This window comes from Marinobacter sp., from assembly GCF_041984545.1.
Lineage (GTDB): Bacteria > Pseudomonadota > Gammaproteobacteria > Pseudomonadales > Oleiphilaceae > Marinobacter.
On the sequence record NZ_JBHIXV010000001.1, the window covers coordinates 171,018 to 218,488 of the forward strand.

Genomic DNA, 47,471 nt, shown 5'->3' on the forward strand with positions numbered 1-47,471 from the left:
AGGAAGGCTGCGACTTTTCCCAGGGCTATTTCTACAGCCGGCCACTGCCGGCCCCGGAGTTTGAAGCCTGGCTCTCCACAAATCACCGGGTGTAAACCGTCACATTCCCCAATCGCCGGACGTGTTTTGCCATGGAAGATACCGTACTTGTCGTCAACTGCGGCAGCTCATCGCTGAAGCTCGCTCTATTCGATAACCGCTTGCAGAAACGGGCCTCCGCCCTCGCCGAGCGCCTTGGCCAAGACGATGCCTTCGCCCGCCTTGGACACGAGGACACCCCGCTCACGCTGCCACCGGGAGCCAGTCACAACCAGGCCCTCGAATCAATGGTGGAGGTTTTTCGTGAGCGAGGGCTGATGAACTCTGCCCCCATCGCTATTGGCCACCGGGTGGTTCATGGTGGCGAAACCTTCCGGGAGGCCGCACTGATTAATGACAGCGTCATCGACGCTATCGAGAATTGTGCGGCGCTGGCCCCTTTGCACAATCCGGTCAACCTCTCCGGAATCCGGGCCACTCTGTCGCAGTTTCCAGACGTACCGCAGACCGCAGTCTTTGATACCGCCTTTCATCAAACGCTTCCCAAACGAGCCTACCTGTATGCGGTTCCTGAGGCCTGGTACCAGGACTGGGGCGTACGACGCTACGGCTTCCACGGGACCAGCCACGCCTACATCGCCCTTGAAGCCGCCCGCTTGCTGGGCAAAACACCGGCCACAACGTCCATCATCTCCGCCCATCTCGGCAACGGCTGCAGCGTTACCGCGATTCGGGACGGAATCAGTGTCGACACCAGCATGGGCCTCACCCCTCTCGAGGGCCTGGTCATGGGTACGCGAAGTGGCGATGTCGATCCCGGTCTCTTCGACTTCCTGGCCAGCAAAGGCATGGCCGCCGATGAGGTACATCGAAGCCTGAATCAGCGAGGTGGCCTGTTGGGGCTCTCGGGACAGACCAACGACATGCGCACCCTGTGCGAGCTGGCCGACCACGGCCACGAGCCATCCAGGAATGCCATTGATGTGTTCTGCTTCCGGCTGGCCCGCTACATCGGCGCCATGATGGCCTCGCTGAAGGAACTTGATGGCCTGGTGTTCACCGGCGGCATCGGCGAAAACAGTGCCCGTATCCGGCAGCAGACCATCGACAACCTGAACATCTTCGGATACGCGCTGAACGCCGACCTGAATGACCATCACGGAGAATACAGCGATGGCCGGATAGAAAGCGCCGACTCCCGTTATCCGGTGCTGGTCATTCCGACCAATGAAGAGCTGATGATTGCTCGCGAGGCCCTGCAGCTCTCCGATAACGCACCAATGTAACGCACCAATGCCTGACCGCTAACGCTAAGGAACCGCCCCATGGCCAAAAGCCTTTTCATTGCCCCTACCTCCATGGATTCCGGCCTCACGTCCGTCTGCCTGGGTCTGTTACGGGCCCTGGAGCGGGTCGGCGTCAGCGTCGGGTTCTACAAGCCCTTCCGCCAGACCGTACACCAGGCCGAGGCCGTGCATAACGAGGGTCAGGATTCTTCAGTAGCGTTCGTTCGCGCCAGCAGCCACGTGAATCCCCCCGACCCGCTGCCCCTCAAGCGGGCCCAGCAGCAGTTGAATCGAGGCAAATCTGAAGAGCTGATGGAGACCGTGGTCGGTGAATACCAGAAAGTGGCCCGGGACTTCGACGTGGTGATAATCGAGGGGCTGGTGCCTGACCGTACCGAGGCCTACATTGCCCGTTTGAACGTGGAGGTTGCCCGCAACCTCGGATCCGAGGTGATCCTGGTGAGCACGCCCGGCCATCAAACCGCCCAACAGCTCGATGAAGAACTCGATTTCTCCGCCCGCCTGTTCGCCGATCCCAGCGATCCGGACGTGATCGGCATCATTCTGAACAAGGTGGGAGAGCCCGAGAAATCCGGGCTGGAACCCCGGTCATCTGACGATCAGGCTCTGGTCTCCGTACAGTACCGGACCGAATGCCGGGTGTTCCGGGAAGAGCGCTTTCGGCTGATCGCGGAGATACCCTGGCAGCCCGAACTGTTGGCACCCCGGATCTCTGACATTGTGCGAGAACTCCAGCTTCCGGTACTCAGCGAGGGTCAGATGAATTCACGCCGGGTGCAGCGGGTCTCCGTGTGCGCCCGAAGCATCCGAAATATGACCGAGACGCTACGACCAGGCACGCTGATGGTCACACCGGGAGACCGCGAAGACATCATTGTCACCACCGCCCTGGCCGCACTGAACGGGGTTCCCCTGGCCGGCCTGATGCTGACCGGCGGATTGTTGCCAGACCAGCGCGTGATCGATCTGTGCCACAGCGCCCTGCAAACCGGCCTGCCGGTGCTGGGTTCGGACGCCAATACCTACGAATCCGCCCATATGCTGGCAAACCTGTCCAGTGCCATTCCCGTGGATGATCCGGCACGGATCGAAAAAGCCATGGAAGCCGTTGCAACTCGGATAGACACCGACTGGCTGCAGCAGCATCTCCGGGTGGAACGCCAGAGCCGGCTCTCTCCACCGGCCTTTCGCTACCAGCTTTCAGAGCGTGCCCGGGCCGCTGGCAAGCGAATTGTGCTGCCCGAGGGCAACGAACCGCGTACGGTTCAGGCCGCCATTATCTGCCACCAACGCAAGCTGGCCCGCTGCGCCCTGATTGGCAAGCCCGATGAAATCCGCCGGGTGGCCAGCTCCCAGGACCTGGAGCTACCGGACGATATCGAGATCATTGACCCGGCCGAAGTAAGAGAACGTTATATCGCGCCCATGGTGGAACTGCGCAAGCACAAGGGCCTGACCTCCGATATGGCCGAGGCGATGCTGGAAGACAATGTGGTTCTGGGTACCATGATGGTGGCTCTGGACGAAGCCGATGGCCTGGTCTCCGGGGCTGTCCACACCACCGCCAATACCGTGCGGCCGGCCCTTCAGTTGATCAAGACCCACGACCACGCCAAGGTGGTGTCGTCGGTGTTTTTCATGCTGTTGCCGCAACAGGTGGTGGTTTACGGAGACTGCGCCATCAACCCGGACCCCACTGCAGAAGAGCTCGCGGACATAGCGATCCAGAGCGCCGAGTCGGCTGAAGCCTTTGGAATTGAGCCTCGGGTTGCGATGATCAGTTACAGCACCGGCGAGTCCGGCAGCGGACAGGATGTCGACAAGGTGCGGGAAGCCACCCGGATAGCCCGGGAGCGCCGCCCCGACCTGCTGCTCGATGGCCCCTTGCAATACGATGCGGCCGCCATCGAGAGCGTCGGAAAAAGCAAGGCACCAGACAGCAAGGTGGCCGGCAAGGCGACCGTGTTCGTGTTCCCGGACCTCAATACCGGCAACACCACCTACAAGGCGGTACAGCGCAGCGCCAACGTGGTGAGTATCGGGCCCATGCTTCAGGGCCTCAGGAAGCCGGTGAACGATCTTTCGAGAGGGGCCCTGGTGGAGGATATCGTGTTTACGATTGCCTTGACCGCCGTGCAGGCGAGACAGGTCGAAAACGCCACCAGGGGCTGAGGGTCAGCGCTTGACGCTTTTCTGGCGCTGTTTCTTGGGGCGGCGACCCTGCTTGAGGTCGTTGTCCTTTTTGACCTTTTGTCGCGGTGTGAGGCGGTCAACCTTGCCAGCGAACGGATTTTCACCGGCCTTGAACTCGAACCGGATGGGCGACCCGGTGACATTCAGCACCTTCCGGAAAGTGTTTTCCAGGTACCGCTTGTAGGCGCCAGGCAACGCATCCACCTGGTTGCCGTGGACCACAATCACTGGCGGGTTGGAACCGCCCTGATGGGCATAACGGAGCTTGATCCGACGCCCATGGACCATCGGTGGCTGGTGCTGCGCAACCGCATCCTGGAGGATGGCAGTCAGCCGGTTGGTAGGCCACTTCGCCATCGCCGACTCATAACAGGCTTGCACGGATTCGTACATCACTCCGACCCCGGAGCCATGGAGCGCGGAGATGTAGTGCTTGTCAGCGTAGTCCAGGAAGTCGAGGCGCCGCTGCACCTGCTCCTTCACACGGGACCTGTCCTCGGGGTCCATGCCGTCCCACTTGTTGACGGCAATCACCAGGGAACGACCAGCGTCCAGCACAAAACCGATCAGGTGCAGGTCCTGATCCACCAGTCCTTCCCGCGCATCGATTACCAGGATCACCACGTGGGCGTCATCGATCGCCTGCAGGGTCTTGATGATGGAAAACTTTTCCACCACTTCGCGAACGTTCTTTCGGCGGCGCACGCCGGCGGTATCAATCAGGGTGTACTGATGCCCCAGGCGTTCGTACGGAATGTAGACGCTGTCGCGGGTGGTACCGGGCATGTCGTAAACCACCACGCGATCTTCACCCAGCATCCGGTTAACCAGGGTGGACTTGCCCACGTTGGGCCGGCCGACCACGCCGATGCGAATGCCGGGGTACCGGTCGGCCCGGTCCTGCTCCTGCTGTTCTTCGTCCGAGGGCAGAAGCAGGTCCAGCATGGACCGAATGCCCCGGTTGTGGGAAGCGGCAATCAGGAACGTCGAGTCAAAGCCCAGGCTGTAAAAGTCAGAGGCGGCAATATCGGGATCCTGGCCGTCGGTCTTGTTAACCACCAGATGGGCGGTTTTGCCGGAGCGGCGCAGATTATCGGCAATCAGCTCATCGCCGGCGGTCAGGCCGGCGCGACCGTCAACCAGGAATAGCACAATGTCTGCTTCTTCGACTGCCTGCATGGACTGCCGGGCCATCTCCAGGTCCAGGCCCTGCTCATCGCCGGTCAGGCCGCCGGTGTCGATTACGATAAAGCGCTGGCCCTCGTAATAGCCCTCACCGTACTTACGATCACGGGTCAGTCCGGGAAAATCAGCAACCAGGGCGTCCCGCGAACGGGTCATCTGGTTGAAAAGCGTGGATTTGCCAACGTTGGGACGTCCGACAAGGGCGATTACTGGCGTCATAATAAGGAATCAATCCTGAGGCTGAACCTTGAAAACAGCCATTTCACCGCTGTTTCCAAAAACGAGCAGATTACCATTGGCCAGCCGCTGTGCCGGTACGCGGATACCCTCATCGTCAAATTCGAGCTGCCCGACCAGGGCGCCGTCCTCCCGGTTGAGTACGTGAAGGTATCCCTCAAAGTCACCCACGACCAGATAATCGTTGTACACCATGGGCTGAGTGAGCTGCCTCCACGACAACCGGTCCTGAGTCCAGATCTCCCGGCGATCGGAGCCACGCAGGGCCACCAGGTCGCCGTTGGCGGAGGCAAGGTATATATCCCCGCCCCCGACCATCGGTGAATACAGGCTGGACGCTTTTCGGCTCCAGATTTCCTGGCCTGTCCTGATATCCACGAGGGCCAGTTTGCCCTGGTAGCCCACCGCCAGAATGGCGGAATCGAGCACCAGTGGCTGACCGGTAATGTCCACCAGTCGCTCAAGCTCGGTACGACCCTGGGGCTGGCCCACTTCGTACTGCCACACCGGCTGGCCCGCGTCGGCGGTGAGCGCAATCATCCGGCCACTGGCAAAGGAGGCTATCACAATGTCGCCACCCACCAGCGGCGCGGCTGCCCCACGAATGGAAAGCACCGGCACCGTTCCGTCGTACTGCCAGAGTTTCTCGCCACTGGCAGCATTGAAGCCCAGTACCTTGCCATCAATGGTGTGCGTCACCACCAGATTGCCGTTGGACTGGGGCGCCGAGAGCACTTCCGTTGGCAGAGACTGGCGCCAGAGTTCGGTACCATCAGCCCGGGACAGCGCCACCAGCTCAGCGTCCTCTGTTGTCAGGTAGAGCCGGTCGTTATCGCCACCAAGCCCCGAAAAGATCCGGTCACTGATCTCGCGTTCCCAGACCACTTTGCCGGCCTTGGACTCCACAGCGTACAGCTCGCCATCAGCCGATGCCGCGTAGATGAGATCTCCGGCGTTCAGGGGCGCCAGGTAGAGGAAATCGCCATCGTGGCCATCGCCCACGGACATGCTCCAGACTCGCTTGAGCTCGGTCGTGGCTTCAATCTCGGGCAGCGGTGCTGGCTGCTCAAAGGTATCGGTCGTACTGCACCCGGCCATTCCGGCCAGCAACAGCGCCAGCAGTGTGACGCGTGCCCGTAGCCTGTTGCACAAGGAAGGCATCAAGCCCCCTCCCCGACACCCAGGTCTGCCAGTTTCAGCTCCAGCACTCCACTACGGCCCTGCTGGCTCTGCTCACGGGCAGCCAGGTAGGCTTCACGGGCACCGTCGCGATCGCCCTGGGCAAGCAGGATGTCTCCCCGGAGCTCGGAGAAGATGGCATCAAAAGCGTCGGCACTGCCGGCGGCGTCAATGGTCGCCAGAGCATCGTCGTATTGCCCGGCGGAGAACTGGGCACGCGCCAGGCGATTCCGAACAACCAGCGCCAGGGCCTCGTGCTCACCGGTCTTTTCCAGAGCCCATTTCAGCGACTCGATGGCCGCCTCGGGGTCTTCCTGCTGCATCATCTGCTGACGGGCAAGAATGAGATTGCCGTAGATGGCATAGGCGCTGTCGGTATAGTCATTCCTCAGGGTCTCGGCCACAAAGGCCACGGTCTCGCCACTCTGCTCGTCGCTCTGGTCGCTGAACGCATTGAGCAGGTTGGCAAACTGGTTCGCCGCCTCCGTGCGCTGCTGAGCTTCGTAGTTCTGCCACGCCTGCCAGCCAAATACGATGGCCAGAGCGGCGCCAATACCAATGAGCAGGGAGCTGCCGTTTTTCTTCCACCAGTCCTTGATGGCCTGGATCTGTTCCTCTTCGGTGCGCAACTCTGCCATGAAAACTCCTGTCGTCGAATTTTTGCTTTTGTAACGGTCAATTGGTTCTGGTTCAGCCGCCGAGCGCGTCGGCCAGCACGCTGGCGAGTTCTGCCTGCGCCACTTCGCTCTGGGGCTCATCCGCTCTCAGGGGCTTCAGCCCGACGGTCTGGCTGGCCACTTCATTCTCGCCAAGAATGACGGCGTAGCGGGCGCCGCTGCGGTCGGCTTTCTTCATCTGGCTCTTGAAACTGCCACCGCCACAATGGCAGACAATCACGCGACCGGGCAGTTCAGCCCGCAGCTGTTCCGAGAGCACCAGGGCCGGCGCCAGAGCACCCTCGCCCATGGCTGTCACGTATACATCTGCGTTGCTGTTCACCTCATCCGGAATCAGTTCCAGGGTCTCGAGCAGCAGGATCAGTCGCTCGAGGCCCATAGCAAAGCCAACGGCAACGGTAGGTTTGCCACCAAGCTGCTCAACCAGGCCGTCGTAACGACCGCCGGCACACACTGTGCCCTGGGCACCGAGACTGTCTGTGATCCATTCAAAGACGGTCTTGCCGTAGTAATCAAGGCCCCGAACCAGAGCCGGATTCACCGCGTAACGAACGCCCGCGGCGTCGAGCAGCGCTTTCAGACGCTCAAAATGTTCCCGGGATTCCTCATCCAGGTAATCATCCAGGCTCGGAGCCTGTTCCAGGATTTTCCGGGTACCCGGATCCTTGCTGTCAAGGATACGCAGGGGATTGCTTTCCAGCCGGCGCTGACTGTCAGCGTCCAGCTCGGATTTGAACTGGCTCAGATAGTCCACCAGCGCCGAACGATAGACCTTCCTGGCGTCGGAGGTACCGATAGAATTGATTTCCAGGCGGGTGTGTTCGGCAAGACCGAGCTCCCGCCACAGGCGGGCCGTCAGGATCAGAAGCTCTGCGTCTATGTCGGGCCCGGCCATGCCAAAACATTCCACGCCAATCTGGTGGAACTGGCGATAACGGCCCTTCTGCGGACGCTCGTGGCGGAACATGGGCCCCGTGTACCACAAGCGACGGGTCTGGTTGAACAGCAGGCCGTGCTCCTCGGCAGCGCGTACACAGCCGGCGGTACCCTCGGGACGGAGGGTCAGGCTATCGCCGTTGCGGTCCTCGAAGGTGTACATTTCTTTCTCGACAATATCGGTCACCTCGCCGATCGACCGCTTGAACAGATCGGTCTGCTCCACGATGGGCATACGGATTTCCTGGTACCCGTACTGGGCCAGCACCCGGCGCACCGTGGACTCTACAAACTGCCATACGGGCGTCTGCTCCGGCAGGATATCGTTCATCCCGCGAATTGCCTGAATCTTTGCCAATGTAAACCCTTAAATCTCTCTGGATGGTATGCCTGGATTTCGTAGCGGATCAGCTTTCCGAACGGGCAATGATCGCGTCTTCCTGCTCTTTGCGACGGGCCACTTCTTCTCGGATCAGCCGCTCAAGGTCATCGGTCAGGGTCGCGTTGTCCAGCTTCTGGTTGGGCTTGCCCGCCATGTAGAACAGGTTCTTCGGGCTACCACCAGTCAATCCCATATCCGCAACCTTGGCCTCACCGGGGCCGTTCACGATGCAACCGATAATGGCGACATCCATGGACGTATTCACGTCTTCCAGGCGGGCTTCCAGATCGTTCATGGTCTGGATCACATCGAAGTTCTGGCGCGAACAGCTGGGGCAGGCAATGAAGTTGATACCCCGGCTTCTCAGGCGAAGACTCTTGAGGATGTCGTAGCCAACCTTGATCTCCTGGACCGGGTCTGCGGCCAGCGACACGCGAATGGTATCGCCGATGCCGTCCATAAGGAGCATGCCAAGGCCAATGGACGACTTGACGGTGCCGGAACGGAAGCCGCCGGCTTCGGTAATACCCAGGTGCAGTGGCTGCTCGATCTGTGCGGCGATCTTGCGATAGGCCGCAACCGTCATGAACACTTCAGACGCCTTGAGGCTGACCTTGAAGTCCTGGAAATCATGACGATCAAGAATGTCGATGTGGCGCATGGCCGACTCCACCAGAGCCTCCGGTGTCGGCTCTCCGTACTTCCGCTGAAGCGCTTTTTCCAGCGAACCGGCGTTAACCCCGATCCGGATGGGGATGTTGCGATCCCGGGCGGCGCTGATTACCGCGCTGACCCGATCATCACGGCCGATATTGCCGGGGTTGATGCGAAGGCAGTCGACACCCAGTTCCGCCACTCTCAATGCAATTTTGTAGTCAAAGTGGATATCCGCCACCAGTGGCAGCGACACCTGCTTGCGGATCCGGCCAAAGGCCTCTGCGGCATCCATGGAGGGCACAGACACCCGCACAATATCGGCGCCAGCATCCTGTAATGCACGGATCTGGGCTACCGTTGCGTCCACATCGCAGGTGTTCGTGTTGGTCATGCTCTGCACCGATATCGGCGCGTCGCCTCCAACGGGAACATTACCTACCATGATCTGTCGGGATTTGCGTCTGACTATCGGGGAATCCTGTTTCATTTCGTGCTGACCGAGATCGAAAATTGAGTCAAATTCAGATTGTAATTCAGAGTGCCATTGAGAATGTAATTCAGAGCGTCAGGGTAAACTCTGTCCGGTTGTTAACAACCCGGAAGCCGTCGATATCCACCGGTTCACCATCAAAACGGATGGATTCAACCGCATCAACCGCACCAATGACAACCCTGAGCGGCGTCTCCCCGGTTACATCAATCCGGTCGCCGGCGCGCTGCAGGGAATTCACCAGTCGATTGCCGGCCGAGTCACTGACCTGAACCCAGCAATCGCCGTTAAACACAATCTGAAGCCGCCCGGAATCGGCAGCTTCACCAAAACCGTTGGGGTCTTCCAACACGGGCTCTGGGTTTTGCGCGACCTGCGGAACCGGTTCGGAAACCGGCGCTTCCTCAGCCTGGACTTCTCCGACCGCCGGCTCATCTGCAACGGTGGACTGGGTGCCGATCGTCGAATCCACTGAACTCACCTCAACCGCAGGACTGGCAGAAACCTCCGGCTCCTGATTCACTGCGGTTTCCTGCGCCTGGAAATCAGCCGAGGGCTCCGTTGGCATCGAATCCGACTGGGCCGCTGGCGACTCCGCGTCCGGCTCTGACGCCGGCTCAGCACTGCCCGCGATCTCACCCTCCTCCGGATCAACCACAGAAGACTGCGGCTCGGATGTTGCCTCCGGAGACGTCACGGGGGAGCCTCCCTGGGGCAACACAAAGGAAAACACCAGATAACCGGCAACTCCAAGCACCACGAATAAAAACAGGACCTTGGCAAACTGACGCTTGCGACGTCGGCGACGCTCGATATCCACCAGCGGATTGGCTTCTTGTTCCTGTTCTTTCTGGACCCGCAACGGCTCCAGCTCTTCGTCCAGATTGGCAATCACCGCATCGGCATCAAGCCCGACCTGCCGCGCATAGGCCCTGACATACCCCTTGAGAAAGAGTTCACTGTCAATTTTGCTGTGGTCACCCGCTTCGATGGCCTGGATCACCGACGGCCGCAGGTGCTGTGCGCGGGCCACGTCGCTCACACTCAGGCCCGCCTGTTCGCGAGCCTTCTGTAATTGCTGACCTACCGGCTCCCTGGTGACCGGCTGTTCGCTTTCTTCAGTTGCCATTAGAAATCAGCACCTTGTATTGTTGGTATTCGACTGACTCCGGAAAGTTGTTTCTGAGCTGCAACGCCAGACTGCCTTCGAGGCTCCCGTCGCCGATATGGCGGGCAATCCGGATGCCAGTAAGCAGGCTCTCTGCCGAATGGACCAGCCGCGTATTGCGCTCCATCAACGACAACAGTCGTGAATAGTAACGGGCGGCATCATCAAAGTTACCCAGCTCTACCGAGACCCTTGAGAGCGCCAGCAGAGGCCGGGCGTCGCCACGGGTAAGCTCCACCGCCCGGCGATAGGAGGTAACGGCTGCCTCCAGTTCACCAAGGCGCTCCTGGGTCATGCCCAGATTGAAAAACACCGACCCGCGATCCTGATAGGAGGTATCCCGGGACGCGGCAAGAAACTGGTCCCGTGCGTCTGACATCCGCCCCTGCCCGAACAGGAAAGCACCGTAATAGACCCGGGCGCGGGTGTAACCGGGATCTTCCGAAATCGCCTGCCGGAAATTCTTCTCGGCCAGCTCCGGCTCGCCTTCGGCATTGTATACAAGGCCCATGGCTGCCCGGGCGCCAGGGTAGTCGGAGTCGATTTTCAGGGCCCGGTCCAGATGGTGACGGGCCCGGTCAAGGTTACCCTGTCCGATGTAGGCTGTGGCCAGGGTGACGTAATTCTGGAGCGCTTCCTCCCGATCCGCCTCCCGGGCAAACCGACTGTCTGTGGTGGTAACGCAGCCTGTGACAACCAGGGTCAGCAGCATGGCTGCCATCGTCAAAACACGTCGGTTTGCTGGCGCTCTTGTCACAGGTCTCCCCTTCCTCAACTGAGCTCGATCACGTTCCGGTTCAGGGATTGACCTGCTGAACCTGGATATACCTCTGGCTTCTTCGGGTTCGGTCTTCCACCCTACCAACAAGCTGGCCACAAGCGGCGTCGATGTCATCGCCCCGGGTCGTCCGGATGGTGGTGATGTAACCGGCCTCGTTCAGAACCGCCTGGAACCGTCGTGTCGCGTTCATGCTGGGCCGCCGGAAGTCGCTTTCCGGGAACGGATTGAACGGAATCAGGTTGATCTTGCAGGGCAGATCCCGCAGCAGCACTGCCAGTTCGCGCGCGTGCTCCGGCTGATCATTCACCCCCTCAATCACGGTGTATTCGATGGTTGCCTTCCGCTTGTCCGGCAGCCTGGCAAAATAACGCTTGGTGGCCGCCAGGAGCTCTGAAATCGGATATTTCTTGTTCAGCGGCACCAGCTTGTTGCGCAGCTCATCATTCGGGGCATGAAGCGAGATGGCCAGTGAAACATCGGTAACTTCCGAGAGTCGGTCCAGAGCCGGCACCACACCGGAGGTGCTCAGGGTCACCCGACGCTTGGAGATGCCGTAGGCCAGGTCCTCCATCATCAGGTTCATGGCATCCACTACGTTCTCGAAATTGAGCAGCGGCTCACCCATTCCCATCATGACAACGTTGGTGATGGGCCGGTCGGGGCCGGGCTCGAAGGGCATGAACGCCTTGCGCGCCACCCACACCTGACCGATCACCTCGGCCGCTGTCAGGTTGCGATTGAAGCCACGCTTGCCAGTGGAGCAGAAGGTGCAATCAAGGCTGCAGCCAATCTGCGACGAAACACAAAGAGTGCCTCGCTCCCCGTCGGGAATAAGCACGGTCTCAACGCTGTTGCCGTTGTCCATGCGCATCACCCACTTGCGGGTACCGTCCTTCGATGTTTCGTCGTAGACCACCTCGGGCCCGCGAATTTCAGCCACCTGCTTGAGCTTCTCACGCAGAGACTTGCTGACATTGGTCATTTGATCGAAGTCATCGACACCGCGCTGGTGGATCCACTGCAGGATCTGGGTGGCACGGAAACGCTTCTCCCCCAGGGACTCGAAGAAAGCCTCGAGCTTTGCTTTCGGCATTCCCAGAAGGTTGGTTTTTTCAGCGGCCGCTGTCATTCAATAACCTCGATCAGATAACCAATGCGGAGACGGCCGGACGGCCGTCTCCCATCGACGCAATCAGCCCCGCGGACAGATCTCGTCGTCGTTGAAAAAGTAAGCGATCTCGCGCTCGGCAGACGCAGCGGAGTCAGAACCGTGAACCGCGTTGGCGTCAATGGAAGAGGCAAAATCCGCACGGATGGTGCCAGCTTCAGCTTCCTTCGGGTTGGTTGCACCCATCAGGTCACGATTCTTCAGAATGGCGCCCTCGCCTTCCAGAACCTGAACCACCACCGGACCAGAGGTCATGAAGGCAACCAGGTCGTTGAAGAAAGGCCGTTCCTTGTGTTCCGCGTAGAAGCCCTCCGCCTGCTCCTGGGTCAGGTGCATCATCTTGGCCGCAACGATATTCAGGCCAGCTTTCTCGAAGCGGCTGTAGATTTCGCCGATCACGTTCTTGGCTACCGCATCGGGCTTGATAATAGAGAGCGTGCGCTCAGTTGCCATGGTCTTTCTCCAGTTTGTGGATGGTAAAAATTCAGGCCTGCGATTATACGCAGTCCGGGGCAAACTTCCTACCGCACAGCGCGAAGCCGGCTAACAACATCAACAATTTGCGAGGTAGCGAACGCCACCTCTTCCGGCGTAGTGAAGCGACCCATGGAAAAACGCAGGGCTCGGTGGGCCTGTGCATCGTCCAGACCAATGCCCCGAAGCACGTAGGAAGGCTCAACCGTAGCGGAGGCACAGGCGGAACCGGAAGACACCGCGAGGTCCCGAAGACCCAGCATCAACGATTCCGCCTCAACGCCCTCAAAGGAGAGATTGACCAGACCAGGCACGCGGTGTTCCCGACTGCCATTCAGGCTGACCCCGTCGAGGTGTTCCAGCCCGGCAAAAAACGCGACCCGAAGCGCTTCGAGCCTGGAGATCTCTTCTTCCAGCTGCGCCTGAGCCAACGCGAAGGCCGCGCCCATACCCACAATCTGGTGCGTGGGCAGGGTACCCGAGCGCATACCCCTCTCGTGCCCGCCACCGTGGATCTGGGCCTCGATGCGCACATCCGGAGATCGCCGGACATACAGGGCGCCCACCCCTTTCGGGCCATAGACCTTGTGGCCCGACAACGACATCAGATCCACCGGCATGGTGGTCACATCAACCGGCATCTTCCCCGCGGACTGCGCGGCATCAACGTGAAAAAGCACGCCACGACGACGCAACTCGGCACCAATGGTGGCAACGTCCGTGACGGTTCCCAGTTCGTTATTCACGAGCATCAGGGTGACCAGCGTGGTGTTATCCCGGAGTGCCTCGAACACCTGCTGCGGGAGGATGGTGCCATCTGGCTGAGGATCCAGCCAGGTTACCTCCACGCCGCTCTGCTCCAGCCATTTACAGGTATCCAATACCGCCTTGTGTTCGATCTTCGAGGTTACGATGTGGGGATTTGACGCCTTGGCGACGGCACCCTTGATCGCCAGGTTGTCGGATTCTGTCGCCCCCGAAGTCCAGACAATCTCTCTCGGGTCGGCATGGATCAGCCCGGCTACCTGCTTTCGGGCCGTCTCCACGGCGGCTTCTGCCTGCCACCCGTAGGCGTGGGAGCGAGACGCGGGATTGCCGAACACACCTTCCAGGGTGAGGTATTTGACCATTTCATCTGCAACGGCGGGATCAACGGGCGTGGTAGCCGCGTAATCCAGATAGACGGGCTTTTTCATGGGTGTCAGGCTTTGTGTATCTGTCAGGCCGGCGCCTGGTCGGACAGGCGTTCGGTGTTGATTGTTTCGCAACCGTCGTCAGACTGGCGGCGATTCTGCCGGTCCGCAACCTCGCGAATTTCATGTTTTTTCATCAAGTCTCCCAGGCTGATTTCGCTGAGAAACTGATGGATCTGATCACTCAGATCGGACCAGAGGTGGTGGGTGAGGCACTTCTCGCCATTCTGACAGTCACCCTTGTTACCACAGCGGGTGGTATCCAGGGATTCGCTGACCGCATCGACCACTTCCGCAATGTAGACGTCGGTTGCCGGCCGGCTGAGACGATAACCGCCGCCGGGACCCCGAATGCTGCTGACCAGCTTCTGCCTGCGCAGGCGGGAGAAGAGTTGCTCCAGATAGGACAGAGAGATTTCCTGTCGGGCCGATATGTCAGCCATACTCACCGGCCCCTGATCTCCATGCAGAGCCAGGTCAAGCATAGCCGTAACGGCGTAGCGGCCTTTGGTGGTCAACTTCATAGGGTCAGCCCCTGAGGGGAATGAATCTCAAAACGCCTGTCGAGTATGAGTTGACCAACCATTTCAGTCAAGTATTCAGCGGCGCACCTCATCGTCGTCCCTCACACAGTCGAAGTCCTCTTCCTGCAAGGGCGGCAGCTTGCCATTCTGGTACTCACTGTTCACCTTCCTCAAGGCCTTGCACATGTTCTCGATGCGATCATCCACTACGTGCATATGGTCAAGGAGCGAACGCATGGCCCGTGCTACCGGGTCCGGCATCTCCTCGGTTACACCATAGGCATCGAAGCCCATCCGCTCTTCCATTTCCTTGCGCCGGACATCGTCCTCGCCCTTGCGCTTCACCACAACGCGCCCGGGGATGCCAACCACCGTGGCTCCAGCCGGCACCGCCTTGGTAACCACCGAATTGGATCCGATCTTGGCACCCTCACCAACCTCAAACGGGCCCAGAATCTTGGCACCGGCACCCACTACCACGTTATTGCCAATGGTGGGATGCCGCTTGCCCTTGTTCCAGCTGGTGCCCCCAAGCGTCACACCCTGATACAGGGTGACGTCGTCACCAATAACCGTGGTCTCGCCGATGACCACCCCCATTCCATGGTCAATAAAGAACCGTCGCCCGATGGTCGCGCCAGGGTGAATCTCTATCCCCGTCAGCCACCGTGCAATGGTCGAAATCGTGCGAGCCAGCCACTTCAGGCCCAGCCGCCATAGCCAGTGAGAAAACCGGTGGAAAAGCAACGCGTGCAGACCCGGATAATTGGTCAGCACCTCAAACGTGTTCCGGGCCGCCGGATCGCGGTGAAACACACTGTTAACGTCTTCCCGCAAACGCTCAAACATCGCCATTGTCCTGTCCCGCAACCGTGCTTCCGGTCTCGGTTGATTTACTATTGCCCCGGGCGCCAACCGCTTTCTGAACAGCGGTCAGGATGCCGCGGAGTATATTGATTTCCATCTGATCCAGTCTGGCCCTCTGAAACAGCCTCCGCAAGCGGGTCATCAGCTGCCTCGGGTTATCCCGGCGATGGAAATCCACATCAATCAGCACCTGCTCCAGATGGCCAAAGAAACCTTCCACGTCGTCAACCCGGGCAGGCGGCACATCCCAGCCCTCGTCTCCGGGGCGAGCCATCGGCTTTAAGTATGGGCTGGCCTGACCATCTTCAAGGCTCCGCAGATAATGCATGCGCAACTCGTAGCACATGACCTGGACCGCCATGGCCAGGTTCAGGGAACTGTAGTCCGGGTTAGACGGTATATGGATGTGATAATGGCACCGCTGGAGCTCATCGTTGGTGAGGCCGCTATTCTCCCGACCGAACACCAGCGCCACCGGCCCGCTGCCGGCATGCTCTGCCGCGGTCGCCGCGGCTTCCGGCGGGGCACACACTGGCCAGGGCACCTTCCTGCCGCGGGCGCTGGTACCCATAACCAGCACGCAATCTGCCAGGGCTTCTTCCAGCGAAGACACCACCCTGGCGTGATCCAGAACGTCTGCCGCGCCGGCTGCCCGGGCATAGGAAGCCTCATCAGGGAAGGACGCGGGGCGGACCAGCCAGAGATTGCCCAACCCCATGTTTTTCATGGCGCGAGCCACTGCGCCTATGTTGCCGGAATGGGACGTTTCAACCAGAACAATGCGGATCTGGTCCTGGAAGGTTTCGGTTCCTTCCTGTGGCAGTGCGCTTTTATGCATTCTGAGACGTTCCAAGGTTGATCATCGGGCCGCGAATGATACCAGAAACCGACACCGCTCCGCCCCTCCGAAGAAGCCGCACCCCGTGACTCATCCGTGCTATTGCTGAGTCAAAAAACATACAAGCCCTGTGATCTTTTGCTATCATACGCGGCCTTCACACACCCGGATAATGATCACTCAGATGCAACCAGCGATTAAAATGGCCCTGCGCGTTGCGCGTCAGGGGTCTGACTACCTGAAAGCCCATTTCGAGCGCCAGGAACCCACCGGCAAGGATGACGCAGACCGTCGCCGCCAGCTGGAGCGGGTTGAGCAGTCCATCTACGACAATTTCGTCGAGCAGCTGGAGAAGGCCTACAAGGACCACAGCATTGCACCTCTGAACGAAGCCAATGCGGGCGACAGTGAAAAAAGCTGGCACGTCTTTCCAGTGCTGGGACGCGAGAACTTCCTCCGCGGCATTCCCGAGTTTGCCCTGGCCCTGTGCCAGAAGCGCAATAACCGGACCGAGAACCTGTTGATCGTCAATCCGGTTACGGGGGAGGAATACTCCGCCAGCCGTGGCCACGGCGCTGCCCTGAACAGCCGGCGTGTACGCACCTCGGAGATCAAAATGACCGAGAAAGCCGCCATTGCCACGAACGTTCTGGATCAGGCCCGCAGAGGCGATGATCCGCTGCTCTGGGGCGAGATGGCAGCTACTCTGGCTCGGGATTCCGGCATGTTCCGCACCTCAGGGTGTGTGGTTCTCGACGTCGCCCGTGTGTCTGCCGGCCTGATGGATGCAGCCATTATTTTCCGCCCGGAGCCTGCCGAGCTGGATCTGGGCGTTACCCTCGCGATGGAATCTGGCGCCCTGACCGGTGACTTCTCCGGCAATCCGTCCACCGCCGGTGCCCGCCAACTGGTCGTCGCCAACCCGAAACTGTTCCGGGAAGTCCTGAAGGTTCTGCACCCATTCCGGGGCCGTTTGCCACGCTGAGTCAGAACACGGAAAACGGGCACAAAAAAACCGCCACTTGAGGGCGGTTTTTTTGTGGGCCGGACATTTACATCCGGTTAAGCCACTCCGGAGGCTGCTCCTCCTGGTCCGGATCGCCGACACCCTCCTTGGGCGGCACGATCAGGTCTTCGCGGGTCACGCCCATAACCATCAGCAGGTTGGCGGACACGTAAATGGAGGAATAGGTACCCACCACAACGCCGATGATCAACGCCAACGCGAAGTTATTGATCGCCTCCCCGCCCAGCAGGTATAGCGCCACCAGAACCACCAAGGTTGTGCCGGATGTGTTGATGGTCCGGGCAATGGTCTGGTGGATGGATTCGTTGATGATATCCCAGGGCTCCCCCACCCGCATCTTCCGGAAATTTTCCCGAATGCGGTCCGCGACCACGATGGTATCGTTCAGGGAATAGCCGATAACCGCCAGCAAAGCGGCAAGCACTGTCAGGTCAAAGGTCCACTGGAACAGGGCGAACACACCCAGCACAATGATGACGTCGTGAGCCAGTGGCACTACCGACGCAATACCGAACTTGAACTGGAACCGCATACCCACGTAAATCAGCACCACGGCAAGCGCAATCAGCAGGCCCAGGCCGCTATCTTCCTTCAGCTGCTCACCTACCTGCGAACCGACAAACTCGGAGCTCACCAGCTCCAGGTTTACGCCGCCCTCCTTGAGGATGCGCGTCACCTCCGGCGCCAGCTTGTCGTTGTCGGCCTCGGCCATCCGAACCAGTACCGTTGTGTCGGCACCGAAATTCTGAACGGAGAACTGCTCGTACCCTGCTGAGTCCAGCCTGCTACGGATGTCGTCCAGCTCGGGCGCCTCGGCGTATTCGAATTCCACCGAGGTACCCCCGGTGAAGTCCATGCCCAGATTCAGACCACGGGTGGCCAGCAGGGCTATGGAAATAACGATCAGGGCAATGGAAAAGCCGGAAGCAATCTTCCGGAGCCCCATAAAGTCAAATGGTTGCTTCTGATCTTCAGACATTGGCGAGCTTTCCTCCGATCGACAGTTTCTCGACTCTGCGGCCGCCGTATACAAGGTTGACGATGCTGCGACTGACCATCAGGCCGGAGAACATCGAGGTGAGGATACCGATACACAGGGTCACCGCGAAGCCTTTCACAGGGCCAGAGCCCATGGCAAACAGGATCACTGCCACCAGCAGCGTGGTGATGTTGGCATCAAAGATGGAGACGAATGCGCGGGAGTAACCGGCGCTGATGGCTGTCTGGGGCGGAACCCCGGCCTTCAGCTCTTCTTTTATGCGCTCGAAGATCAGCACGTTGGCGTCCACCGCCATACCTACGGTGAGCACGATCCCGGCAATGCCCGGCAGCGTGAGTGTGGCGGAAAGAATCGACATGCACGCCACCAGCAACATCAGGTTGAGGGTAAGTGCGATGTTGGCAATCAGGCCAAACCCACGGTAGTAGACCAGCATGTAGAGCAACACCAGACCAAAGCCGAGGGCAACCGACATCATCCCCGCATCAATGTTCTTCTGGCCAAGGCTCGGACCAATGGTGCGCTCCTGCACAAAGTACATCGGTGCCGCCAGGGCACCCGCCCTCAGCAGCAGAGCCAGTTCCGCGGCTTCCGGGATGGAATCCAGACCCGTGATCCGGAAGCTGCTGCCCAGGGCAGACTGAACGGTAGCAAGACTGATGATGCCCTTCTCGACCACCCGGTTCTCGAATTCCCGGGGTTCGCCGTCCACCATTCGCGTCTCGGTCTCGGTCCGGTATTCAATGAACAGAACCGCCATACGACGACCGATCGCGTTACGGGTGGCTCTGTTCATCAGGTCGCCACCCACCGAATCCATGGTGATATTCACCTGCGGCTGGCCGTTCTCGTCGAACGCCTGCTGGGCGTTGGCCACGTTGTTACCGGTGGCGATGACTTCCTGCTCAAGCCGGGCGGTACGTTGGGGCTGGTCACGGAAACTGAACTCTTCCGTCTCACTGCTCGGCGCGTCCTGACGTGCCTCCATACGGAACTCGAGGTTGGCCGTGGCGCCGAGAACACGCTTGGCCTGTGCGGTATCCTGCACGCCGGGCAGCTCGACGATGATCCGGTCCGCGCCCTGCTGCTGCACCAGAGGCTCGGCAACACCCAGCTCGTTTACCCGGTTACGGATGGTGGTCAGGTTCTGCTCCAGGGCGTAGTCCTGAATGGCGGAAACCTCGGCTTCCGACAGAGTCAGTACAAGAAGGTACTCGTCGCCCTGGGTCTGCTCATCCAGCAGGAATTCGTTGTACTGGTTACGCACCAGATCGAAGGCCTCTGACCTGGAGGCTTCATCACGGAAGCTGAGAACGATTTCGCGGTTATCCTGGACATCGCCGCCGCGATACCGGATCCGCTCTTCCCTCAATTCACGCTTGATCTGCCCGGACATTGCTTCAAGACGCTGGGCAACAGCCGTTTCCATATCCACTTCCAGCAGGAAGTGAACCCCACCGCGAAGATCAAGGCCCAGCTTCATGGGGCCAGCACCAAGGCTCCGCAGCCAATCTGGCGTCGAGGCAGCCATGTTCAGTGCCACCAGGTATTCGTTGCCCAGAGCTGCCTGAACCAGAGGACGGGCCCGCAGCTGATCGTCGGAGGTGGTGAGGCGGATCAGGGCATCCCGCTCCTGCAGGGAACTGCTTTTGACCTCAATTCCCTGCTTTTCAAGCACATCCACCGCCCTGTCGAGCACACCGGCGTTGACTTCGGTGCTGCTTCGGGCGCCGGTGATCTGAATGGCGTAGTCGTCGGGGAAGAGGTTGGGCAAGGCGTAAATAAACCCGATCACGAGCGCGACCAGGATAACCAGGTTTTTCCAGAGCGGATACTTGTTCAGCATGGGATCCCTTGTAGCCGGCCTAGCGGCCGGCCTTGGTGTTTCTGCCAGGAAGATTCCAACCGGCCACCGGGGATGGCCGGCTCAATGGTCCCGCTCAGATGTCCTTGAGCGTACCTTTGGGCAATGCCGCGGCAACGGCGACTTTCTGCACCTTGATCTCGACATTGTCAGCGACCTCTACAACGATGAAATCGTCGGTCACTTTGGTGATCTTGCCGGCCACACCGCCAGAGGTAACCACTTCGTCACCCTTGTTCAGGCCGGACATCAGCGCCTTGTGCTCTTTCGCACGCTTGGACTGCGGCCGCCAGATCAGGAAATAGAAAATCAGGATAAAGCCGGCAAAGAAGATCACCTGGCCCATAACGCCCATGCCCTGTGCACCAGGGTCCTGAGCCATGGCCAGAGCGGGCATCAGCGCCATCAGTGCGGCAACGAGCATTTTGATTGATTTCATCGAGTATCTCCGTTGGTTGAGCAAATCGTTTAAACCTTGTGCAGGGGCGGCACAGCCTCCCCGCGCAGGGCGTAGAAGTCGGTTACAAAGTCCGACAATGTACCTGCTTCAATGGCCCCACGCAATCCGGCCATGAGGTTCTGGTAGAACCGCAGGTTATGGATTGTATTCAGCTGGGAGCCCAGCATTTCTCCACACTTATCCAGATGATGCAGATAACTTCTCGAAAAATTCTGGCAGGTGTAGCAGTCGCAGCGTTCGTCCAGCGGCGCGGTATCGTGACGGTGTCGCGCGTTGCGGATCTTCACGATACCGGTGGAGGTGAACAGATAGCCATTCCGGGCATTGCGGGTGGGCATCACACAGTCGAACATATCCACGCCGCGGCGCACCGCCTCCACAATGTCCTCTGGCCGCCCTACTCCCATGAGATAACGGGGCTTGTCCTCGGGCATCTTCGGCGGCAGATGATCAAGGATGCGGATCATGTCCTCCTTGGGCTCGCCCACAGACAGGCCGCCAATCGCATAACCATCAAAGCCGATGTCGGTCAGGCCCGCCAGGGAAATGTCCCGCAGCCCTTCGTACATGCCCCCCTGAACAATGCCGAACAGCGCTGCCGGGTTACCCTCGTGGGCATCCTTGCTGCGCTGGGCCCAACGCAGGGACAGTTCCATGGATTCCTTCGCCTGGCGCTCGGTCGCCGGATAGGGCGTGCACTCGTCAAAGATCATGACAATATCCGAGCCCAGATCGCGCTGAACCTGAATAGCAATTTCCGGCGAAAGCTCCACGGGTGAGCCGTCCACCGGTGATCGGAAGGTCACGCCTTCCTCGGTAATCTTGCGCATCTCGCCCAGACTGAACACCTGGAATCCGCCAGAGTCGGTGAGGATCGGACCATGCCACTGGGTGAAATCGTGGAGATCACCGTGGGCCTTCACCACCTCCGTACCTGGCCTCAGCATCAGGTGAAAGGTGTTACCGAGAATGATTTCTGCGCCGATTTCCTGGATGTCCCTGGGCAGCATGCCCTTCACAGTGCCGTAGGTGCCTACGGGCATGAACGCCGGGGTTTCAACTGTGCCCCGGGGAAAGGTCAAACGCCCGCGACGGGCACGGCCGTCCTCACCCAGTTTTTCAAACGACATGAAACAGGTCTGGCTCACATGGCCTCCGCGCCGCGACTGGGCTGTTGTCCGGTAATAAACATGGCGTCACCGTAGCTGAAAAACCGGTAGCGTTCCGAGACGGCTTCCCGGTAGGCGGCCATGACGTGTTCGTAGCCGGCAAACGCACTGACCAGCATGATCAGGGTGGACTCCGGCAGATGGAAATTGGTGATCAGGGCGTCGACAGTCTGGAACCGGTAACCCGGGTAAATGAAGATGTCGGTTTCGCCCTGAAAGGCCGACAGCCGTCCGTCTGCACTGGCCGACTCCAGGGAGCGTACAGACGTGGTACCCACCGCCACCACGCGACCACCGCGGGCCCGGGTGCGTTCAACTGCGTCTACCGTTTGTGGGCTGACCTTGACGATTTCGCTGTGCATGGTGTGGTCTTCAATCCGGTCTACCCGGACCGGCTGGAAAGTCCCGGCCCCAACGTGCAGCGTTACAAAGGTGCTTTCAACGCCCGCTGCCGCCAGGGTTTCCAACAGCGGCTCGTCGAAATGCAGACCGGCAGTAGGTGCCGCGACAGCGCCTGACTCGCGCGCGTAAACGGTCTGGTAACGCTCCCGGTCAGTGGTCTCGTCGGGCCGATCCACGTAAGGCGGCAATGGCATGTGGCCGATGCGCTCGAGCACCTCCAGCACCGGTTCTGCCGATTCGGTCTCCAGCCGGAACAGTGCGTCGTTACGGCCGGTCATCCGAAGCGTGGATCCGTCTTCCAGGAACACTCTCTGCCCCGGCTTGAGGGCCTTGGATGCGCGCACGTGGGCCAGCATTTCGTGCTCACCGGTTACCCGCTCCACGAGCACTTCAACCTGACCTCCGGTCTCCTTCTTGCCGAACAGTCGGGCCGGAATCACCCGGGTGTCGTTGAACACCAGCAGATCACCGGGCCGGAGCATTGAAGGAAGGTCGCTGAAGACCCGATGGGCAAGTTCGCCAGTGGGACCATCAAGGCAAAGAAGTCGGGACGCACTGCGCTCTTTGAGCGGATAGCGGGCGATCAGCTCGTCCGGCAGGTCGAAATGAAAATCGGAGACATTCATGAGCTGGACTAATAACGACGCCGAAGGAAAGAAGATGGTAGCGGCGGGCGGACTCGAACCGCCACGGGTTTTACCCCAACGGATTTTGAATCCGTCGTGTCTACCAATTTCACCACGCCGCCATCGGAGAGTGTGGGCGATTATACTGAGCTCATTCGCGAAAGCAATAAGCCAGCGAGCACAATGGCCCGCCGGCTCAGTCCTTTACAGCCGATCGAACAGGGAGAGCTGTGACACCTGGGCAAAGGACTGCTGCGCTGCCTGCAGGACAAAACTCTGGAAACTCAGGTTGCTGATGGCTTCGGCGTAGTCCACATCCTGTAACTGGGAGCGTATCTCGTTGCTGTAGACCGAGGAATCCTCAAGAAACGTCTTGGTGGACTCAACGGCGTTCATGCGTCCGCCCAGCTCGGTCTGCTTCAGGATGATGCTCTCCTGCGCGTTGTCCAGATTGATGAGGGAGTTGGCAATCAGGTCGTCGTACTGGGCCTGGCCCTGGGGCGTGGTCTTGTCAATGCTGTTCAGGCCGGCAATCAGGTTCTCGATAGTACCGAACACCGACTGCTTCTCGTTGATCTTCAGGGTGAATACATCACCTGCCCCGGGCACGACGTCAGAGAGAGTCACTTCCATCCCGGCGACGTTAAATGGCTCACCGCTCTGGTAGGTTGGCGGGGTCACGGTCAACACATCGCCCTGGCTGTCAGTGGCAATGACGTTGCCACCGGCGTCAACTTCCAGAGTAATGTCGTCTGGGAACGAATTCGGGTACTCGGCTGCAAGCGCGGCCTCGTTCACCAGGCTGACCCCTGAGATCGATGCGCCAGCAGTAGCCACATTGGTGTGTTCACCGGTAATCGCCGCAGGTACCCGTACAAAGATATCCTTGCCGTTATCGCTGATCGGCACGGTCACGCCATCGTCTATCTCCAGAACACGCTGTCCCTCGTCGCCCTGGTAACGCCAGCTTCCGGTCGCATCCTGCTCAAATGCCTTCACCGAGCCCTGGAAACCGCTGAAGATATACTCGCCAGAAGCGTCCCGGGTGTTTGCGATGTTGGCTAGTTGCCCAAGGCGCTCCTGCAGCTCGGAGGAGATCGAGCGCCGGTCGTTGGGAGAGAGCGATCCATTGCCGGCCTGAACGGTGAGTTCCCGAATGCGCTGAATCACATCGATGGAGCTGGAAAGCGCATTCTCTTCCTGCTTCAGTCGATTTTCGGCCAGATCCACATTGCGCTGGTAGGTCTCCACCCGCGACAGTTCCTGATTCAGTTTCAGGATGCGGGCCGCGGCTACCGGATCGTCTGACGGCTTGTTGACACGCTTGCCGGTCGAGATCTGCTGCTGAGTGTTATTAAGGCTGCTGTTCAGTTCCTGCAGCCGATTGATGCCGCCCGAAAAAATCTGTTGCGATGAAATCCTGATCATGTCAAATCACCTCACCAATTACCGGAAGCTCTGCAACAGCGTGTTAAACAGGTCCTGGGCGACGGACATCACCTGGGCCGAGGCGTTGTAGGCCGCCTGGTACTGGATCAGCCTGCCCGCTTCTTCATCCAGATTGACACCCGACACCGATTCCCGCTGATTGGTCGACTGCTCAAGAAGGGTTTTGCCCGCATCCACATCCAGCTGGCTTTGACGGGTTTTCACCCCGATGTCCTCAACCAGGCCCGCGTACCCTTCCGCAAAACTCTGGCTGCCGCCGTTGAGGGTGTTCGCGGTGCCCAGGGCCGCCAGCAGCTCGGCGTTTCGGTTGTCGGACACACCGTTGGTGTTGTACTCGATGGTGAAGGTATCCCCCACCGCCGGCTCGCCCGTCATGCGAAACTGGTAGCCCTGATAGAGCGCGCCTGCCACGGCGGGGTCTTCTTCGAACAGAGTATTGATCTGGTTCGGATCGTAATTGCCGCTGGCCACCACCGCGCCGGATGGCGGTGCCTCGGTTACCTGATACTGCAAACCTGTCGGGCCGCCGGCTGTGAAAGAAACCGTCAGCGGCCCGTTGGCAAGCTCACCGGCGGTCTGGAAGCCGGGCAGCAGGGAGTTGGTAAACGGGTTACGAACATCCAGCATGGTGCCCTGGTCGATTTTGCCGGTGCCAATGTTGGCGTCACTGGCGGTGGCTCGTATCGGGCTGGCGAACGCCAGATCTTCTTCCCTGCTGACCACAAGGCCGATGGCCTCTGCCGCATTGCGGCTTGGCTGGATCAGGAACTTGTCGCCGGCATTGAAGGTGCCGCCCTCCACCCGGATGTTAAAGCCCGGCATGCTGATTTCAGACTGCGGCGGATCCGGCAGACGACCCTGGTTCACGGTTCTACCGCTGGCCTGATCAATCAGCTCGAAGTTGCGGCCGTCGCCGCTGAACTGAAGTGTCCAACGACCGGCAGGCAAAGCCGAACTGTCGGTGATTTCCACGGCAAGCTGGCCGGTGGTGGTAATGGCATTGTTGCCATTGGGCACCACGCGGCTGCGCTGGGCCTCCAGGGAATTGATGTCGTTGAAGAAGGGACCGCCGAGGTCGCCTTCCAGATCCATACCGATCTCATGCTGCTGGTTGATGGCGTCGGAGATAGCCAGGGCAATCCGCCCGAGTTCGTCGAACGCCGGCTTCAGCCCTTCATTGTCGAAACGCATCAGGCCACCGAGCTTGCCGCCGGTAATCTGTTCATCGATATTGAGCGTGCGCCCGCCATTGGTCAGGGTGAATTCCAGGCGGGTCGGATCCTCGGCACTTTCCCGGGTGCCCAGGGTGGATGGGTCGCTGCCAACCACCAGGGCCAGGCCGTTTGCCAGTGACACGTTCACCTGGCTGCCTTCGGTGGGCGTTACCTTGATGCTGACGAGCTCGGACAATTGGCGGAGTTTCTCATCACGCTTGTCGAGCAGCTCATTGGGCATGCGGCCCTGGGCGATACCCGGTGATTCGGAAATCGCCAGGTTCAACTCGGCGATGCTCTTGATCAGGGTGTTGGCGTCCTTAACACCCTGCTGCATCTGGGTCTTGATGGACTCGCGCTGCTGGATAAATTCCTGATTGAGCGCCTGGAATCGATTGATCACCTGCTGGGCTTCGCTCAACACAAGTTGGCGTTGGGGCAAAGACGTGGGATCCTCGGCGGCGTTCTGCAAACTGGCGAAGAAATTGTTCAGGGCATTGCTCAGCCCGGTGGTTTCGCCACCCAACAGGTTGTCCAGTCGGGACAGCTCCGAGTTCAGCGCCTCCTGCTCCCCATAAAGGGTGCTGTCCTCGCGCACCTGTTGCACCAGGAACTCGTTGGCCAGCCGGCGAATGTCGGACACGTTGACACCGCTGCCAATGGAACCGGCACCAGTCCGCTGGCCTTCCTGGGTCTCGAACAGCACCTCCTGGCGGCTATAGCCAGGGGTGTTGGCGTTGGTAATGTTGTTACCGGTGGTGTTCAGTGCCGTCTGATGACTCAGAATGCCGGTCAGACCAATACCTATCAGCCCCGCCATATCGCTTACTCCTTCATTCCTTCACTGCCCAGGGACAGCGTCATCAGTGAATCACGGCCCATGATCTGGCGAATCTTGCTGCCGTATTCAGGGTCGGTTGCATAGCCGGCCTGCTGCAGCCTTTCGGCAAACACCTCTGGCTGGTCTGCCACCGCCAGCACCTCCCGGTACCGGGGGTTGGATTCCAGGAACGACACGTAATCCCGGAAGCTGGCTTCATAGTCCGGATAGGCCCGGAAACTGGCCTGCTCTTTCATGGGCAGACCTTCCCGATATTCGGTCGTGGTGATGGATACCGAATCACCCTGCCAGCGATGATCGGCCTTGATGCCGAACAGGTTGAAGCTGGGCTCGCCCTGTTCGCCCCTGATCATGTGGCGTCCCCAGCCGGTTTCGAGCGCGGCCTGGGCAACCATCAACTTCGGATCAATGCCGGAGTCGCGGCTTATCTTCTGGGCTACGGGCAGCAACTCACGAACGAAGTGTTCCGGCGACTCGAAACGTTCGGGGAGCATCGCAGCCTCTTCAGTGGCCGCAGTCGCCACCTGGTCCGCCATGGCGGTCACTTCCCGAACCTGCTCGGGCAGACGGATGGACAGCGCGGGAAGACTGCGATCGTAATCAGCCAGCGTGGCCTTGTGCCCGGCCAGACGATCACCCTCCCCGTCCATGCCGGGAATCTGCCGGCTGAGCTGCCTTACAAGCGCTTCGGCCAGGCCACTGCCCTTGCCGCCGGCCATGGTCAGGCTCATCTGGTTGTCGAACATGTCCCGGTACAGCTCGGACTGGTTGCTGTTGAGGTAGTTGCCTTCGGCGAACACATCACCAGCCTTGCGCATGGACTTGAGCATTTCAGACAGGAACAGGCTCTCGAACTGGCGCGCCACTTCCCGAAGCGCCGCCTGCTTGTCAGTCCGGGCCTGGGCTTTGAGCGCGTTCAGGCCGTTGAAATCGGTATAGACCTGCGCCTGTTGAACCTTGTAATCCTGCATCATGCCACCTAGATCACGATCAGCTCGGCGCGCAATGCACCGGCCTGCTTGAGCGCCTCGAGAACGGCCATGACATCGCCGGGGGCGGCACCCACCTGGTTAACCGCCTGCACAATTTCATTGAGCGTGACCGCCGGGCCAAACTTGAACATGCGCGCCGGCTCCTCGGTAATGGCAATCTGGGTATCCTGCTCCAACGCGGTTTCACCCTCGGCGAACGGGTTGGGCTGCACCACTTCCGGGTTTTCCTGGATCGTGACCGTCAGGTTGCCGTGGGTCACTGCCGCCGGGCTGACTTTGACATTCTGCCCGACCACGATGGTGCCAGTGCGGCTGTTGATCACCACTTTGGCAGCGTCCTGGGCCGGGGCGACCTCAATGTTCTCAAGTATCGAAAGAAAGCTTACCCGCTGGGACGGATCTCGCGGCGCACGCACGGAAACCGAGGTGGCATCGTGGGCATAGGCCATGTCCGGACCCAGACGATCATTCACCGCCTCAACCACCCGGCGAGCAGTCGTGAAATCCGGTCGCAGGAGATGAAAGGTAATGGTGTCGCCCTCAGTAAACGGCGACAAGACCTCACGCTCGATAGTGGCGCCATTCGGGATACGGCCAACGCTGGGAATATTTACGGTAATCCTGGAACCATCCTGCCCCTGGGCACCAAAACCGCCAACCACCAGACTGCCCTGAGCCATGGCGTAGACGTTGTTGTCAGCGCCCTTCAGCGGGGTCATCAGCAGGGTACCGCCGCGCAGGCTGTCGGCGTTGCCGATGGAGGAAACCGTGATATCAATCTCCTGCCCGGCCTTGGCAAACGGTGGCAATGTGGCACTCACGGTTACGGCGGCGACGTTGGTGAGTTTCGGGTTCACGCCTTCAGACAGAGTGATACCGAACTGGTTCATCATGTTCCGGAAGGTCTGATTGGTGAACGGTGCCTTGTCGCCGGTCCCGTCAAGGCCAACCACCAGTCCGTAGCCCACCAGCTGGTTGTTCCTTACCCCTTTGATGCGGGACAGGTCCTTCAGCCGGTCCGCCATCACCGGTGCCGCAACCGCCGCCAGAACAAGTACCCAGGCAAGAAAACGTCGCATGCTCATAGCGGCCACCACTCACTGTTAAAGAAACGGGCAAGCCAGCCCATCTGGTTGGCCTGGTCGAAGTCACCGGTACCGCCATAGGCGATACGGGCATCGGCAATACGGTTTGAGGCAACGGAATTGTCCGGCTGGATATCCCGGGGGCGAACCAGTCCGGTCAGACGGATGTACTCTTCACCATTGGTCAGCGACAGCCACTTTTCGCCCCGGATCCGCAACACGCCATTGGGCAGCACTTCAGTGACCGAGACGGTGATGCTGCCAGCAAGGCTGTTGCTCTGATCCGCGTCGGCCCTGGTTTTAAAATCGCGCTCATTGTTCAGTGACGTGCCGATCCCGAAGTTGCTCTTGCCCAGAATGTTTGGCTCCGGCAACTTGATTTCGTTATCCTTGATGATACGGGTGTCAGCATTCTTGCTGGCACGGGTGGACTCCTGGAGGGTCACTGTCAGTACATCACCCACGTTGAGCGCGACGGTATCCCCGTAAAAGTTATAGTTTCGGGAGACCTGGTAAATCGAACCAGACGCCCTGTCCCTCTGCATCATGGCCTGAGGGCGCACCGGTGCAAACTCGGGGTCATCCGGAATCGCCCGGGGCCGGCTCATGGCCGTGCAACCCTGTAGTAGGATCAGTACCACTAAGGTCGCCAGGGTACTGGCGCCCCGGTTTGTCCGGCTGGATGTCATCGGATTCACGACCTCACCTCTGGCGGCATTAGCCAATGTTGTTGGTAATGAACTGCAGCATCTGATCCGTCGTGGAGACCACCTTCGAGTTCATTTCGTAGGCGCGCTGGGTGGTAATCATGTTCACCAGCTCTTCCACAACCTCAACGTTGGAGGCCTCCACAGAACCCTGTTCAATGGTGCCAAGCCCGAGCAGACCCGCCTCTCCCTCAACGGGGTTCCCGCTGGCAACGGTTTCCTTGAACAGGTTGTTTCCGATGGCCTGCAGGCCCTGGGGATTGATGAAATCCACCAGTGTGACCTGGCCAAGATTCACCGGCGCCGCCTGGTCGTCTGTTATCGCCGTTACCGTGCCGTCCTTGCCAATGGTGACATTGGTGGCGTTATCGGGAACATTGATGGCCGGCTCCAGGAGGTACCCGTCCGGATTGACCACATCGCCGTTCGAGTTCAGCTGGAACTGACCGTCCCGGGTGTAGGCAATCTGGCCATCCGGCAGCAGAATCTGCAGAAAACCCCGGCCATTAATGGCCATGTCCAGCGGCTGCTCGGTAATCTGAAGGTTGCCCTGGGAGAACTGCTTGACCGTGCCCACAACCCGGACACCCGTACCCAGTTGCAGGCCGGAGGGCAGTTCGGAGTTCTGGGTGCTCAGGCCACCGGGTTGCCGGTTGATCTGGTACAGGAGGTCCTGGAAGACCGCCTTGTCCCGTTTGAAGCCGGTGGTGTTGACGTTGGCCAGGTTGTTGGAAATGGTGGACATGTTGATGTCCTGTGCGCTCAAGCCGGTCTTGCTGACCCAAAGTGCTGGATTCATGCTGCTTACTCCGTACGGGGGCGGCAATCAGGCGGCCAGTTTTTGCCGCTTCAGGCCCGCCATGCCACTGTGTTCGGTCGTTACTTAAAGGTTCTGCAACAGCCGTGCCGCTGCTTCGGAATTGTCGTTGGCGGTGGTCATTACCTTCACCTGCATTTCAAATTGCCGGGAAAGCTGCAGATTGGAAATCATCTCTTCCACCGCATTCACGTTGGAGCTCTCAAGAAAGCCGGAAGCGACTCGAAGGTTGGCATCCGGCGGTTCCGGGCCATCCAGTGCCTGGTCAGGCTTGCGGCGCATATGACCATCCAGGCCCTTCTCCAGAGCCTCCGGAGGCGGACTTACCAGCTTCAGGCGATCAACCTCCACCAGCTGGTCAGGCGGGCCACCCACGGGCACGATCGACACCGTGCCATCGGCACCGATCTCGACGTTGTCAAAGGGAGGAAGCGCCACCGGCCCACCGTTACCGAGGACCAGTTCGCCGTTGGCGAGGCGAACCAGGCCGTTCACGTCGATCTGCAGGCTGCCGCTGCGGGTGAACACCTCTTCGCCCTGGTCGTTCTGGATAGCCAGCCAACCCTCGCCCTCAACCGCAACGTCCAGTTTCCGACCGGTTTCCATCAGCGCACCTGCGGACAGATCCGTGCCGGGCCTTTCTGTCATGGCATAGGCGCGGGTCGGGTAATGCTCCCCGAACACAGGCATGCTTCGGGCCTGAGCAAAGTCTTTCTTGAAGCCGGTGGTACTGACGTTCGCCAGGTTGTTGGCGTGGGCCTGCTGGGCCAGCATGTTCTGCTTGGCGCCAGACATACCGATGTAGAGGGCTTTGTCCATGGGAAAACTCCTGCCGGAATTTTGACTGTTTCCAGTCTTCCTGCAGGAGTCATGCCATGTTCGCTATGACGCTGGTTTAACGGCCGCGAGATTAGCGGAGGTTGATGATGGTCTGGGTGACCGCATCGGAGGTTTCAATGGTCTTGGCGTTCGCCTGGTAATTGCGCTGGGCAATGATCAGGTTAACGAGCTCAGACGACAGGTCCACGTTGGACTCCTCCACCGAGCTCGACTTGATGGAGCCGAGCGTTCCGGTGTCGGGCGCGCCAATAATCGGCTGCCCGGACTCGAAGGTTTCCACCCAGGTGGTGTCGCCCACGGGATTCAGACCGTCGGTGTTATTGAAGGCCGCCAGCGCCACCTGTCCCAATGCCTGGGACTGCCCGTTGGTGTACCGGGCAAACAGAACGCCCTGGTCGGATACATCCAGGCCCGACAGCCGGCCGGTGGTGTAGCCATTCTGCTGCTGGTCGTTCACGCCAAACGCCGCCCCGTACTGGGTGGTGCCGCTGAGATTGATCACAAAGGCCGAGGTTGTGGGCGGCTCAGGAATCGGCGTTACCACGGTCTCGCCCGGCGCAGGAGGGCCGTCTGCCCCATTGGGCTGACCGCTCTCGTCCTTCGGAATCCAGTCGTCGATCAGGATTTCGCCGCTCGGATCGCCGTTGATGGACTGCAGCGCGCCATCCTGGTCAAAACGGGCGGTATAGGGTGTCACATCCGTGCCACCGACGAACTCACCGTCGATCTGCGCATACACGGACCACTCGCTCACCCCTACGCCGTTGCCGGGCGAAGGATTCTTCACGAAGAATTGGGTCAGCTCGTGGGAGTTGCCCAGGCTGTCATAAACAGTCGTGGATGTGGCGTGGTTGTAGGTGCGCTGATCCAGCGGGTTGAACTCGTTGGTTACCCGGATCGGCGATGCATTGAAGGCCAGCTCGAAATCGTTGTCCGCGGTGGTGGATGTTACACCGGCCACGGACCGGTCGGCGGTGACGTTCACATCACCGGTCACGGTATCGGAATCGCTGTTGCCGTTACCGTCCGCAAAGCTGTAGCTCAGGGTTTCACCCTGGTTGTGAATCACCCGCAGAACATTGGTACCGCCGGAACCAGCCACAATGGAGGCGGAGATCGCGGTCTCGCTGGAGTTGTTGATTGAATCCACCAGGTCCTGCAGCGAGTTGATGTTGGAGGTATCGAGGGTCAGGGGCGAACCGTTGATATCCAGGCTGAAGGTGAAATTACTGGCACCGCTGATGAAGGCGTCGTTCAGATCCTGGGCGCCGTCGAAGGTCACCGTTGTTGTTGCCGACGCACTCATTCCCGGCGCATTGTTGATCTCCGCCGCCGCTTCCCTCGCGGTGGAGGTTGCGGTCAGATCAACCGGAAAGTTCGGAGTGCCATCCGTATATTGAACATCAAAAGTCTCGCCAGAGATGGCGCTGAAGGCCAGTGGTCCGATGTCCCGAACACGGGTTTCAAGAACGCTCTGGCGGGAATCCAGGTTCAGGTCCGAATCCAGGTTCGTGGTCCGCCTGGGCGCCAGATTATCCGTCTCGATTTGCAGGTCACCGCGAATCCCCGAGAGATTCCCGTCCTCATCGGCGGTATACCCCTGCACCCGCATGTTCTGGTTGTTGATCACATAGCCGTCTTTATCAATCGAGAACTGGCCGGCCCGGGAATAGCGGATCTCACCGCCGTTATTCAGGATAAAGAACCCGTCGCCGCTGATGGCCATGTCCAGGCCGTTGTCGGTAAAGCTGATGTTGCCCTGACCGAAAGACTGCTTCACATCCTGCACCCGAACGCCGTCGCCGATCGGGTTGGTGCCGGCGCTCAGGAAGCCGCTGGCGTAGAGATCGCCAAACTGGGCCTTGCTGCCCTTGAAACCCACGGTGCTGGCGTTGGCAATATTGTTGCCGGTGACGTCCAGATCCACCGATGCAGCGCGAAGGCCACTCAAACCTGTGTTAAATGCCATGGTTAACCCCCTGGTGTTTCACCGGACTCAGTTAATTTGTTTCACATCAGACAGGGCAATCGAGCCCATGCCTGCAAGATTCAGGGTGATGGAACCGCCCTGCCCGAGCGATACGCTGTCAACGTTGGCGCTCACCATGGTACCCAGCTGCTGTGGGCCATCGGGATAGGAGGCCTCGGCCACAATCCGGTAAGGTCCAGGCGGCAAAGGATTGCCGTTGCCGTCCTGGCCATCCCAGCGGAACGACACCACGCCCGCCTGGCTGCTGCCCATATCAATCTGCCGCACCCGCTCGCCGTTCTTGCCTTCAATCGACAGGCGAAGACCTCCGGTGGACGCCGGTACCTCGATGGTGCCGGTAATCTCACCTTCTGCGCCCAGAATGCCGAACTGGGAGGGTGCCAGAACCGACTTGCCCACCATGGCAGAGGCCTGGAGTGCCTGTGTGGAGCGGAACTGGCCCACCACATCCTCAACCGTTCCGGAGAGATTCTGCATCTCCTCCAGAGAGCTGAACTGTGCCAGCTGGGAGATAAACTCGCCGTTGTCCTGGGGCTCCAGGGGATTCTGGTTCTTCAACTGCGCCAGCATGAGTTCCATGAACTCGTTACGGCCCAGTTCACTGGTACCGCTGCCCGTCTGTTTCTGCTGCGCCCGGTACTGGCTCAGAACATCCGACGCGTCTGTTGCATTCACTGCAGTCATGATTTGCTCCTCACCGAATTACTGCTGACCAAGCGTCAGAATGCGTTGCATCATGGACTTGGCGGTATTCATCACATCCACGTTCATCTGGAAGCTCCGGGACGACGACATCATGTCCGCCATTTCCTCCACCACGTTCACGTTCGGGTAGAACACGTAACCGTCCTCGTTGGCGGCCGGATGGTGGGGCTCGTAGCGCATCTGCAGCTCTTCCTGGCTCTCGACAATGCCGTCCACACGCACGCCCGCTCCGGGGCCCTGATCCGCCGCCATCGGGAAGTTGCCCTGGCCCGGGTTCATCATCGACTGCTGGATTGCCGCAAACACCGGCTTACGCGCCCGATAGGTGGTATCGGTACTCGAGCTGGCCGTCTCGGCGTTGGCAATGTTGGATGCGGTGGTGTTCAGCCGCAGTGATTGCGCGGTCATGCCGGAACCGGCGATATCAAAAATGCTGCCCAGTGACATGAGAAATCTCCTTCGCTAATCCTGTGGCTTACTCGCCCTTCAAAGCCTTGGTAAGGCCGCTGAACTTGCTGTTCAGAAACTGGAAGCTGGCCTGAAAATCCATCGCATTACGCATGAACCGGGTCTGCTCCTGCTGCGCGTCCACGGTATTGCCGTCCACTGACGGCTGGTGCGGCACGCGGTACAGCAGTTCGCCGTCGGCACCCGGGGTGGAGGTATCCATGTGCGCATCATGGGTTTTGCTCATGTTGAACCCGCTCATGGACTCCTGGGCCTTCTGCATCATCGCCTGGAAATCAACGTCCCTGGCCTTGAAGCCCGGGGTGTCAGCGTTTGCCAGGTTGTTTGCCAGCACCTCGGCCCGCTTCACACGGGCCTCCACGGCGTGCTGATGAATGCCCAGAGCGTTGTCGAACGAAATTGCCATGTTGCCTCCAGATACTGCGCCAGCAGTGCGACTCAACATTGCCGCCTGCGTTTCATGACAGGATCAAAGCAAGGCGAATGCCAGAATTGGAAAAGCGGTTGAAATTAGCGGGAGGAGCGGTGTTTGCGGGCGGGTATCGTGCCGGTCGGCAAGCCTGGGCATAACCAGGGCCGCGAAAAAGCGGCAAGGAACTTCCCCCGGAACAAGGGGGAAGTTTCGGGGATCAGGCTACGGCCATTGGCGAACGAACTCGGCCACCTCCGGGCGCGGGACGGCGGGTTTGGCCTGGGCCACCCGGCCAGTGTAGAGAAAGCCGACGATCTGCTCGTGCTCCTCGAGGCCCAGCCCCTCCCGTACGGCAGCGTTGTAGGCTACGGAACCGGTACGCCACATAACGCCGAACCCGGCTTCCTGAAGCGCCAGCTGGACAAAACTCATGCCCACCGCGGCAGACATCACCTGCTCGATTTCCGGCACCTTCGGGTGAACCACCGGGGAGGCAACGCCGACAATGATCATCGGGGCCCGCAGCGGCGCCCGGCGCAGCTTGTCGATTTCTTTTTCGTCACTGTTATTGGCACAGGTGGCAGCAAACAGCTGGCCCAGCTTCTCCAGACCATCACCCTGTATCACCAGATACCGCCAGGGACGCAGGAGGGCGTGGTCCGGAGCCCTGGCGGCACAGGCGAAGGCCTGCTTCAGGGTAGCGGCATCCGGAGCGGGCGCCTCCAGCCTGGGCTGGGAGGAACGGTTCAGCAGGAAATCAGTAACGGATGTCATAACGGCTCGCTGTCAGGTGAATGAAAGAACGCACGCAGCCATCCCATGCCGGTGAATTGTGGCCCGTACGTAATGCTGTTAATCTTTAGTCGTAGTCGAGAACGCCAAACACTCGCCAATAACTAACAATAAAGCTGACTCGCAGCGACTGTCTTACAACGAAGAGTGGCAACGCAATGAGCAACGAACAAACCTTCAACAGCTTTTCCGAATTCTACCCGTACTACCTAGAAGAACACAGCGATGCCATCTGCCGTCGCCTGCATTTTGCCGGCAGCCTGCTTGTATTGATCGTGGGTGCCTGGGCGCTGACCTCGGGCAAGTTCGTCTGGCTTCTGGCGTTGCCGGTTATCGGGTACGGATTTGCCTGGATAGGCCACTTCAAATTCGAGAAAAACCGCCCCGCGACCTTCAAATACCCACTGTACAGCCTCATGGGCGACTGGGTCATGTTCCGTGACATGCTGATCGGCAGGATTCGTTTCTGAGATGATGAGCGCGCCGCCGGATTTGCGCAGCGCCAGCAGCTCCGCTGGCAGGGCCATGGCCATTGAAGGCGCCGGGAACCCGGTGGCCATTCCGCCCATGCCCGATTACAACGGCCGTATTCTCGCGTACACGTCCACGGCGGCGATCATCGTCACGGGGGTACTGCAGAATGCCTTCGATTTCTGGCTGCTCTGGCTGGTCGCCGGCGCCCTGACCTGGCCTCACATTGCCCACGCTCTTACCCGGCGCACGTTTCTGCGCAACTCACCACGCATCCGGCAGAAAATGCTGATTGTCGATTGCGTGATCGGCGGTGGTTTTATTGGCTGCATCGGCCTGATTGTCATACCTTCCCTGGCCGTTGCGCTGATGCTCATGTTCAGTTGCCTGATCGTGGGCGGCATACGTCAATGGTTCCTGGGCACTATGTTCATGATCGCCGCCATTGCAGTATCCGTGGCCATTCTTGGCCCGGCCCCGGGTCCCCACTCTCCGCTGCTGACCAGCATCGTCTCGATCCTGTCCACCGGCCTGTACATCTGCGTTACCGCCTACTATTCGCATCAGCAGGCACGGGCCCTGATGCTGGCGAAAACCCAGATCCAGAACCAGCGGGAGCAGTCCATCGCCCTGTCCCACAAGCTGTCCAAGTACCTGTCTCCCCAGGTCTGGCAGTCCATCTTCACCGGTGAGCGCGATGTACGCCTGGAAACCCAGCGCAAGAAGCTCGCCGTGTTCTTCTCGGACATCAAGGGCTTTACCGAGCTCTCGGAAGAGATGGAGCCAGAGGCGCTTACCGAGCTGCTGAACCACTACTTCAACGAAATGTCCGAAGTAGCCCTCAAATACGGCGGCACCATCGACAAGTTCGTCGGCGATTCCATCATGGTATTCTTCGGCGACCCTACCAGCCGTGGGCAGCGGGAAGACGCCTTTGCCTGTGTATCCATGGCCATTGAAATGCGCAAGCATATGAAGATCATGCGCCAGAAATGGCGCAGCCAGGGCATCAAGACGCCCCTGGAAATCCGCATGGGCATCAGTACCGGCTACACCACCGTGGGCAACTTCGGCGCCGAAAACCGCATGGACTACACCATTATCGGCAAGGAAGTGAACCTGGCCAGCCGCCTGGAGTCACTGGCCCAGCCGGGAGAAATACTCGTTTCCTACGAGACCTTCTCCCTGATCAAGGACAAGATCATGTGCCGGGACAAGGGCGAAATCACGGTGAAGGGCTTCGGCAAACCGGTACCTATCTATGAGGTGGTCGACTTCCGGCGCGACATGGGGCCCCACCGGAGTTTCCTGGAGCACGAGCACAGTGGCTTTGCCATGTACCTGGATTCCGACAAGGTGACCGAGAAAGAACGCCAGTGCATCCTGTCAGCGCTGGAAGACGCCGCAGACCGCCTGCGGCGCGAGGAAGACCTTTCCTGACCCTTACTGCCGGATCAGTCGTGGTCCGGCATCCTGACCTGTTTCAGTACTGCGCCAGGGATTGATATCCAGACCTCCGCGCCGGGTGTAGCGGGCGCACACCGTCAGCGATTCCGGCCGGCACCGGGCCATGATGTCCGTGAACACGGTCTCCACGCAGTGTTCGTGAAAATCCTGCTTCTGACGGAAACTGACCACATAACGCAGCAGGCTCGCCCGGTCGATCCGCGGCCCGGTATAGCTGACCAGCAAGGTGGCCCAGTCCGGTTGGCCGGTCACCGGGCAGTTGCTTTTCAGCAGATGCGAGCACAGTTGCTCGGTAACAACAGTACCGCCAGCAGACAGCGAATCAGGCGAGTACTCGTAGACCGGCTCGGTCACCGGCTCGTCATCAATCAGCTCGAACCCCGCCGGGCGGCCAATGGCCTCCCCGGACTCATCAACGCTGTGCAGGCGCACCTGCACCGACCCGCCACAGGCACTGGAAAGATCCTGCGCAATCACCTCGGCCACCTGCTCCTGGCTGGAATAAACCGCCTGGTTGAGGGAGTTCAGGTACAGCTTCAGAGATTTGGATTCGACAATGGCCGGCGATGCAGCCGGGAACACCAGTTCTGCCCAGGCTACCTCGGGCACGCCACCGGGGCGAAGCCAGGACACCTCCCAGGCCTGCCAGAGATCCTCGCCAAACCAGGGCCAGCGACCGTCCTCAAGCCCCAGTCGCCGACGGTTTTCTTCCCTGGCAACGGGAAACAGCAGGCCCGGGTCGTAACTGTCTGGATAGTCGCTTGTCTTGCCAAGCGGTGCGTTGTTAAGTGCCATAGAAGGTCCTGAGGTCAGTGGCGGATACCCTTGCCACGCGCCAGCATTTTCATGGAAATGAAGGCCAGGATGGCAATGAACACCAGAATCATACCAAGAGATACGAAGGGATTGACGTCCGAGACACCAAGGATGCCGTAACGGAACCCGTTGACCATGTACAGGATCGGGTTCGCCATGGAAACACCCTGCCAGAACGCCGGCAGCATATCGATGCTGTAGAACACGCCACCTAGGTAGGTCAGCGGCGTAAGCACAAAGGTCGGCACGATTGAGATATCATCAAACTTGGTGGCCAGCATCGCGTTGATGAAACCGCCAAGAGAAAACAACGCCGAGGTGAGGAACACCGTCAACACCATCATTGGAACGCTGTGAATGGATAACCGCGTGAATGCCAGGGACAGCAGGGTCACGATCAGGCCTATGCCGAGCCCGCGCGCCATGCCGCCAGTCACATAGCCCGCCAGGATCACCCAGTTGGGCACTGGCGACACCAACAATTCCTCGATACTGCGCTGGAACTTCATCGAAAAGAACGAAGACACCACGTTCGAGTAGGAATTGGTGATCACCGCCATCATGATCAGCCCGGGCACAATAAACGCCATGTAGTCGAATCCGCCCATCTCACCGATGCGCGAACCGATCAGGTTACCGAAGATAATGAAGTAGAGTGTCATGGTCACCGCCGGCGGCAACAGGGTCTGGGCCCAGATGCGGGTAAACCGGCGAATTTCGCGAACCACGATCGTGCTGAAGGCAGTCAGTATGGCCTGGGGGCTCATGCGGCGCCCTCCATGGCCTTGCGACTCTCTGCCGCGTTCTCCTCCACCATGCGGATAAAGAGCTCCTCCAGCCGGTTGGCCTTGGTGCGCATGCTCACAACCTTGATGCCAAGTTGCTCGAGCTGCACGAACACTTGGTTTAATCCCTGCCCTTTCTCCACGTCTACTTCCAGCGCGCCCTCGTCGTCCAGGCGGGTGGCAAATCCGGACAATTCCGGAGCGGAATCCAGCGGCTCCTCGGTATCGAGCACAAAGGTCTCCAGGCTAAGCTGCTGCAGCAGCGCCCGTTTGCTGGTGTGCTTGAGGATACGACCGTGGTCGATGATGGCGATATTGCGGCAAAGCGCTTCCGCCTCCTCAAGGTAGTGCGTGGTCAGGATAATGGTGGTGCCCTGGCGGTTGATCTCCTCCAGGAAGGTCCACATCGACCGGCGCAACTCGATATCAACACCGGCAGTGGGTTCGTCAAGGATCAGCAGCCTGGGTTCGTGCACCAGGGCGCGGGCAATCATCAGGCGGCGCTTCATGCCACCGGACAACATTCGCGCCGGGGTGTCTCGCTTCTCCCACAGGCCCAGCTTCTTCAGGTATTTCTCCGCCGAGACCGATGCCTGCTTGAGCGGAATACCGTAGTAGCCCGCCTGGGTGGTCACAATATCGAACACCTTCTCGAACTGGTTGAAGTTGAACTCCTGCGGCACCACACCGAGGTTCAGCTTGGCGTCGGAAAGATGGGTATCAATGTCCTTGCCGAACACCCGAACCTTGCCCCCGGTTTTGTTCACCAGCGAACAGACGATACCCAGGGTGGTGGATTTACCCGCGCCGTTGGGGCCAAGCAGCGCAAAAAAGTCGCCCTCGGCGACGTTCAGATCAATCCCTTTCAGGGCCTGGAAGCCATCGCCATAGGCCTTGGTCAGACCCTCAATTTCCAGTGCATTGGTCATAGACGATTCCGATCCTGCGGTGGGCAGGGGCCAGTCGGCCTGGCGCTCTGCCGGAATTTAGAATGCTATTAATTGTGACTGTCCCCGCAATTTCAAGGGGCTGGAGCCGGGGCTTCGGGCTCGGCCCGCCCGCGAATCAATCATGGAAACTGCGACAGGAATCCCGATATGAGGCAATACCCGTCCCTATAATGCGGTTACAACAACTTACAAAAGACGCCGCAACCCGGTGCAGGCGTGCTGAAACGAAGGAATGTACGACACACCATGAGATCCGTTCACCGCTTCCAACTGGCCTTCACCCTGATAGGCACCCTGTTATTGTCTGGCTGTTTTGACGACAGCGGCGGCTCCGCGGGCGATGACACCCTCGCCGGCCGGCTGAATTTCAATGGCGTCAGTGGCCTGGGCTACCAGACGGCGAGCCAGTCCGGCACCACCACAGACCGCGGCGAGTTCCGCTACTACCCCGGCGAAACCGTTGAATTCCGCGTAGGCGATCTGTCGTTGGCGCAGGGAGTACCCGCCGGCCAATACGTCACCTTCCTCGAATTTTTTCCGGACGTGCGCACAGCGCTGCAGGCACCCCTGGTCGACAGCGAAGGGTTGAGCACCCACACGCTGCGGGAGCAGCAGTTGTTGCAGAACGTCCCGCTGAATAACCTCTCCCGGTTGCTGATCGCCCTGAACTGGACCGAGAACATCGGCGAGGGCGAGGGTATCGAAATCCGCGAGCGGGTGATCAGGCAGCTCAACGCGGCCCTGCCGGGCCTGAGTTCGCCCATAGACTTCAACGTCAGTGAAGCGGAGTTTACCGCCGAGGGATCGAACGTGTCCCCGGCCAATCAGCTGCTGGCCGAGATCTGCTTTTACCCGGAAGACGACCCGCTCTGTCAGCCCCCGCCTACCCTCGAAGAAATTGACAACGCGCCGTCACGGCCGCTGGATGAAAACACCATCGATCCGGATGTGGTCTACAGCGAGGATCTCGCTGCTCTCCGGACCCGGATCCTGGAGTCCGTGCGCACAGTAACGGAAATAGACAACGAAACCGTGAAAACCTACCTCTCCCGGGAACTGAAAGCGATCACTACGGCAGTGGCAAATCGTTATTACCTGGATGAGGAGGTGGCGAGTGTTCCGGCGAGTGATACCGCCATTAAGTCCGTGGCCATCCGGAAGATCGGTGGTGAGCTGGCCCTTGCCGAGCTGGAGGCCATCAGCACCCGCCCCCAGGATGTTCAGATACATGCGACAGACTGGCAAAGCGGCGAGGTGGAGTACTTTGTGGCGGGTCCTGCGGGCGGAGAATCAGAACTCCTGCTGAGCTTCCGCCCGGAGGACACCTATCGGTGGGTCCGCAAACAGCTGCGGGTACTTATCCGTTAATCAGTCGGCCAAGGCCCCAGCGCGATTCAACGCCGGTGACGTCGTACATGGCCGGGTCCATTCCTTCGGTGCCATGGGGCAGACATTCACGGATCTGGACCGCTTCGGCTGCATCGCGTTCCTCATTGTAGCGCGCCAGATCGATAATCTTCGCGGTTTTCAGGGGCCGTGCCTCGGTGTCTGTCATCACCATCACCCGAGGCCAGAGCCGGCGTTCCGGAGAGTGTGAAACCACGATACCGCGCTGGCCGTCCGTCAGCTCGACCAGACTGCCCGTCGGGTAGATGCCAATCGCCTGGATAAATTTCTCCACCAGGTCTTCCTGAAACTCAATATTGCGCATCTCATACAGCAGGGTCACCGCCTTGGCAGGGGTGAGCGGCTCGGAATGCTTGCGGGGGGCAATCAGCGACTCGAAGAACTCTGAAATACCGGCCACCTTGGCCAGCAAAGGAATCCGGTCACCCCGGATACCCTCAGGGAACCCCGATCCGTTATGACGCTCCCGATGGCACTGAACCACGCTCAGCACGGCACGTGAGAGCCCGCTGTCCTGCAGCATGGCAACACCCCGGTTGATGTAACCCCTATAGGTTGTGTACTCCTCAGCGCTCAACTGTCCTTCCCGGGCGAGCATGTCTGCCGGCAGGCTGGTTTTTCCCACCTGGGACAGAAGGCAGCCAAGGCCCAGATGGTTCAGGAGCCCTTCGTTAAGGCCAAGGTGACGCCCGCACACCAGCGCCCACACGGCGGTGTTGAGAGCATGCCGGTATAGATAGCTGTCATGGGCCCGGGTACGACTCAGCCACAGCAGGGCGTCTGGTTGCCGGATGACGCTGCTCACCATCTTGCTGGTGATTGTCGCAATCGGCCGCAAATCGGGTACGCCTTCGGATCGCAGGGTGTTGAACAGTTGTCCCAACGCGTCTTCCACGTCATCCAGAAGACGTTTGGATGTCTTTATTTCCTTCTTCAGCGTGGTGACTGTCTCGTAGGTCACCGGCTCACGAATACTCAGGGGCGGCAACTGCAGCTGCTCGCGCCCTCCGCGCCTGGCAGCCGCACGACCAAATACTGGTTTGCTGTTGCCCTTCACAGACCGCGATTCACGAATCTCGGCAACGTCGATCATCACCCACTTGCAGTGGGACACGAGCGCACGGATATCGTCCTGGGAGCGGATGTGAAAACCCTGGATCGGGAAAGGCGTCTGGTGCCACGGCCTGTCCAGATCGGACACGAACATGCCCACTTCCAGATCATGCACTGCCACTTTCTTTTGTTGGACACCCACGGGACCACCTCACAATAAAGACGTTTCGATGGCTACCATTTTGACCCAACGTCCAGAAGACACAATTACAAATTCGTATCGCGGAGTAACCCAAAGGCCACAAAAGGTAACGCTAATATTCAGGAGGCAACAAAGTGTAGCAATGTGATGGCGGTCACACTGGAACGTCAGAAAGTGTCACTCTGCGTCACATACGGAGTCGTCAAAACGAGGCGGCTTTGCGATCAGGGACCCTCGCGGAGCCTTGCGCACATAGACGGTATAGGGCACTGCTGAGGCCCTGAGGTAATCCAGATTGCGGGCGTCATCACCCTGCCCCTCAGCGACCACCGAAGGCTCACAGGACACCAGAAGTTCCAGCTTACCGCCTACCCCGGCAATGCGAGCGGCGGGATCCTGGGGATTGATGGCCATGCATCGGAACTCGGGCGTTGCCGGTTGACCGGTGGCTGCTACCAGATCCTGCCCCTTCTCTCCACAGGCCCGGATGCCGGTAGCACACTGCCCGGCCTGGTCGTCATCCCCATCCCTCAGGCGCCACACTCTGTCACTGCACTGGGTCTCCAGCTTTACCGAGGTAGCCCGGTTCCCAAGGAACCACCAGTCCGGATACTCGGCCGTCTGCCAGGAGAGGCGAACCTGCCTGGGTTCGCCAGAGGAGTTGGCAGCCGGAAACATGGCGAAATGGGAGTAGTAACTGGCACATCCGGACACTGACAACAGCAGCAGGCATGCCGCCAGCGGCCTGGCCAGCAAGGTGAAGGACAGTCGCCTGGCCGTTGTTTCTTCAGAGCTTAAATGGGTTGGTCTGGGCACAGTCATCGAACGGGCGCATTCCCTGGCATCGGTAACAAACGCTTGCCATTATCCACTTAGAACCAGCGCAATCCGCCTATCAGTCACCATTTTCATCAAATTGCAGCCCGTAGCCGTCATTGGTTTTTCGCACCACGACCATCTGCAAGGTCGGCGCGGGCACGGGCAGCCCCTGCACCTGAACCGTCACCCTGTCGCCAATTTCCGGGGCAAAGGGCTCGGCATCGACGACAACAAACACGCCGCCATCGGAAATGTCACGGGTTGAGAAGACGAACTCGCCCAGCTCCCCGTGGACCACTTTCACTTTCGCACTCATGGCAGTGCGAATGTGCTCTCTTCGCTCAGTCCCGGACATCAATGGATCCCACTACTTTTTGCATAGTTTTTATGATCTTCCGAAGCATAGCACCATTTTGCTGAAAATATCCCAGAGGAGTTATTGACTACACTTGTAACACAAATGAGAATAGTTGCTGTTTTTAAACGCCTGTGCAATTCAATACAGGCCAAAGACACCGCAACGCCCTGAAAAGGACAAAACTATGCGAATGAAACTGGCAGTTACCGCCGCAATGGCCCTGAGCGCCCTTCCCCTGACAGCCTCCGCCGACGGCGAGGTGAACGTCTACTCCTACCGTCAGGCATACCTGCTTGAGCCCCTGCTCAATGCATTCGAGCAGGAAACCGGAATCAAGGCCAATGTGGTCTTTGCCAAGCAGGGTCTGGCGGAACGCCTGGAGCGCGAAGGCCGCAACAGCCCGGCAGACGTGGTTATGACCGTGGACATCTCCCGCCTGAACGAGCTGGTGGAGCGCGATCTGGTTCAGCCGGTGGATAACGACGTGCTGGAAGAGAACATTCCGGAAAACCTGCGCCACCCCGAAGGCAAATGGTTTGCCCTGACCACCCGCGGACGCCTGATTTTCGTCTCCAAGGAGCGCGTTGAAGAAGGCGCCATCACCACCTACGAGCAACTGGCGGACGACAAATGGGAAGGCCGCATCTGCACCCGTAGCGGCAAGCACCCGTACAACATTGCCCTGTTCTCCTCAATGATCGCCCACCACGGCGAGGCAGAGACCGAGCAATGGCTCGAGGGTCTGAAGGACAACCTGGCGCGCAAACCCCAGGGCGGCGATCGTGACCAGATCAAGGCCATTGCCGAGGGCGTCTGCGATGTCGCCATCGGTAACAGCTATTACTACGGCAACATGCTGCAGGATGAGAGCCAGCGCCCGATCGCCGAACAGGTCCGCCTGGTATTCCCGAACGCCGATGGCCGTGGCACCCACGTGAACATCAGCGGTATCTCGCTGACCAACAGCGCCCCGAACCGGGAAAACGCCATCAAGCTGATGGAATTCCTGTCCTCGCCGGAAGCCCAGCGCATTTACGCGGAGGCCAACACCGAGTACCCCGCCAACCCGGCGGTAGAGCCCTCTGGCCTTGTAACCGAGTGGGGCGAGATCAACCCGGATAACCTGTCACTGCAGGAAATTGCCGATCATCGCAATGCAGCGGTGAAACTGGTTGACCGCGTCGACTACGACGGCGAGTGATCCACGGTTGGTGGGGGCGGGTTCGCCGCCCTCGCCTTCCATGCGAACCGCGTGTGTCCTGCTGTCAGTCGTTGCAGGCACCACGCGAGCTGTCTACAATCTGCACCCTCGCTCGGGTAACCGCACGTTTTTAAAGACAGGAACATCATGACAGAGGCCGCAACCAGCACACATCCCGGGGTATCCCAACCCCTGCTGGCCAAACGCACCTCTGCCCGATGGCTGATCAGCGCTTTCATTACAACCGCCATCGTCGCCCTGCCCGTGCTCTCTGTTATTTTTCTGGCCTTCTTCCCGGAAGAGAACATCTGGCCCCATCTGATCAACACCACCCTACCGAGATACCTGACCACCACCGTGCAATTGATGATCGGGGTAGCCGTGATCACCCTGGTGGTTGGCCTGTCTTCGGCCTGGGCGGTCACCATGTGTGAATTTCCCGGCCGCAGGTTCTTCGAGTGGGCCATGCTGCTCCCCTTCGCCGTGCCGGCCTATGTGATTGCCTATGTGTACACCAGCCTTCTGGACTACGCCGGCCCCGTGCAGGGAGCACTCCGGGACTGGTTTGGCTGGACCAGCGCCGCCGATTACTGGTTCCCTGAGATACGGAGCCTTGAGGGCGCCACGCTGATGATCGGCCTGGTGGTGTACCCTTACGTGTACCTGCTGGCCCGGGCCGCGTTCCTTGAGCAGTCGCCCTCGCTGTTCGACGTCAGCCGAAGCCTCGGCCACTCCGCCATCAGCACCTTTTTCCGGGTGGTTCTGCCCATCGCCCGCCCGGCCATTGCGGTTGGCCTGTCGCTGGTGTTGATGGAAACCCTGAACGACTTTGGCACCGTTGATTTCTTCGCCGTCCAGACCCTCACCGCCGGCCTGTTCGATACCTGGATGAACCTGGGCAATCTTGGCGGCGCAGCCCAGATTGCCACCACCATGCTCATTTTCGTGGTGATTCTGGTGACCCTGGAGCGTTACTCCCGCCGGCGCCAGCAACAGTACGCCGCCCGCGACAACCGCGAGCCGATACGCCGGTTCAAGATGTCGTTCGGTCGCCAGATGATCTGCCTGGCCGTGTGCGCGGTTCCTGTGCTGCTGGGCTTTGTCATTCCCGGTGCAACCCTGGGCCTGTATGCCTGGGAGTATTTTGACGAGAGCTGGAATCCTGAATTCGTCCGCAACACCTTCAACAGCCTGTTTCTCTCAAGCGCTGCCGCTCTGACCACCCTGCTGATTGGCATCACGCTGGCCTACAGTCGACGCCTGCACAACACGCGGGGCATGCAGGTTCTGATGCGCCTCTCAAGCCTTGGTTATGCCATGCCCGGTGCCGTGCTAGCAGTGGGTGTGATCGTACCTCTGGCGGGATTCGATAACTGGCTGGACAGCCTGATGCGGGAGTTTTTCGGCGTCAGTACCGGGCTGCTGCTGAGCGGCACCGCCTTTGCACTGGTGTTTGCCTACACAGTACGGTTCCTGGCGGTGTCTGCCGGTAGCGTGGAAAGTGCCCTGCAGAAGATCACCCCCAGCATGGACATGGCCTCGCGCTCGCTGGGCCACACCCCCGGCAAGACCCTGGTGCGGGTGCACCTGCCCATGCTTCGCGGCACTCTGGTTACTGCGGCGCTGGTGGTGTTTGTGGATTGCATGAAGGAGTTGCCGGCCACCCTGATTCTGCGGCCGTTCAATTTCGAGACCCTGGCCACCTACGTATACCAGTTTGCCTCCGACGAACGCCTGTTCCACAGCGCCCTGCCGGCCCTGATCATCGTGCTTGCGGGCATTGTACCCATCATCCTGATGAGCCGGTCGATCTCGAACAGCCGGTCGATCGCCTGAGTCTCCGGCTTTAGCAGCTTTGACAGGCCCTAGTTGGCAAGGCCTTAAAGAGTAACCCGGGATTTCACGTCCCGAACTACAAAGCGGCCCTGAAACACCGCCACCGGATCGCCTTCGGGTGCCGCCGTGGGCTGACCACAGAACACCTCGGCGGTCAGGTCCAGGCGCCCCTTGCCGTGCTTCGCCAGGCTCTTGCGGAACCGTTCCGGAACCTCTTCCCCGGGCAACCGGCAAACCACGTAAAAGTCGGAGGTCACCGGCTCCAGGTAATCAATGGTGCCGTTCTGAACCACCACCGTTGCCCTGAGTCCCAGGTCCCACAACGCCAGTTCGGTTACGCCCCAGGCGGTGGTAACCGCCGCCGCGTACACGCTTCCGCCGAAGCCCGTTCCCTGGTGGTTGCTGTTCGGTTCCAGCGGCGCGCTCAGAAGCAGCGAATGGCCATCCCAGGAATGCAGCTGAATACCCATGGCCCGGGAGAGGGGTATCTCGTCATGGACACGTTTCTGGAAAAGGGACAACTGGCTCATAACATCCTCCTGATATCGTTCCAGTTTAGGCCTGCGCCTGCCTTTTCCCTATGCGACTAACGTCGGTTTTTACCCCTAATCGAGTAGGAGGGGGAGTTACCTCCCCCGTCCTCTCACACCACCGGGCATACGGTTCCGTACCACGGCGGTTCCCACTTCCCAATACTGGGCGAGCTGCGTTCCGTTGATCTTCCGCCTGTCAGAGTGCATTGCGCTGCAACTGTGTCCGAGGTTCCGCCTCGTCCACGTATGTTGCGAGCCCTCGCTTGAGGCATCTGCAAGCTCTAATCAGAGATAAGATCCGACTATCCACTCATAGTGGGTTCAGCCCTTCAGTACGCGGTAACGCACCTACTACGGCCTCTGCTGAGTTCTGGCAGCCCATCCCCACCCCTCACGAGGTGAGTAGCACAACGGCAGA

General features: G+C 59.7%; 46 protein-coding genes and 1 tRNA gene (1 of these 47 only partly in view). 9 read left to right on the top strand and 38 right to left on the bottom strand.

The annotated features are described in order from the left end of the window. The 3 genes in view from ACFC20_RS00820 to pta are tightly spaced (at most 39 nt apart) and all read left to right on the top strand, a layout consistent with a single transcriptional unit that may run on beyond the window. On the top strand, positions 1-95 hold the final stretch of the coding sequence (locus ACFC20_RS00820; RefSeq protein ID WP_375191356.1) for an EAL domain-containing protein. It extends 2,317 nt beyond the left edge of the window; 95 of the gene's 2,412 nt are visible here — the last part of the coding sequence; its start codon lies off the left edge, out of view; its stop codon occupies positions 93-95. A gap of 36 nt (positions 96-131) precedes the next feature. After that, on the top strand, positions 132-1,325 hold the full coding sequence (locus ACFC20_RS00825) for an acetate/propionate family kinase (protein WP_375191357.1): 1,194 nt from the start codon (positions 132-134) through the stop codon (positions 1,323-1,325). Positions 1,326-1,364: 39 nt separating this feature from the next. Next, a complete protein-coding gene (gene pta / locus ACFC20_RS00830; RefSeq protein WP_375191358.1) occupies positions 1,365-3,518 on the top strand; it encodes a phosphate acetyltransferase in 2,154 nt (717 codons plus the stop codon). A gap of 3 nt (positions 3,519-3,521) precedes the next feature. Here pta and der read toward each other — a convergent pair whose 3' ends face one another. The 13 genes from der to trmJ form a co-directional block, all read right to left on the bottom strand. Further along, positions 3,522-4,943, bottom strand: coding sequence for a ribosome biogenesis GTPase Der (der, locus tag ACFC20_RS00835; protein ID WP_375191359.1), 1,422 nt, complete (start codon positions 4,941-4,943; stop codon positions 3,522-3,524). A 9-nt stretch (positions 4,944-4,952) separates the two neighbouring features. After that, positions 4,953-6,122, bottom strand: a complete 1,170-nt coding sequence (gene bamB, locus ACFC20_RS00840) for an outer membrane protein assembly factor BamB (protein WP_375183438.1) — start codon at positions 6,120-6,122, stop codon at positions 4,953-4,955. Continuing rightward, positions 6,122-6,778: a YfgM family protein gene (locus tag ACFC20_RS00845; protein ID WP_375183437.1), complete on the bottom strand. Its 657-nt coding sequence runs from the start codon at positions 6,776-6,778 to the stop codon at positions 6,122-6,124. Before ACFC20_RS00845 ends, bamB begins: the two co-directional genes overlap by 1 nt. A gap of 52 nt (positions 6,779-6,830) precedes the next feature. After that, positions 6,831-8,111 (bottom strand): histidine--tRNA ligase, encoded by a 1,281-nt coding sequence (gene hisS, locus ACFC20_RS00850; RefSeq protein WP_375191360.1) that lies wholly within the window; start codon positions 8,109-8,111, stop codon positions 6,831-6,833. 49 nt (positions 8,112-8,160) lie between these two features. Beyond that, positions 8,161-9,279, bottom strand: a complete 1,119-nt coding sequence (ispG, locus tag ACFC20_RS00855; RefSeq protein ID WP_375191361.1) for a flavodoxin-dependent (E)-4-hydroxy-3-methylbut-2-enyl-diphosphate synthase — start codon at positions 9,277-9,279, stop codon at positions 8,161-8,163. Positions 9,280-9,349: 70 nt separating this feature from the next. After that, entirely contained in the window at positions 9,350-10,411 is a 1,062-nt protein-coding gene (locus tag ACFC20_RS00860; protein ID WP_375191362.1) for a RodZ domain-containing protein, read from the bottom strand. Further along, entirely contained in the window at positions 10,401-11,171 is a 771-nt protein-coding gene (gene pilW / locus ACFC20_RS00865) for a type IV pilus biogenesis/stability protein PilW (protein ID WP_375191363.1), read from the bottom strand. Before pilW ends, ACFC20_RS00860 begins: the two co-directional genes overlap by 11 nt. Before the next feature lie 76 nt (positions 11,172-11,247). Continuing rightward, complete coding sequence (gene rlmN, locus ACFC20_RS00870) at positions 11,248-12,360, bottom strand: 23S rRNA (adenine(2503)-C(2))-methyltransferase RlmN (protein ID WP_375191364.1); 1,113 nt, start codon at positions 12,358-12,360, stop codon at positions 11,248-11,250. Between the two features lie 63 nt (positions 12,361-12,423). After that, positions 12,424-12,852, bottom strand: a complete 429-nt coding sequence (gene ndk / locus ACFC20_RS00875; protein ID WP_091984885.1) for a nucleoside-diphosphate kinase — start codon at positions 12,850-12,852, stop codon at positions 12,424-12,426. Between the two features lie 68 nt (positions 12,853-12,920). Then, positions 12,921-14,069, bottom strand: a complete 1,149-nt coding sequence (locus ACFC20_RS00880; RefSeq protein WP_375191365.1) for an IscS subfamily cysteine desulfurase — start codon at positions 14,067-14,069, stop codon at positions 12,921-12,923. Between the two features lie 23 nt (positions 14,070-14,092). Continuing rightward, positions 14,093-14,590, bottom strand: a complete 498-nt coding sequence (gene iscR, locus ACFC20_RS00885; RefSeq protein ID WP_375191366.1) for a Fe-S cluster assembly transcriptional regulator IscR — start codon at positions 14,588-14,590, stop codon at positions 14,093-14,095. Between the two features lie 75 nt (positions 14,591-14,665). Next, on the bottom strand, positions 14,666-15,439 hold the full coding sequence (gene cysE, locus ACFC20_RS00890; RefSeq protein ID WP_091984875.1) for a serine O-acetyltransferase: 774 nt from the start codon (positions 15,437-15,439) through the stop codon (positions 14,666-14,668). Next, positions 15,432-16,295, bottom strand: a complete 864-nt coding sequence (gene trmJ / locus ACFC20_RS00895; protein ID WP_375191367.1) for a tRNA (cytosine(32)/uridine(32)-2'-O)-methyltransferase TrmJ — start codon at positions 16,293-16,295, stop codon at positions 15,432-15,434. The genes cysE and trmJ overlap by 8 nt, the downstream gene beginning before the upstream one ends. Before the next feature lie 184 nt (positions 16,296-16,479). On the opposite strand from trmJ, the gene ACFC20_RS00900 reads away from it, so the two are divergent. Beyond that, positions 16,480-17,280, top strand: a complete 801-nt coding sequence (locus ACFC20_RS00900) for an inositol monophosphatase family protein (RefSeq protein WP_375191368.1) — start codon at positions 16,480-16,482, stop codon at positions 17,278-17,280. A 67-nt stretch (positions 17,281-17,347) separates the two neighbouring features. On the opposite strand, the gene secF is transcribed toward ACFC20_RS00900, so the two are convergent. The 18 genes from secF to ACFC20_RS00990 all read right to left on the bottom strand — a co-directional run bounded on the left by secF (position 17,348) and on the right by ACFC20_RS00990 (position 35,137). Then, on the bottom strand, positions 17,348-18,301 hold the full coding sequence (secF, locus tag ACFC20_RS00905; RefSeq protein WP_375191369.1) for a protein translocase subunit SecF: 954 nt from the start codon (positions 18,299-18,301) through the stop codon (positions 17,348-17,350). Beyond that, entirely contained in the window at positions 18,294-20,168 is a 1,875-nt protein-coding gene (gene secD, locus ACFC20_RS00910; RefSeq protein WP_375191370.1) for a protein translocase subunit SecD, read from the bottom strand. The genes secF and secD overlap by 8 nt, the downstream gene beginning before the upstream one ends. 94 nt (positions 20,169-20,262) lie before the next feature. Beyond that, positions 20,263-20,568 (bottom strand): preprotein translocase subunit YajC, encoded by a 306-nt coding sequence (gene yajC / locus ACFC20_RS00915; RefSeq protein WP_228739403.1) that lies wholly within the window; start codon positions 20,566-20,568, stop codon positions 20,263-20,265. Positions 20,569-20,654: 86 nt separating this feature from the next. Then, positions 20,655-21,776, bottom strand: a complete 1,122-nt coding sequence (tgt, locus tag ACFC20_RS00920; protein ID WP_375191395.1) for a tRNA guanosine(34) transglycosylase Tgt — start codon at positions 21,774-21,776, stop codon at positions 20,655-20,657. Positions 21,777-21,790: 14 nt separating this feature from the next. Next, on the bottom strand, positions 21,791-22,843 hold the full coding sequence (gene queA / locus ACFC20_RS00925) for a tRNA preQ1(34) S-adenosylmethionine ribosyltransferase-isomerase QueA (RefSeq protein ID WP_375191371.1): 1,053 nt from the start codon (positions 22,841-22,843) through the stop codon (positions 21,791-21,793). A gap of 35 nt (positions 22,844-22,878) precedes the next feature. Next, a tRNA-Leu gene (locus tag ACFC20_RS00930) sits at positions 22,879-22,965 on the bottom strand. A gap of 82 nt (positions 22,966-23,047) precedes the next feature. Further along, positions 23,048-24,271 (bottom strand): flagellar hook-associated protein FlgL, encoded by a 1,224-nt coding sequence (gene flgL / locus ACFC20_RS00935; protein ID WP_375191372.1) that lies wholly within the window; start codon positions 24,269-24,271, stop codon positions 23,048-23,050. Positions 24,272-24,289: 18 nt separating this feature from the next. After that, complete coding sequence (gene flgK / locus ACFC20_RS00940) at positions 24,290-26,326, bottom strand: flagellar hook-associated protein FlgK (RefSeq protein ID WP_375191373.1); 2,037 nt, start codon at positions 26,324-26,326, stop codon at positions 24,290-24,292. 5 nt (positions 26,327-26,331) lie between these two features. Next, entirely contained in the window at positions 26,332-27,318 is a 987-nt protein-coding gene (flgJ, locus tag ACFC20_RS00945; RefSeq protein WP_375191374.1) for a flagellar assembly peptidoglycan hydrolase FlgJ, read from the bottom strand. 8 nt (positions 27,319-27,326) lie between these two features. Next, positions 27,327-28,424, bottom strand: a complete 1,098-nt coding sequence (locus tag ACFC20_RS00950; protein ID WP_375191375.1) for a flagellar basal body P-ring protein FlgI — start codon at positions 28,422-28,424, stop codon at positions 27,327-27,329. Continuing rightward, entirely contained in the window at positions 28,421-29,113 is a 693-nt protein-coding gene (gene flgH, locus ACFC20_RS00955) for a flagellar basal body L-ring protein FlgH (RefSeq protein WP_136632107.1), read from the bottom strand. Before flgH ends, ACFC20_RS00950 begins: the two co-directional genes overlap by 4 nt. 28 nt (positions 29,114-29,141) lie before the next feature. After that, complete coding sequence (gene flgG / locus ACFC20_RS00960) at positions 29,142-29,930, bottom strand: flagellar basal-body rod protein FlgG (protein ID WP_375191376.1); 789 nt, start codon at positions 29,928-29,930, stop codon at positions 29,142-29,144. A gap of 84 nt (positions 29,931-30,014) precedes the next feature. Then, the gene (locus ACFC20_RS00965) at positions 30,015-30,767 is read right to left on the bottom strand and encodes a flagellar basal body rod protein FlgF (protein ID WP_375191377.1); all 753 of its coding nucleotides are present in this window, start codon (positions 30,765-30,767) and stop codon (positions 30,015-30,017) included. A gap of 91 nt (positions 30,768-30,858) precedes the next feature. Beyond that, on the bottom strand, positions 30,859-32,757 hold the full coding sequence (locus ACFC20_RS00970; RefSeq protein WP_375191378.1) for a flagellar hook-basal body complex protein: 1,899 nt from the start codon (positions 32,755-32,757) through the stop codon (positions 30,859-30,861). Positions 32,758-32,784: 27 nt separating this feature from the next. Further along, positions 32,785-33,462 carry a flagellar hook assembly protein FlgD gene (locus ACFC20_RS00975; protein ID WP_091984838.1) on the bottom strand — a complete coding sequence of 226 codons (678 nt, stop codon included), beginning with the start codon at positions 33,460-33,462 and terminating at the stop codon, positions 32,785-32,787. Between the two features lie 18 nt (positions 33,463-33,480). Then, the gene (gene flgC / locus ACFC20_RS00980) at positions 33,481-33,930 is read right to left on the bottom strand and encodes a flagellar basal body rod protein FlgC (RefSeq protein WP_091984835.1); all 450 of its coding nucleotides are present in this window, start codon (positions 33,928-33,930) and stop codon (positions 33,481-33,483) included. Between the two features lie 28 nt (positions 33,931-33,958). Continuing rightward, positions 33,959-34,357, bottom strand: a complete 399-nt coding sequence (flgB, locus tag ACFC20_RS00985) for a flagellar basal body rod protein FlgB (protein ID WP_375191379.1) — start codon at positions 34,355-34,357, stop codon at positions 33,959-33,961. A gap of 228 nt (positions 34,358-34,585) precedes the next feature. Further along, complete coding sequence (locus tag ACFC20_RS00990) at positions 34,586-35,137, bottom strand: nitroreductase family protein (RefSeq protein WP_375191380.1); 552 nt, start codon at positions 35,135-35,137, stop codon at positions 34,586-34,588. A gap of 176 nt (positions 35,138-35,313) precedes the next feature. Here ACFC20_RS00990 and ACFC20_RS00995 point away from each other — a divergent pair, with 176 nt between their 5' ends. Both ACFC20_RS00995 and ACFC20_RS01000 read left to right on the top strand, forming a co-directional pair. After that, positions 35,314-35,625, top strand: a complete 312-nt coding sequence (locus ACFC20_RS00995) for an Mpo1-like protein (protein WP_375191381.1) — start codon at positions 35,314-35,316, stop codon at positions 35,623-35,625. A gap of 1 nt (position 35,626) precedes the next feature. Then, the gene (locus ACFC20_RS01000) at positions 35,627-37,066 is read left to right on the top strand and encodes an adenylate/guanylate cyclase domain-containing protein (protein ID WP_375191382.1); all 1,440 of its coding nucleotides are present in this window, start codon (positions 35,627-35,629) and stop codon (positions 37,064-37,066) included. A 3-nt stretch (positions 37,067-37,069) separates the two neighbouring features. On the opposite strand, the gene queF is transcribed toward ACFC20_RS01000, so the two are convergent. From queF to ACFC20_RS01015, 3 genes are read right to left on the bottom strand one after another with little or no spacing between them, the layout of a single operon-like run. Further along, entirely contained in the window at positions 37,070-37,888 is an 819-nt protein-coding gene (queF, locus tag ACFC20_RS01005; protein ID WP_375191383.1) for an NADPH-dependent 7-cyano-7-deazaguanine reductase QueF, read from the bottom strand. A 14-nt stretch (positions 37,889-37,902) separates the two neighbouring features. Further along, positions 37,903-38,676 (bottom strand): ABC transporter permease, encoded by a 774-nt coding sequence (locus ACFC20_RS01010; RefSeq protein WP_375191384.1) that lies wholly within the window; start codon positions 38,674-38,676, stop codon positions 37,903-37,905. Continuing rightward, the gene (locus ACFC20_RS01015) at positions 38,673-39,623 is read right to left on the bottom strand and encodes an ABC transporter ATP-binding protein (protein ID WP_375191385.1); all 951 of its coding nucleotides are present in this window, start codon (positions 39,621-39,623) and stop codon (positions 38,673-38,675) included. The genes ACFC20_RS01010 and ACFC20_RS01015 overlap by 4 nt, the downstream gene beginning before the upstream one ends. 267 nt (positions 39,624-39,890) lie before the next feature. Between ACFC20_RS01015 and ACFC20_RS01020 the strand changes: the two genes are divergently transcribed. Next, positions 39,891-41,012 carry an organic solvent ABC transporter permease gene (locus ACFC20_RS01020; protein WP_375191386.1) on the top strand — a complete coding sequence of 374 codons (1,122 nt, stop codon included), beginning with the start codon at positions 39,891-39,893 and terminating at the stop codon, positions 41,010-41,012. Here ACFC20_RS01020 and ACFC20_RS01025 read toward each other — a convergent pair. The 3 genes from ACFC20_RS01025 to ACFC20_RS01035 all read right to left on the bottom strand — a co-directional run bounded on the left by ACFC20_RS01025 (position 41,002) and on the right by ACFC20_RS01035 (position 43,480). After that, complete coding sequence (locus ACFC20_RS01025; protein WP_375191387.1) at positions 41,002-42,306, bottom strand: HD-GYP domain-containing protein; 1,305 nt, start codon at positions 42,304-42,306, stop codon at positions 41,002-41,004. The genes ACFC20_RS01020 and ACFC20_RS01025 overlap by 11 nt on opposite strands. Before the next feature lie 177 nt (positions 42,307-42,483). Continuing rightward, on the bottom strand, positions 42,484-43,062 hold the full coding sequence (locus ACFC20_RS01030) for a hypothetical protein (RefSeq protein WP_375191388.1): 579 nt from the start codon (positions 43,060-43,062) through the stop codon (positions 42,484-42,486). 139 nt (positions 43,063-43,201) lie between these two features. Continuing rightward, a complete protein-coding gene (locus ACFC20_RS01035; RefSeq protein ID WP_375191389.1) occupies positions 43,202-43,480 on the bottom strand; it encodes a PilZ domain-containing protein in 279 nt (92 codons plus the stop codon). 187 nt (positions 43,481-43,667) lie between these two features. On the opposite strand from ACFC20_RS01035, the gene ACFC20_RS01040 reads away from it, so the two are divergent. Next, the gene (locus ACFC20_RS01040) at positions 43,668-44,684 is read left to right on the top strand and encodes a Fe(3+) ABC transporter substrate-binding protein (protein WP_375191390.1); all 1,017 of its coding nucleotides are present in this window, start codon (positions 43,668-43,670) and stop codon (positions 44,682-44,684) included. Positions 44,685-44,831: 147 nt separating this feature from the next. After that, positions 44,832-46,520 (top strand): ABC transporter permease, encoded by a 1,689-nt coding sequence (locus ACFC20_RS01045; RefSeq protein WP_375191391.1) that lies wholly within the window; start codon positions 44,832-44,834, stop codon positions 46,518-46,520. A gap of 44 nt (positions 46,521-46,564) precedes the next feature. On the opposite strand, the gene ACFC20_RS01050 is transcribed toward ACFC20_RS01045, so the two are convergent. Beyond that, a complete protein-coding gene (locus ACFC20_RS01050) occupies positions 46,565-47,050 on the bottom strand; it encodes a thioesterase domain-containing protein (RefSeq protein WP_375191392.1) in 486 nt (161 codons plus the stop codon). Between the last annotated feature and the right edge of the window lie 421 nt (positions 47,051-47,471).

Coding starts and splice junctions, on each gene's coding strand:
- ACFC20_RS00825 (WP_375191357.1), top strand. CDS start 132: ATGGAAGATACCGTACTTGTCGTCAACTGCGGCAGCTCATCGCTGAAG.
- pta (WP_375191358.1), top strand. CDS start 1,365: ATGGCCAAAAGCCTTTTCATTGCCCCTACCTCCATGGATTCCGGCCTC.
- der (WP_375191359.1), bottom strand. CDS start 4,943: ATGACGCCAGTAATCGCCCTTGTCGGACGTCCCAACGTTGGCAAATCC.
- bamB (WP_375183438.1), bottom strand. CDS start 6,122: ATGCCTTCCTTGTGCAACAGGCTACGGGCACGCGTCACACTGCTGGCG.
- ACFC20_RS00845 (WP_375183437.1), bottom strand. CDS start 6,778: ATGGCAGAGTTGCGCACCGAAGAGGAACAGATCCAGGCCATCAAGGAC.
- ispG (WP_375191361.1), bottom strand. CDS start 9,279: ATGAAACAGGATTCCCCGATAGTCAGACGCAAATCCCGACAGATCATG.
- ACFC20_RS00860 (WP_375191362.1), bottom strand. CDS start 10,411: ATGGCAACTGAAGAAAGCGAACAGCCGGTCACCAGGGAGCCGGTAGGT.
- pilW (WP_375191363.1), bottom strand. CDS start 11,171: ATGGCAGCCATGCTGCTGACCCTGGTTGTCACAGGCTGCGTTACCACC.
- rlmN (WP_375191364.1), bottom strand. CDS start 12,360: ATGACAGCGGCCGCTGAAAAAACCAACCTTCTGGGAATGCCGAAAGCA.
- ndk (WP_091984885.1), bottom strand. CDS start 12,852: ATGGCAACTGAGCGCACGCTCTCTATTATCAAGCCCGATGCGGTAGCC.
- ACFC20_RS00880 (WP_375191365.1), bottom strand. CDS start 14,069: ATGAAAAAGCCCGTCTATCTGGATTACGCGGCTACCACGCCCGTTGAT.
- iscR (WP_375191366.1), bottom strand. CDS start 14,590: ATGAAGTTGACCACCAAAGGCCGCTACGCCGTTACGGCTATGCTTGAC.
- cysE (WP_091984875.1), bottom strand. CDS start 15,439: ATGTTTGAGCGTTTGCGGGAAGACGTTAACAGTGTGTTTCACCGCGAT.
- trmJ (WP_375191367.1), bottom strand. CDS start 16,295: ATGCATAAAAGCGCACTGCCACAGGAAGGAACCGAAACCTTCCAGGAC.
- ACFC20_RS00900 (WP_375191368.1), top strand. CDS start 16,480: ATGCAACCAGCGATTAAAATGGCCCTGCGCGTTGCGCGTCAGGGGTCT.
- secF (WP_375191369.1), bottom strand. CDS start 18,301: ATGTCTGAAGATCAGAAGCAACCATTTGACTTTATGGGGCTCCGGAAG.
- secD (WP_375191370.1), bottom strand. CDS start 20,168: ATGCTGAACAAGTATCCGCTCTGGAAAAACCTGGTTATCCTGGTCGCG.
- yajC (WP_228739403.1), bottom strand. CDS start 20,568: ATGGCTCAGGACCCTGGTGCACAGGGCATGGGCGTTATGGGCCAGGTG.
- tgt (WP_375191395.1), bottom strand. CDS start 21,776: ATGTCGTTTGAAAAACTGGGTGAGGACGGCCGTGCCCGTCGCGGGCGT.
- queA (WP_375191371.1), bottom strand. CDS start 22,843: ATGAATGTCTCCGATTTTCATTTCGACCTGCCGGACGAGCTGATCGCC.
- flgL (WP_375191372.1), bottom strand. CDS start 24,271: ATGATCAGGATTTCATCGCAACAGATTTTTTCGGGCGGCATCAATCGG.
- flgK (WP_375191373.1), bottom strand. CDS start 26,326: ATGGCGGGGCTGATAGGTATTGGTCTGACCGGCATTCTGAGTCATCAG.
- flgJ (WP_375191374.1), bottom strand. CDS start 27,318: ATGCAGGATTACAAGGTTCAACAGGCGCAGGTCTATACCGATTTCAAC.
- ACFC20_RS00950 (WP_375191375.1), bottom strand. CDS start 28,424: ATGAGCATGCGACGTTTTCTTGCCTGGGTACTTGTTCTGGCGGCGGTT.
- flgH (WP_136632107.1), bottom strand. CDS start 29,113: ATGACATCCAGCCGGACAAACCGGGGCGCCAGTACCCTGGCGACCTTA.
- flgG (WP_375191376.1), bottom strand. CDS start 29,930: ATGAATCCAGCACTTTGGGTCAGCAAGACCGGCTTGAGCGCACAGGAC.
- ACFC20_RS00965 (WP_375191377.1), bottom strand. CDS start 30,767: ATGGACAAAGCCCTCTACATCGGTATGTCTGGCGCCAAGCAGAACATG.
- ACFC20_RS00970 (WP_375191378.1), bottom strand. CDS start 32,757: ATGGCATTTAACACAGGTTTGAGTGGCCTTCGCGCTGCATCGGTGGAT.
- ACFC20_RS00975 (WP_091984838.1), bottom strand. CDS start 33,462: ATGACTGCAGTGAATGCAACAGACGCGTCGGATGTTCTGAGCCAGTAC.
- flgC (WP_091984835.1), bottom strand. CDS start 33,930: ATGTCACTGGGCAGCATTTTTGATATCGCCGGTTCCGGCATGACCGCG.
- flgB (WP_375191379.1), bottom strand. CDS start 34,357: ATGGCAATTTCGTTCGACAACGCTCTGGGCATTCATCAGCACGCCGTG.
- ACFC20_RS00990 (WP_375191380.1), bottom strand. CDS start 35,137: ATGACATCCGTTACTGATTTCCTGCTGAACCGTTCCTCCCAGCCCAGG.
- ACFC20_RS00995 (WP_375191381.1), top strand. CDS start 35,314: ATGAGCAACGAACAAACCTTCAACAGCTTTTCCGAATTCTACCCGTAC.
- ACFC20_RS01000 (WP_375191382.1), top strand. CDS start 35,627: ATGATGAGCGCGCCGCCGGATTTGCGCAGCGCCAGCAGCTCCGCTGGC.
- queF (WP_375191383.1), bottom strand. CDS start 37,888: ATGGCACTTAACAACGCACCGCTTGGCAAGACAAGCGACTATCCAGAC.
- ACFC20_RS01010 (WP_375191384.1), bottom strand. CDS start 38,676: ATGAGCCCCCAGGCCATACTGACTGCCTTCAGCACGATCGTGGTTCGC.
- ACFC20_RS01015 (WP_375191385.1), bottom strand. CDS start 39,623: ATGACCAATGCACTGGAAATTGAGGGTCTGACCAAGGCCTATGGCGAT.
- ACFC20_RS01020 (WP_375191386.1), top strand. CDS start 39,891: ATGAGATCCGTTCACCGCTTCCAACTGGCCTTCACCCTGATAGGCACC.
- ACFC20_RS01035 (WP_375191389.1), bottom strand. CDS start 43,480: ATGTCCGGGACTGAGCGAAGAGAGCACATTCGCACTGCCATGAGTGCG.
- ACFC20_RS01040 (WP_375191390.1), top strand. CDS start 43,668: ATGCGAATGAAACTGGCAGTTACCGCCGCAATGGCCCTGAGCGCCCTT.
- ACFC20_RS01045 (WP_375191391.1), top strand. CDS start 44,832: ATGACAGAGGCCGCAACCAGCACACATCCCGGGGTATCCCAACCCCTG.
- ACFC20_RS01050 (WP_375191392.1), bottom strand. CDS start 47,050: ATGAGCCAGTTGTCCCTTTTCCAGAAACGTGTCCATGACGAGATACCC.